The sequence below is a fragment of the Ferruginibacter sp. genome (genome assembly GCF_031391665.1).
Classification (GTDB): Bacteria; Bacteroidota; Bacteroidia; order Chitinophagales; family Chitinophagaceae; genus Ferruginibacter.
Map to the genome: position 1 here is coordinate 1 of NZ_JANMUN010000023.1, position 57,671 is coordinate 57,671.

38 protein-coding genes and 1 pseudogene (1 of these 39 running past the window's edge) are annotated in these 57,671 nt (G+C 36.2%); 12 read left to right on the forward strand and 27 right to left on the reverse strand.

Features of this window, described 5'->3' with window-relative positions:
* Window positions 1-128: 128 nt before the first annotated feature.
* Together ACY651_RS01875 and ACY651_RS01880 are read right to left on the reverse strand one after the other, a co-directional pair.
* Complete coding sequence (locus ACY651_RS01875; RefSeq protein WP_462249138.1) at window positions 129-671, reverse strand: DUF1415 domain-containing protein; 543 nt, start codon at window positions 669-671, stop codon at window positions 129-131.
* Window positions 672-831: 160 nt separating this feature from the next.
* Window positions 832-1,014 (reverse strand): hypothetical protein, encoded by a 183-nt coding sequence (locus ACY651_RS01880; RefSeq protein WP_462249140.1) that lies wholly within the window; start codon window positions 1,012-1,014, stop codon window positions 832-834.
* 397 nt (window positions 1,015-1,411) lie between these two features.
* Here ACY651_RS01880 and namA point away from each other — a divergent pair, with 397 nt between their 5' ends.
* From namA to ACY651_RS01895, 3 genes are all read left to right on the forward strand, one after another.
* Window positions 1,412-2,476: an NADPH dehydrogenase NamA gene (namA, locus tag ACY651_RS01885; RefSeq protein WP_462249142.1), complete on the forward strand. Its 1,065-nt coding sequence runs from the start codon at window positions 1,412-1,414 to the stop codon at window positions 2,474-2,476.
* Window positions 2,477-2,527: 51 nt separating this feature from the next.
* Window positions 2,528-4,366 (forward strand): AAA domain-containing protein, encoded by a 1,839-nt coding sequence (locus tag ACY651_RS01890; protein WP_462249144.1) that lies wholly within the window; start codon window positions 2,528-2,530, stop codon window positions 4,364-4,366.
* A gap of 157 nt (window positions 4,367-4,523) precedes the next feature.
* Window positions 4,524-4,844, forward strand: coding sequence for a carboxypeptidase regulatory-like domain-containing protein (locus tag ACY651_RS01895; RefSeq protein ID WP_462249146.1), 321 nt, complete (start codon window positions 4,524-4,526; stop codon window positions 4,842-4,844).
* Between the two features lie 778 nt (window positions 4,845-5,622).
* On the opposite strand, the gene ACY651_RS01900 is transcribed toward ACY651_RS01895, so the two are convergent.
* Together ACY651_RS01900 and ACY651_RS01905 are read right to left on the reverse strand one after the other, a co-directional pair.
* Window positions 5,623-7,059, reverse strand: a complete 1,437-nt coding sequence (locus ACY651_RS01900) for a glycoside hydrolase family 28 protein (protein ID WP_462249148.1) — start codon at window positions 7,057-7,059, stop codon at window positions 5,623-5,625.
* A gap of 93 nt (window positions 7,060-7,152) precedes the next feature.
* Window positions 7,153-7,515, reverse strand: coding sequence for a winged helix-turn-helix transcriptional regulator (locus ACY651_RS01905; protein ID WP_462249150.1), 363 nt, complete (start codon window positions 7,513-7,515; stop codon window positions 7,153-7,155).
* A gap of 120 nt (window positions 7,516-7,635) precedes the next feature.
* On the opposite strand from ACY651_RS01905, the gene ACY651_RS01910 reads away from it, so the two are divergent.
* The 3 genes from ACY651_RS01910 to ACY651_RS01920 all read left to right on the forward strand — a co-directional run bounded on the left by ACY651_RS01910 (window position 7,636) and on the right by ACY651_RS01920 (window position 10,034).
* Window positions 7,636-8,013, forward strand: coding sequence for a DoxX family protein (locus tag ACY651_RS01910; protein ID WP_462249152.1), 378 nt, complete (start codon window positions 7,636-7,638; stop codon window positions 8,011-8,013).
* 49 nt (window positions 8,014-8,062) lie between these two features.
* Window positions 8,063-8,692: a nitroreductase family protein gene (locus tag ACY651_RS01915; protein WP_462249154.1), complete on the forward strand. Its 630-nt coding sequence runs from the start codon at window positions 8,063-8,065 to the stop codon at window positions 8,690-8,692.
* A gap of 157 nt (window positions 8,693-8,849) precedes the next feature.
* Window positions 8,850-10,034, forward strand: a complete 1,185-nt coding sequence (locus tag ACY651_RS01920; protein ID WP_462249156.1) for an MFS transporter — start codon at window positions 8,850-8,852, stop codon at window positions 10,032-10,034.
* Between the two features lie 2 nt (window positions 10,035-10,036).
* Here ACY651_RS01920 and ACY651_RS01925 read toward each other — a convergent pair whose 3' ends face one another.
* The 14 genes and pseudogenes from ACY651_RS01925 to ACY651_RS01990 all read right to left on the reverse strand — a co-directional run bounded on the left by ACY651_RS01925 (window position 10,037) and on the right by ACY651_RS01990 (window position 35,063).
* Window positions 10,037-10,918, reverse strand: a complete 882-nt coding sequence (locus tag ACY651_RS01925; protein WP_462249158.1) for a transglutaminase domain-containing protein — start codon at window positions 10,916-10,918, stop codon at window positions 10,037-10,039.
* A 368-nt stretch (window positions 10,919-11,286) separates the two neighbouring features.
* Entirely contained in the window at window positions 11,287-12,789 is a 1,503-nt protein-coding gene (locus tag ACY651_RS01930; RefSeq protein WP_462249160.1) for a TolC family protein, read from the reverse strand.
* The gene (locus ACY651_RS01935; RefSeq protein WP_462249162.1) at window positions 12,731-13,408 is read right to left on the reverse strand and encodes an ABC transporter ATP-binding protein; all 678 of its coding nucleotides are present in this window, start codon (window positions 13,406-13,408) and stop codon (window positions 12,731-12,733) included. The genes ACY651_RS01930 and ACY651_RS01935 overlap by 59 nt, the downstream gene beginning before the upstream one ends.
* Before the next feature lie 19 nt (window positions 13,409-13,427).
* The gene (locus tag ACY651_RS01940; protein ID WP_462249164.1) at window positions 13,428-15,827 is read right to left on the reverse strand and encodes an ABC transporter permease; all 2,400 of its coding nucleotides are present in this window, start codon (window positions 15,825-15,827) and stop codon (window positions 13,428-13,430) included.
* Between the two features lie 31 nt (window positions 15,828-15,858).
* Window positions 15,859-18,240, reverse strand: a complete 2,382-nt coding sequence (locus ACY651_RS01945; RefSeq protein WP_462249166.1) for an ABC transporter permease — start codon at window positions 18,238-18,240, stop codon at window positions 15,859-15,861.
* Between the two features lie 10 nt (window positions 18,241-18,250).
* Window positions 18,251-20,653 carry an ABC transporter permease gene (locus ACY651_RS01950; protein WP_462249168.1) on the reverse strand — a complete coding sequence of 801 codons (2,403 nt, stop codon included), beginning with the start codon at window positions 20,651-20,653 and terminating at the stop codon, window positions 18,251-18,253.
* Between the two features lie 10 nt (window positions 20,654-20,663).
* Window positions 20,664-23,036 (reverse strand): ABC transporter permease, encoded by a 2,373-nt coding sequence (locus ACY651_RS01955; protein ID WP_462249170.1) that lies wholly within the window; start codon window positions 23,034-23,036, stop codon window positions 20,664-20,666.
* Window positions 23,037-23,045: 9 nt separating this feature from the next.
* Entirely contained in the window at window positions 23,046-25,472 is a 2,427-nt protein-coding gene (locus ACY651_RS01960; RefSeq protein WP_462249172.1) for an ABC transporter permease, read from the reverse strand.
* Between the two features lie 34 nt (window positions 25,473-25,506).
* Complete coding sequence (locus tag ACY651_RS01965; RefSeq protein ID WP_462249174.1) at window positions 25,507-27,945, reverse strand: ABC transporter permease; 2,439 nt, start codon at window positions 27,943-27,945, stop codon at window positions 25,507-25,509.
* Window positions 27,946-27,957: 12 nt separating this feature from the next.
* Window positions 27,958-30,348, reverse strand: a complete 2,391-nt coding sequence (locus ACY651_RS01970; RefSeq protein WP_462249176.1) for an ABC transporter permease — start codon at window positions 30,346-30,348, stop codon at window positions 27,958-27,960.
* A gap of 12 nt (window positions 30,349-30,360) precedes the next feature.
* Entirely contained in the window at window positions 30,361-32,745 is a 2,385-nt protein-coding gene (locus ACY651_RS01975) for an ABC transporter permease (RefSeq protein ID WP_462249178.1), read from the reverse strand.
* Between the two features lie 159 nt (window positions 32,746-32,904).
* A pseudogene (locus ACY651_RS01980) lies at window positions 32,905-33,581 on the reverse strand (ABC transporter ATP-binding protein).
* Window positions 33,582-33,592: 11 nt separating this feature from the next.
* A complete protein-coding gene (locus tag ACY651_RS01985) occupies window positions 33,593-33,799 on the reverse strand; it encodes a hypothetical protein (RefSeq protein WP_462249180.1) in 207 nt (68 codons plus the stop codon).
* Window positions 33,800-33,809: 10 nt separating this feature from the next.
* A complete protein-coding gene (locus tag ACY651_RS01990) occupies window positions 33,810-35,063 on the reverse strand; it encodes an efflux RND transporter periplasmic adaptor subunit (RefSeq protein ID WP_462249182.1) in 1,254 nt (417 codons plus the stop codon).
* A gap of 323 nt (window positions 35,064-35,386) precedes the next feature.
* Between ACY651_RS01990 and ACY651_RS01995 the strand changes: the two genes are divergently transcribed.
* Window positions 35,387-36,745, forward strand: coding sequence for a sigma-54-dependent transcriptional regulator (locus ACY651_RS01995; RefSeq protein WP_462249184.1), 1,359 nt, complete (start codon window positions 35,387-35,389; stop codon window positions 36,743-36,745).
* A 129-nt stretch (window positions 36,746-36,874) separates the two neighbouring features.
* The gene (locus ACY651_RS02000; RefSeq protein WP_462249186.1) at window positions 36,875-38,239 is read left to right on the forward strand and encodes a sensor histidine kinase; all 1,365 of its coding nucleotides are present in this window, start codon (window positions 36,875-36,877) and stop codon (window positions 38,237-38,239) included.
* Between the two features lie 103 nt (window positions 38,240-38,342).
* On the opposite strand, the gene ACY651_RS02005 is transcribed toward ACY651_RS02000, so the two are convergent.
* From ACY651_RS02005 to ACY651_RS02025, 5 genes are all read right to left on the reverse strand, one after another.
* A complete protein-coding gene (locus ACY651_RS02005; RefSeq protein ID WP_462249188.1) occupies window positions 38,343-40,619 on the reverse strand; it encodes a GH92 family glycosyl hydrolase in 2,277 nt (758 codons plus the stop codon).
* A gap of 89 nt (window positions 40,620-40,708) precedes the next feature.
* On the reverse strand, window positions 40,709-42,355 hold the full coding sequence (locus ACY651_RS02010; protein ID WP_462249190.1) for a sodium/sugar symporter: 1,647 nt from the start codon (window positions 42,353-42,355) through the stop codon (window positions 40,709-40,711).
* Window positions 42,356-42,394: 39 nt separating this feature from the next.
* Window positions 42,395-44,074, reverse strand: coding sequence for a RagB/SusD family nutrient uptake outer membrane protein (locus ACY651_RS02015; protein WP_462249192.1), 1,680 nt, complete (start codon window positions 44,072-44,074; stop codon window positions 42,395-42,397).
* A gap of 11 nt (window positions 44,075-44,085) precedes the next feature.
* Window positions 44,086-47,073 (reverse strand): SusC/RagA family TonB-linked outer membrane protein, encoded by a 2,988-nt coding sequence (locus ACY651_RS02020; protein ID WP_462249194.1) that lies wholly within the window; start codon window positions 47,071-47,073, stop codon window positions 44,086-44,088.
* A gap of 312 nt (window positions 47,074-47,385) precedes the next feature.
* The gene (locus ACY651_RS02025; RefSeq protein WP_462249196.1) at window positions 47,386-48,276 is read right to left on the reverse strand and encodes an inositol oxygenase family protein; all 891 of its coding nucleotides are present in this window, start codon (window positions 48,274-48,276) and stop codon (window positions 47,386-47,388) included.
* A 168-nt stretch (window positions 48,277-48,444) separates the two neighbouring features.
* On the opposite strand from ACY651_RS02025, the gene ACY651_RS02030 reads away from it, so the two are divergent.
* From ACY651_RS02030 to ACY651_RS02045, 4 genes are all read left to right on the forward strand, one after another.
* Window positions 48,445-49,455, forward strand: a complete 1,011-nt coding sequence (locus ACY651_RS02030) for a LacI family DNA-binding transcriptional regulator (RefSeq protein WP_462249198.1) — start codon at window positions 48,445-48,447, stop codon at window positions 49,453-49,455.
* A 16-nt stretch (window positions 49,456-49,471) separates the two neighbouring features.
* A complete protein-coding gene (locus tag ACY651_RS02035; protein ID WP_462249200.1) occupies window positions 49,472-50,314 on the forward strand; it encodes an endonuclease/exonuclease/phosphatase family protein in 843 nt (280 codons plus the stop codon).
* Between the two features lie 85 nt (window positions 50,315-50,399).
* A complete protein-coding gene (locus ACY651_RS02040) occupies window positions 50,400-51,410 on the forward strand; it encodes a metallophosphoesterase (RefSeq protein ID WP_462249202.1) in 1,011 nt (336 codons plus the stop codon).
* On the forward strand, window positions 51,407-52,228 hold the full coding sequence (locus tag ACY651_RS02045) for a PI-PLC domain-containing protein (RefSeq protein ID WP_462249204.1): 822 nt from the start codon (window positions 51,407-51,409) through the stop codon (window positions 52,226-52,228). The genes ACY651_RS02040 and ACY651_RS02045 overlap by 4 nt, the downstream gene beginning before the upstream one ends.
* A 64-nt stretch (window positions 52,229-52,292) precedes the next feature.
* Here the strand turns inward: ACY651_RS02045 and ACY651_RS02050 are convergent, their stop codons facing one another.
* From ACY651_RS02050 to ACY651_RS02065, 4 genes are all read right to left on the reverse strand, one after another.
* Window positions 52,293-53,501, reverse strand: coding sequence for a glycoside hydrolase family 88 protein (locus ACY651_RS02050; RefSeq protein WP_462249206.1), 1,209 nt, complete (start codon window positions 53,499-53,501; stop codon window positions 52,293-52,295).
* A gap of 15 nt (window positions 53,502-53,516) precedes the next feature.
* The gene (locus tag ACY651_RS02055; RefSeq protein ID WP_462249208.1) at window positions 53,517-56,198 is read right to left on the reverse strand and encodes a glycoside hydrolase family 2 TIM barrel-domain containing protein; all 2,682 of its coding nucleotides are present in this window, start codon (window positions 56,196-56,198) and stop codon (window positions 53,517-53,519) included.
* A gap of 77 nt (window positions 56,199-56,275) precedes the next feature.
* Window positions 56,276-56,788, reverse strand: a complete 513-nt coding sequence (locus ACY651_RS02060; RefSeq protein WP_462249210.1) for a hypothetical protein — start codon at window positions 56,786-56,788, stop codon at window positions 56,276-56,278.
* 22 nt (window positions 56,789-56,810) lie between these two features.
* A protein-coding gene (locus ACY651_RS02065) for a RagB/SusD family nutrient uptake outer membrane protein (protein WP_462249212.1) crosses the window boundary here: on the reverse strand, window positions 56,811-57,671 show its 3' portion. 795 nt of this gene lie beyond the right edge of the window; 861 of the gene's 1,656 nt are visible here — the last part of the coding sequence; its start codon lies off the right edge, out of view — the gene reads right to left on this strand; the stop codon is at window positions 56,811-56,813.

Below are 57,671 nucleotides of genomic sequence, written 5' to 3' on the forward strand. Positions count from 1 at the left end.
CAGGCCGGTTTGTGTTGCCATTCTTGATGATGGCTCCATGCTAATAACGGATGATGTAAGTAATATTGTATGGAGAGTTAGTAGGAAGAAATAAAATAACAGTTAGTGGATGACCAAAGAAATCAGCATCATAAACAGGCATCTCTCAGCATCTTCATATACACCAACCCTTTTTCTTTGGCAAAATTAATATTGGTATCGGGGATATTTTCTGGGTGCTTATAATTTTGTAAAGCTTTATCAATGCTGGCTTCACGTAATAAATGCAGCATGGGATATACAGAGCGGTTAGTGTAATTGGCTGCATCATTTTCTACAGATCCTGCAAATAAATATAAAGGATGAAAACTGGCCACTTGGTAAATGCCTTCATAGCCATTTTGCTGTAATAATTTTTCGGCTACCGAAACTATATCCAGGTAATCATCAAATTGCTGAAAGGCATTGGGAAAAATAATAAAACTGGTTTCGATAGTTACATCATCATCCATTCTCATGGCTTCCAGTAAAAAAGTCTGCAGGCAAACATTTGCATCTGTACTTACCTCCACCCGGTAATGCACAGTTTGCTGCTTTATTACTGTGGCTGCAAAAGGGCAAAAGTTGCAACCCACTACTACATCGTTAATCCATTTTTTTGTTTGTTCAATTACCTGCTGATCCGTTACCATTTATAATGCTCATTTGTATTTGTAAAGCTAACTTTATTTAGCAGTAGAAAACTTTGTAGCAGTAATAAAAAATATGGAAGTAAAGAATCTTAAGTAACTCACTTTTCAGCCTGTGGTGCAAGTGATATACTAAACACTTGCACCTTTCAATAACTTTTAATTAAGCATAATGCCTTCTTTGCAGGCTGCTTTTTCTTTGGCGCTGAATATTCCATAAATCGGCTGCTGTAAATGCTTTTGTTTGGATAACATTAAACGCCAGTGTTTCATTAACTACTGTGGTTAATTTTTTAGTTGCTGCTTTGCTTATTGCTGTGAATAAGCTGGTGTTTTGTGTGTTCATGACTTTAATTTTTAATGGTTTTAATTTTATTTGCTTTGATAACACAAAGATAGGGTGATATATGGTACTATGCAAAACAAAGTAGTATGTTATTTGGTAGTAATAGCCTTAGGACAATACCGATTTGTATAGTTAAACAATTGATAATCTATTATTTAAAGTTGTAGTATTTTACATTTTTATTAAAATCTCTATTTTTACCAATGGCAAAATAGTTGTTTAAACGGATATAAACCCGTAATAAATGCCTAATAAAATGGGACTAATGATTGATTTTTCAACGATTATTTCCATTCCATTAGAAGACTTTACAAGAACTTTTATATGTTAACTGTTCTTCAAATATTTTTTTATCATAAGCTTCCTCGGTACTTTCACCTGAATAAATTTCATACTCATGAGCCAACTATTTTCTCCTTTAACTATAAAAAATATTACACTTAAAAACCGTATTGTGGTTTCGCCAATGTGCCAGTATTCCTGCAAGGATGGTTTTGCAAACGACTGGCACTTGGTGCATCTGGGCAGTCGTGCTGTTGGTGGTGCTGCATTAATAATACAGGAAGCATCTGCTGTTTCTGCAGATGGCAGAATTACTTATGGTGATTTAGGTATTTGGAAAGATGAGCATATCGAAAAATTGAAAACTATTGTAGATTTTATACATTCCAACGGAGCCGTTGCCGGTATTCAGTTAGCACATGCAGGCCGTAAAGCAAGTTGCGAAATACCATGGCTGGGCGGCAAGCAAATTAAATCAGGCGAAAATTATTGGCAAACTGTTGCACCTTCTCCCCTTCCTTTTACTGAAGATGATATGATACCGCATGAGTTATCAAAAAATGAAATTGTGGCATTAGTAAATGATTTTAAATTAGCTGTAGTACGAGCAATAAAAGCAGGATATAAAATAATCGAAATTCATGCAGCGCATGGTTATCTTATTAACGAATTTTTATCTCCCTTAAGCAATCATCGCACGGATGAATATGGCGGTAGTTTTGAAAACCGGATAAAATTTTTAATTGAAATTATTGAAGCAATCCAAACAGTGTGGCCTTCAACAGCGCCTCTTTTTGTTCGCATTTCGGCAAGCGATTGGGCCGAGGGTGGATGGACGATTGATGACTCTGTAAAGCTTTCTTCAATTTTAAAAATTATGGGTATTGATTTAATTGATGCTTCATCAGGCGGCTGTGTGCCTTATGCAAAAATACTTGCTGCGCCGGGTTACCAGGTGCCATTTGCCGCTGCAATAAAAAAACAAACGGGTATATTAACTGGTGCAGTGGGGATAATTACCAGTACACAGCAAGCCGAAGAAATTTTAAACCAGCAGCAGGCTGATATCATAATTATGGCAAGAGAACATCTTCGTGACCCTTATTTTGCATTGCATGCAGCAAAGGAATTAGCAGAAGATATTGCATGGCCGGATCAATACGCAAGAGCAAAAAGGTAAAGTATTTTTTTGCTTATTTTTTATTTACATTGCTTTATTTACTTTCACTTTATGCCAGCAACACATCCGCACATTTTAAGGTTATTAGAATGTATAAACCTAGAAGAAAAAGAACAGGTAAAAAGATACAGTTTAGATCAGCAGCATACTTTAAAATCGTTAAAAGCCGAAGGCCTGGCGCTGCATCCCATTGTAATTACCCGTAAAAATTTTGGTTACGCCGATTATCCGGAAATAAGTTTTCGTTTAAATTTTCCTGCCGAAATAAATTTATTTAAAAATGGCGCAGCAATAGAGTGTTTTTGTACAGGAGAAGAACCGGTGAAAGGTGTACTAATAAATTTGGATGGCAAAACGGGTGAGTTCCGTTTGTTTGCTCCCGACTTTCCGGATTGGATTGAAGATGATGGAGTGGGAATAAAATTAGCACCCGACCAGCGCACTACAACCATTATGAAAACGGTGCTGAATAATTTAGAGCATAATAAAGAACAGTTTAAATTATTTCAACAATTACATGATGAGCCTTCAAGTGATAAAAATGAAATTATTATAAATGCTGTTTCTCTTTCTTTTAATAATAAAAATTTAAACGAAAGTCAGCAACAGGCTGTTAAAGCTATTTTACAAAATGAAAATATAACTATTGTACATGGCCCGCCGGGTACCGGTAAAACAACAACACTTGTTGAAGCCATTGTTCAATTAGTAAAGGCCGGAGAAAAAATTTTAGTATCGGCAGCAAGTAATACCGCTGTTGATAATATTGCTAAAGGATTAATTGCACAAAATTTAAAAGTGTTACGGGTGGGCAATACCAGTAAGGTGGATGAAACAATCTTCATGCATACGCCAGAAGGAAAATTAAACAACAGTAAACAACTGAAAGAAATTAAGCAATTAAAAATACGTGCCGAAGAATTTAGAAAGATGGCATTGAAATATAAAAGAAGTTTTGGCAAAGCAGAGAGGGAACAACGCAATCTCTTATTTAAAGAAGTAAAAAATATAAGAACCGAAATAAAAAAACTGCAGGCTTACAACGAAGAAAAGTTATATACTGAAGCAGATATAATTTTGGGAACGCCTGTTGGTTTGTATGATGCAAAAATTAATCACCTCACTTTTCATACACTTTTAATTGACGAAGCCGGGCAATGCATTGAACCATTGGCCTGGTGCATTTTTCCATTGGCGCAAAAATATGTTTTAGCAGGCGATCATTTGCAACTCCCCCCTACCGTATTAAGCAATGAAGCGGCAAGACTGGGTTTAAACAAATCTATTTTAGAAGTGAGTATTGCTACAGTTGAAAATATTTTTTTACTAAATACTCAATATCGCATGAGAGAAGCCATTGCAGGTTTTTCGAGTAATTATTTTTACAATGGTTTATTGCAATCTGCAACTCACCTCAGCAACACCGGAGCACATATTTTTTTTATTGATACTGCAGGTTCGGGTTATAATGAAAAACATGGCAGCGATGGCAGCAGTTTACAAAATGAAGGTGAATTACAAATAGTATTGAAGCTGATAGAAACAGAATCATTAGAGCCTTTGCATACAGCTTTTATTTCGCCTTATGCCGGGCAGGTTGCTGCTGCAAAAGATATATTGCCCAAACAAATGCGTATCAGTACTATCGACAGTTTTCAGGGGCAGGAAAAAGAGATCGTTATTTTATCTTTAGTAAGAAGCAATGACGATGGTGATATTGGATTTTTAAAAGACTACCGCCGTATGAATGTGGCGATTACAAGGGCCAAAGAAAAATTATTTGTAATTGGCGATAGCGCCACCATTGGCGCCGATGCATTTTATACTTCCTTTTTAAATTACATAGAAAAATACGGCACTTACAAAACAGTTTGGGAATTTGAAATGTAAACAAACTGTGAAATTTACTCCCTTAATTTCTAACATTTTTTGCTGATGGCACGGTAGTTGTTTTTATTCACTACAAGCAATTTTAAATTAAAAGCACTACAGTTTATCCATACAATTTTACCTCATTTATTTATTCATTTTTTAAAAAATTACCACTATGAAAAAAATTGGTATAATGTTATGTGCTGCAACTATTATTGCAACGAGTGCATTTATTGCCCGTAAGAATACAACGTCGGGTATTAACGGAACTATAACACCTGCAGATGGAGCCAGTAAAGTATGGGCTATCAGTGGAAAAGATTCTGTCGCTGCTGTACTTGCTGCAGGCAAATTTTCTTTAAATGTAAAACCTGGTAGCTGGAAGGTATATGTACAGGCAACTAAAGGCTATAAAGATGCGGCAGTAGAAAATATAGTGGTGGAAAATGACCGCTATACAGATGCCGGTGAAATTAAACTTACATCGGATAAGTAATGAACTAATGTAAACGCCCCGGTTTTGTTTAGAGATCTAAGTCGTGTCTGCAGTAATGGTAATGCAATTGGAATAATATTGCAGTACTATTGGCAGGACACGGCTTTTTTATTTTCAATTAATTCTTGGCCTTCTTACAACATTATCAATAAAGAAGCATAAAAAAATTAATACTAAATATTGAGGGTAACTATTATAAACAATACATAGTTTACAAAGTTAATAAAGCATATTAGGGTGGAGCCGAATTGAAACAATCAGCAGCATCAATTTTATTGTACTGAAACTCTGGGTTTTATGAACAAAGTGAAATTATTGTTCTTGATATTTTCGTAAACGAAAAATCAGTAGCATTGCACAAGACAGAGTACTAATTCCCCAACTTCAGCAAATTGCACTTTTGCAACAAATGGTTTGAGAAATGAAGGTTCAAAAATTATAATTTAAAAGTTACCTCACACTTCTTGAACTCCTGTAATTATTATTTGCCGCCTGCGACATAGTTACTGAACGGGCACATGATGCGAAAACAAAAGCAATAACTAAAAGTGTAAAAAGAGTTTTCATAAAAGATATTTTAGGTGGATTAAAGAAATAAATGCTACTGTAAAAGTAAAACATCCACCCAATATTTTTATGAGGGAAACTAAGCAATTTTATTAGTAAATGTACCTGTGGCAACTACTGTGCGTAAATAATAATATCTTCTTTTTCAAAATGTTGCATTATTTATATCAAAACGAATAAGCAATACTTCTACCTGGCACAAAATAAATCATTACTTCAACCGCTCCTGGTTTTCTATTCCGGTTACTTTTGCAGGCGGCGCAGTTTTATCAATACTGATGTTAAAATTATTGTACTTCCAGTCTTCAATATATTCCATAGTGCCTAACACTGCTGCAGAAATTTTGCTATCTGTGAACACAAAATTTTTAAGAGTGGATTGCGGATAACCCACAGCATCGAAAACAATTTTTGCATGTGTGGCAGTGATATTGCTGATGTAAAAATTCTTTGCAGCAGGAATGCCTTTCTCCGGCGGTGTAACTTTTTGCAACATCGATTTCCAGTGATCAGGAATAGAATCGTACACATAACCTTTGGGCAATTCGGAATAACTGTACGCCGGATACCAGTTTAAATTAAATTGAAAAACATTACGTACAGAATCCAATACACAGTTTTGAAAATAAATTTCTTCCACTACACCACCACGGGTAAAGGCAGATTTTATTCTTAAACCATTGTCGGTATGTTTGGCATATAAATCGGTTGCTAAAATATGATGAATGCCGCCGGAAGTTTCGCTGCCCAATGTTACAAGGCCTGCTCCTCTCCTTGCAATACTTTTTTTAATTACCACATAAGCTGTAGGTTTATTTACCCTCAAACCATCCCAATCTCTGCCTGCTTTTAAACAAAAATTATCATCGTTACAATCAATATCGCAATTTTGTATCAACACCCATGTTGATGAATCAATATCAATACCATCTGTACTTGGCCCGCTGCCATCTTCATTATTTTTTATCACCACTCCATCAACAGTTATTTGTTTGCTGTATAATAATTGCACCGTCCAAAAGCCGGCATTTTTAAAAGTGAGGTCTTTAACAGAAATGTTTTCTGAATTTTGTACCAGTACTGTTCTTACTCTCTTTACATCATAGTCCACAATCCAGCGCAAGCCTTTTGCATCATAGTCTTTACGGGTAGCCCAATATTTATCCCAGCAAAATTTACCTCTTGCATTTACAATGCCTTTGCCGGTTAAGGCTGCATTTTTTACATCAATTAAATTTATTAATGCTGCAGGCCATACCATTTCCAATCCGGCAATTCTTGTATTAATGTCTGGGTAATCGACAAAATTTTGTGAACCCAATATTAAAACGCCTTTATCAATTTGCAATACCACATTGCTTTTAATAAAGATGCTGCCGCTTACATAAGTGCCGGGTTTAAAAGTTACCATGCCGCCGCCATGGGCTGCACAGGCATCAATAGCTTTTTGAATGGCTTTGGTGTTTATGGTTACAGTATCGCTTAAGGCACCATAATCATTTACACTAAATATTTTTTTAGAAGTTAGAAAAGATTTTGCACCAACTTTATTTACCCAATCCATTTTTGGGTTTTGTGAAAAAGCATTCAGAGAGAGTAAAAGTAAAACAGGAAAAATACTTTTCAGTGCGGTTAGTGTCTTTATCATTGCAAACAATTGTTAAGCTTGTAAAGTACACTATAAAGATTTAGCCGGTATCCTGTTGTATCCTGACAGGAAAAATATATTATTTACTGCATGCTATTTCTTCATGATGCGTTTACGATGCTGCACTCCCCATGCCCGTAATTCTGAAATTACTTTATCCAGCGAACTGCCATAATCTGTAAGTGAATATTCTACTTTTACCGGTACGGTATCATAAACAGTACGCTTTACCAATTGATTTTGCTCCAGGTCACGTAACTCTTTCGATAACATCTTATCAGTAATGCCCTGTATTTCTGTTGCCATTTCTTTAAATCGTTTATTACCGAAAGATAGAGAAATGATAATAGGTATTTTCCATTTACCATTTAAAAAATCCAATGCATCCCTTACCGGCAATAACATACTTGCACATTGTTTTGGATCGTGCTGTTGTTTTTTTATTACTGTGGCCATGATAAATATTTTTTTACTATCCCAGAGTATAGTGCTATACTTTAGGATAGTGCTATATAAAGTATAGTAAATGTACATAAGTTTGCACTATCAAACAAATTTTCACCAACAAAAATAAAAATGAAAAAGAATAAAATAATTTACTGGGTTGCCACGGGTATTATTGCGGTGATGATGGTTTTCAGTGCGTACAACTATTTATTCAACCCACAAATGGCTGAAGGCTTTAAACACCTCGGCTTTTCAGATAATTTTAGAATTGAACTGGCTATAGCAAAAATTTTAGGTGCATTTGTTTTAATTATTCCTGCTATTCCAGTAACAATAAAAGAATGGGCTTATGCAGGTTTTGGTATCACCTTTATTTCGGCAAGTATTGCACACGCCAGCAGTGGTGATGCGGCTGCCATGGTTATAACACCAATATTTTTTTTGGCAGTTTTAATTGTATCAAATATTTACCTTAAAAAACAACACCAACTTTCAGTAGCAAGCTAATACCTCATCAAACATTGCAGTTAATAACAAATATTTAAAAAAATAAAAAATGGAACTAATAGAAAATTTAAACTGGCGCTACGCTGTAAAAAGAATGACCGGTGCGAAAGTGCCTCAACAAAAAGTAAATAGCATTTTAGAAGCCGCCCGTTTATCAGCTTCTTCTGCAGGTATGCAACCGTACAAGATTATTGTGGTAGAGGGGGGTGAACTAAAAAAGCAATTGCAACCATTGGCATTTAACCAACCACAAATTACAGAAGCATCACACCTGCTTATTTTTGCAGCTTTTGAAAAAATAACGGCACAGGACATTGACGATTTTATTACACTGCAAGCCACTGTAAAAAATGTTGCACCAGAAAGTTTAGCTGTTTTTAAAGACCGGCTGGTTACCTCTATCCTACACAGAACAGAAGAAGAAAATTTTAACTGGGCCGCAAGGCAGGCATACATAGCTTTAGGAACTTCACTTATTGCTGCCACTAACGAAGCTGTTGATGCTACACCAATGGAAGGCTTTGACCCAGCTGCATTTGACGAATTATTAGGCTTGAAAAAACTGGGATTAAAAAGCATTGCTATGCTGGTACTGGGATACCGTGACGAAGCGAATGATTTTTTAGCTAAAGCGCCAAAAGTGAGAAAACTAATGAAAGATTTTGTAGTAAATATTTAATCTTACTTATCATTTACGTAGGTTTTTCTGTATTTATTTTTATAGTAAAAGCTATGTTGACTTTGCCAATAACAGCATTTAGCAAATAATGTTAAGATTAATGAGTATAGTAGAAAAGCCAGTTGAATTTTGACGGCAACGATTTTAATTTATCTTTGTGTCATTACTACACGTTTTGACAACAGCTACTACTTTAATACCCGCATATTCTAAACTGCAAATTCGTATTGCAGTTTCTGTTTTCTTTTTTTGCCAGGGCATTTGTTTTGCCAGCTGGGCCAGCAGGATACCGGATTTAAAAACATCTTTGCATTTAAGCGAAGCTGCATTAGGCAGTATTTTATTAGGCCTGCCCATCGGGCAAATACTCACCATGCCTTTTAGCGGCAGGGCGGTAACAAGGTTTGGCAGCAAAGCAGTTTTGCGTATTGCAGCAATTTGTTATGCCATTGCATTAACTAATATTGGACTGGCAACAAAGCCCTGGCATTTGGCATTATGCCTTTTTATGTTTGGTGTGTGCGGTAACCTCTGCAATATTTCGGTAAACACACAGGGTGTAAATGCAGAGGCGATGTATGGCCGTTCCATCATGTCGTCGTTTCATGGTGTATGGAGTACATCTGGTTTTACCGGTGCCATACTTGGCTGGCTGATGATGAAATTAAATGTATCGCCTTATTTACATTTTTGTATTGTTGCTGCTTTTGTAATATTGCTCGAACTTTATTTTATAAAATTTTTGCTGCACACTGTTACTAATAAGAATGCGTCATCTTTTAAAACAATACGGCTTCCGCAGGGATTGTTATTAAAACTGGGTATCATTGGTTTTTGCTGCCTCAGTTGCGAAGGTTGCATGTTCGACTGGAGTGGTGTTTATTTTAAACAGGTGGTAAAGGCTGATGGCTCGTTAGTTTCACTGGGTTACGCAGCTTTTATGATTGCTATGGCAACGGGCCGTTTTACCGGCGATAAACTGGCAGAAAAATTCAGCAGAAAAAAAATGGTGCAAATAAGTGGGGTACTTATTTTTTGCGGAATGATGCTTGCCGTTTTATTGCCACAATTAATTACAGCTACGGTTGGTTTTTTACTGGTGGGCTTTGGCGTTAGCAGCATTGTGCCGCTCATCTTCAGCACTGCTGCTAAAGCGCCAAATATTCCCAGTGGCATTGCTATCGCAACAGTTAGCAGTATTGGGTTTTTAGGTTTTTTAATGGGGCCGCCACTAATTGGTTATATAGCGCAGCTTGCAGGCCTCCAATATTCTTTTATGACGATTGCATTTTTAGGTTTAGGTATAAGTTTTATGATTAGTAAGGTGAAGGAGATTGGATAGCATTAATATTTTACCCTGTACCTGATTGCTTTTTTTTCATCAAATAATATATCGATGTAGTACAAAGAATTTTCTTTAACTACATAATCGAATTTATAAATATTGTTAGACTGCTGCGATTTGCCCGAAAATAACATCTCTGTGTTTCTGTAATTATTAGTGGTAACATGTATCTTTTGTACTTGGTAATTACAAGTAAATTCAAAATGTATAGTATCTCCAACTTTACTTTTTATTACACCACTGTCGGGTAAATTTCTTTCAATATTAATTGATAATTCTCCAGGATAAAAATAAGGGGCATTAAAAAAAGATTCCTTTGTAGCATTACTTTCTAAAATCCATTTAGCATCTTTAGGATGATGATTGCGTGCAAATTTATTTAAAGGTGTTAACCAATAATAGTTCTGATATTGTTTTACAAATTCGTATGGCTTTCCTGTTTCTTCATTTACTTTTACACCACCAGATGCCCATGTTGCATCACATACAAAAGTTTCATCTCCCATTTTTACAATGTTCCAGTCATGAGTTACATTTAAAGGTATCCCAATATGCTGAGGTCCCATTTTTGTATATCCAGGTATCATTTCATTTTGAATACCAATAATGTTGCACATTTTCTTAAACAGAAATGAATACCCGCTGCATACTGCTTTCTTTGTGCTAAGTACATGTTCCAGTACTCCATTTTCCCATTCAAGCCTTGCCTGGGCACAAGTTTCTTTATTTCCCTTGCAGGAAAAGTGCCTCCATCTATCATCGCCGCTATTTGATAATTTATAATCATATTCAATATTATCGGTTATCCATATAAATATTGACCGAAGTTTGGAAATACTGTCGGCATACGGAATGGTTAATTTATTGGTTAAGGCAGCCAAATCGGTATCATACTTTACCGAACGGGCAAAATTATCAACCAGTTGAAAATTGAGGTTATTGAATTTGTTTTGAGAAAACTATTTGTTTGCAGAATAAAAAGCAAAAGAATAAAAATTAACATTCGTTGGTGCATAGATGAAAGGGATTTAAATGGGTAGTGATTGTGTAAATTTTAATTAATTATTCTTAGTTAAGATTAAATATAATAAACTATACTGACAATCTGCAGAAGCAGATTATCCGGTTCTAAATATAGAGGAGGCCGCTTAATCAAAATAAATGCTTTAGTCTGTCTTACTGCCTGTAAAATTCCTGAACTTAATTTCGATGAATTTCAACGGGTTGGAAAGTATTATCATTTATTTTTTTAATCGTTTTTATAAAAATCTAGTACCTGCACCCTGAAATTATATTCATACTTTGCCTGTGTTAAATTTATTTTTGCCCTGTCAAGATTATTTTTTGTAATAAGATATTCAGCTGAATTTATTACACCAGTGTTAAACCTCACTTCGGCAGCCCGGAAAGATTCTTCAAAATTTAATACCTGCTCTGTAAGTACTTTATATTTTTCATAAGATGCCGTCATATTAAGATGCGCCTGCTCAACATTTTGTTTTAATAGAAGTTTCGCATTGTCTGCATCCAGTTGTGTGTTTTTAAAATTGATTGTTGCCAGCTTAATATTATTTTTTGTTTGAAAACCATTGAATAAAGGTATTTGCATATTGATGCCCACAAAAGTTCCTAAATTATTATTCAATTGTTTTGCATAGCCCGTTTTGTAAGCATCAAAATTTTGTTGTTTTCTTAAAACTGCATTTTGATTGCCGCCTATCACTACATAACTGCCGGTTTGTATTTCGGTAATATTGGTAGGCGTTAAACTTTGCGCCAGGCTGGAGTAATTGCTGCCGACATTTCCAACTAAAGTTATTCGTGGAAAAAATCCGGCACGGGAAACATTAATGGCTTTATCTGCACTTTTTACTTTTAAGTCATTAGCTTTTATTAAAGCAAAATTTTGCAAAGCGTTTTGATACACTTCCGTTGCAGTGCTTGCATAAACTTCAGCAGGCAACTCCACTCCTGTTTTTTCCAACTGCAATTCACTGTTGTACTCTTTGTTCATCAACTGGCATAAACTTAGTTTTGATTGCTGCAATGCTGTTGATGAATTGATGATGGCAATTTGTTCATTGGCTAATTGTCCTTTAAGATCGGCCAAAAGGTAATTGGCAGATGCTCCTTCTTTAACCAATATACTCATTCTTTCTACCTGCTTTTTGGTAACTTCTGCCTGTGCTCTGCCGGTTTCTAAAACATCATTGTTACTTAATACCTGCAGGTAAGCCAGTATAACATTAAGTGTAAGATTATCTTTTGACTGTTGCAAATCCATTTGAAAAGCACTGTAAGCAAAATTATTTTGTTTAATTAAATTTTGCAAACGCATACCATTAAAAAGTGTTATGCCGCTGCTGAGGTTAACATTGGATGATGATAATTGCTGGTTAATATAATTATTGGTAAGCGGATCTACGTTTCTTCCCTGGTTTAAACCATATCCAAAGCCTGCATTTAAATCTGGCAGCAGGTTTGCTTTAGCCTGTTTTACATTTACTGCTGCAGCATCAGCTTGAAAACCAGCCTGCTTTACCGGTATATTATTTTTTAAAGCCGTATCAATGCATTGCTTTAAAGTCATTTTATTTTCCTGTGCAAAAATATTTACAGAAAAAAATAAAAACCCTGCACATAAAATTCTGCTTCGCATGTTGTTTATTTTTATGATTACTATTTTATTTTTTTTAAACTGTTTGCTCATTTTCCATTCTTCCATCCAGCAGGTTAATAATCCTGGAGCCATAAGTGGCATTTTTTTCTGAATGCGTTACCTGTATAATAGTAACGCCTTCATTATTTAACTGCTTGAATAAGTCCATAATTTCTTCGCCCTGTTTACTGTTAAGGTTACCCGTTGGTTCATCTGCCAGCAATAATTTTGGTTTTGCAATTAGTGCTCTTGCTATGCCTACTAACTGCTGCTGCCCTCCGGATAATTGTGCAGGAAAAAGATCTTTCTTTCCAACAATGTTAAAACGGTCAAGCATATCTGCTACCATTGCTTTTCGCTCTGTCGCTTTTAGATCCTGGTAAATAAGCGGTGTCTCAATATTTTCATACACCGTTAATTCATCAATCAGGTGATACTGCTGAAATACAAACCCGATATACTGTTTGTATAATTGTGCTTTTTGTTTTTCTTTCAATTTGTGTACACCCTCGTGCAGAAAATTATATTCTCCCTCGTCAAATCCATCCAGCATACCAATTACATTCAGCAACGTTGACTTGCCCGAACCCGATGGCCCCATAATGGAAATAAATTCTCCTTCCTGAACATCAAGGTTAATATCTTTTAATAAAAATACCCTGCTGCCGCCAACGGTTACCCATTTAAAAATTTTCTTTAGATTTAATAACATAGTTTTTGTTTTTTTAATTTTATTCCGATCTTAAATTTTTTACCGGGTTAGCTACTGCAGCCTTATAAGTTTGTGATATAATTGTAAAAAGGCCGATACTTAATAAGAATAAAAAACACCCTATCACATTTACAAAACCAAAAGATATCCTTTCAGTAAAATTCTGTAAAAACATTGTTGCCAGTAACCACCCGACAGGCATTGCAATTAACCCGGCAATAAGTAATAATTTTATAAACCCCTTTGATAATATTTTCACCAGCTGCACTTCATTAGCCCCTATAATTTTTCTTATACTTATTTCCTTACCCTTTACTTCCACGGTATAAATTACAAGGCCTAATAATCCTAAACTGGCAATTGCCAAAGCTATAAAACCCAAAAAGCCCAGCAATGATACCGTTGCAGTTTGAGAATTGCTGTTATCCAGGTCATCATCTAACCAGCTGGCACTAAAAGGTTGAATTGAGGGTAAACCCGACAATGCTTTTTTAACACGATCTTCTATTGCTTTTTTATCTGCTGTTTCAGTTTGCACATACAAAAAGTTGTACGCATTTTTTTTATTTCTAAAAGCCAGTGGAACAATTGGCCTTCCTGACCCTTCATAATTAAAATCTTTCAGCACTCCTGTAATTTCCAGTTGAGCCGAATCGTTTATCCATACTTTTTGCCCCACCGCTTTATCCGGCATTACAAAGCCCAGGGCATGCGCCGCTTTTTCATTTAAAATAATGTATTGCTCCTTTTCTTCATCAGCATAAGTAGTAGTAAAATTTTTACCTGCAACAAATCTAAACTGCATAGCTGATGCAAACTTTTCATCCGCATAATAATAGTTGATACCTAAAGCATCATTTTTATTGCTTAACCACACAGGCATGCTCATACCACTAAAACGTTTACTGAATTTTGCAGATGATGCAGTTACAGATTTTACACCACTTACCGCAGCTATTTTTTCCACCGCTATTTTATCATCAATCCCATTTACAGGAACCACCATTACATTATCTTTTTTAAAACCCGGATCGGCCTGCGCCATAAAAGAGAATTGCCTGTAAAACACAAACAAGAAAATTATTAATACCAGCGAAAGACTATATTGAAAAACAATAAGCGATTTTTGGAGTCCTATCTTTCCCATGATCTTTGCGGTAGATAAATTCTTTAAAATCCGTAATGGTTTAAATGCAGATAATATCCAGGCGGGTGACGAGCCTGCAAGTAAGCCAGTAAATATCGCATAAACAACAGACCAACCAATGTAGTTAAGATTATAATGAAAGGTAGATGGAATAAATTCATAGTCGTCGTTAAAAGGAGCATAACGAACTATTGCTGCAAGTATAATCCATGCTAAGCCAAGTGCCAGCAATGAAAGTAAAACTGATTCGAAAATATATTGCGTAAATATTTGCGAACGTTTGGCACCAACTATTTTACGTACACCTACTTCTTTAGCTCTTGTTAATGCACGTGCAACAGTAAGGTTTGTATAATTAAAACACGCCGCCAGTAAAATAAGTAACGACATGCCTGCTTCGGTATAAATTTTTCCCCAGGAACTTCCATGGCCAATATTATTTTCCAGCCGATCGGTACCCGGCGTAATACTGTTTAATGATTGCAAATTAAATGCACTGACGCCTTCTTTGTTATTGCTGTTCATTTCATTTGTAATTGCATTCAGTTGCGATTGAAGAGCAGATTTACTAATCCCCTTTTTCAATACAACATAAGTGTAAGCACTATTAAATGCATACCAGTTGTTAGATTTTTCCGGCAGTACTTTATCTTTTTCCATTTGCGTTACAGTGCTGTAAGAAGCATACGCATCAAAATCAATATGAGATTTTCCGGGCTTATCATTCAACACACCGGTAACAATAAAATTTGTACCTGTTGGCATTTGAAGCATTTTACCAATCGGATTGCCGCTTCCAAAAAACTTTTCTGCAGTGGTTTTATTTATTACAATACTATTAGGCATTTGCAGTGCTGTTTCAGTATTACCTGCTGCCAACGAAAAACCAAATACTTTAAAAAAAGAAGGCCCGGTAAAAGCCGCAGCAATATAAATTTCTTTACCAGCCGCAGTAGCTTTACCATTTAGTGCCGGATAAATATTTACACTGCTCTCTATTGTATTATCATATTTTTCTAATGCTCCCATCAATGGTAAAGGAGTGCTGGCCATTTGCCATTTTTCTTTATCCTTTTTATCATATGCAGAAGTAATACGGTAAGTACGGGCGGATGACGGATGAAATTTATCATAACTCAATTCATCCTGCAGGCGTATCATTATCATGAGGCCGACAGACATGCTAAGCCCCAACCCAAAAATATTGATAAATGAGGTAAGCCTGTTCCTCAACAAATTTCTTAAAGCGATCTTAATATAACTTTTTAACATAATGATTTTTTAATGCAGTTTACCTTTTCTTCTATTCAGTTCTTAAACTTTTTACCGGGTTTGCAATGGCTGCTTTTATTGCATGATAGCTTACTGTAATTATACAAATTAACAGTAAGGCAAAAAGCGAAACAGCAAATATGCTTATGCCGATAGTAATGCGGTATGGGTAATTCTGCAATAAACTATTGCCGGTATAGTAAGCCAGCGGTGCAAAAATTACAAACCCAAGCAATACTAATTTTAAAAAATGCAGCGAAAGTTTTTGAACAATAGAACCTATGCTTGCACCCAATACTTTTCTTACACCAATTTCTTTGCGCCGCTTTTCGGTAGTTAAAATAGATAGACCAAACAAACCCATACATGATATAAAAATTATGATGAGGGCCGACCATAAAATAATTTGTTTCATTTGAAATTCTTTCTCGTATTGTTTATCATTTATGTCGGAAAGAAATTCATACGCATATGGTTTTACTGGAAATACTTCTTTAAATTTTGCTTTAATAAAATCTAATGTGCCCGGAATATTATTGCCGCTTAATTTAATGTAGAAAGTACCATAACTGCCATAGTTATTATTGCATGTAAAAAGTTGCGGTCTTACTTTTGAGTATAGCGAAGAAAAATGATAATCATTAATTACACCAATTACCTTGTAGGGATCACGGTTCATCACCTTAACATTTTGGCCAATGGCATTTTTCCAGCCTGCTTCTTTTACAAACGCTTCGTTTACCATAACAGAAAGTGTACTGTCTGCAGGATACGCTTTAGAAAAAGCTCTCCCTTCTTTTATCTTTAAGCCTAAAGTGCTTACAAAATTTTCATCCACTACATTCATATCAGGACCCATTTGTTCTCCTTTATCAATATTTACAATTGTAATCCAAGTATCTAAATTTCTTGGAGCAATTGCAACAACATCTTTATTCTTTTTTATTTCATTCATAAACACGGTTCCTTTATCTGTCGAAGTTCCACCTGTGTTAATGAGTACCATATTCCTGTCATCGTATCCTAAATATTTAGTAGTAAAAAGATTTACCTGTTTATACTGAATAATGGCAAGTATGATAAAAAAGGTTGCAAGACCAAATTGAAAAACGATAAGTGATTTTAATAAAAGATTTTTACCCGTAAGGCGAAATTTGCCATACAAAATTTGTACTGGTTTATAGGCAGAAATAATCAAGGCCGGATAAAACCCCGCCAATATAACGGTTAAGAAAAATATGCCACTGAAGATCAGCAGTAATTTTATATCAAACAAATAAGAAAATGTAAGCGATTTGGTCGTAAGGTCATTGAATACCGGCAATAGCAGGTTTGTTAAAAAAATGGCCAGTAAGAATGCCCCTGCGTTCAATAAAAAAGATTCGATCATAAATTGCCAGATGAGTTGCTTACGTTGCCCGCCCATTACTTTTCTCACCCCAATTTCTTTTGCCCTTTGCAAAGAATGTGAAATAGAAATATTTACAAAGTTGATACAGGCAATCAATAAAATAAATAAACCCAGCCCCGATAAAACATAAGACAGCAGCGCATTGCTGCTCTCTTTCAATCCATTTTGAGCCCTGTAGTCACGGCTTAGATGCATATTTAAAAAGGGTTGCAAACTAAATGCTATTTGATTTTCGAAGCCCCAATCCTTTTTGGCTTCTGCCAACTCAGTTGCAGCATCTTTATTAAAAATTGCAGCAAATTGTTTTTCTACATTGGCAATATTGGCTCCGGCTACAAGTGTAAAAAAAGTATTTAAATGAAAATTGATCCATGCATTATCCCCATTATTTTTATAATCAAAAGGCATGATTATATTAATTTGAATACTTGAGTTTTGCGGCGAATTTTTTGTTACCCCTGTTATGGTATAATCTTTAAACACTGTATCTCTTTCTATTGCCAAAGTTTGGCCTACTGCTTTTTGATTACCAAAAAATTTTTTTGCAACGCTCTCGGCTATTACAATACTATATGGATCACTCAGGTTTTTATTTGCATTGCCCTCAATAAAGTCTGCCGAAAACATTTCAAAAAAATTACTGTCGGCATAGTTGGCATCCTGTACAAAAATTTCGTTTTTATATTTTATATTAAATTTTGCCGGTGCAAAACGCACCATACTTTGTATTTCAGGAATTTGTTTTTGAAAGGCCGGCCCATGTAACATACCTGTAATACCATACTTATTTTTTTCTCCTTTTGGAGAAGTTTCATTTACAACCAGGCGGTAAATTTCATTTTTATGTTTTTGAAACTGGTCAAAACTAAATTCATCTTTTACAAACAGTGTAATAAGCATACATATACACAAACCAATACTTAGCCCTGTAATATTAATAAAGGAGTAGAGCTTGTTTTTTACAATTGTTCTCCAGGCAATTTTAAAATAATTTTTTATCATCGTTATGTTTTTATTCCGTTCTTAAACTTTTTACTGGGTTTGCAATGGCAGCTTTTATTGCCTGCACACTCACCGTAACCATTGCAATTAATAATGCTACCGAGCCGGCAAAGGCAAATACCCACCAGCTGATGTTAACATGGTATGCAAAATCCTGCAGCCATTTATTCATTGCCCACCCTGCAATGGGTGATGCAATTATTAATGCAATACAAACAAGTTTTAAAAAATCTTTTGAAACAATCATGGTAATATTTGCAATGGATGCACCCAATACTTTTCTAATGCCAATTTCTTTTACACGTTGCTGTACAGATAATGTTGTAAGAGCAAATAAACCCAATGCAGCAATAAGAATGGCAATGAGTGCAGAAGCAGTGATAATCTTTTTCCATTGGGCATCTTCTTCATATCGTTGCATCAGCCAATCATCCATATTAAAATATTCCAGCTTAGCATAAGGAAGAATTGCTTTGTGCGCTTTTGAAATAGCTTCCTCTGCAGCTTTTTCTTTGCCCGGAAAATATTTTACATAGGTATTCAACAGGTCGCCCTGGGTATCTAATGAAAAATATACAGGCTCAATTTTTTCTTTAAAATTTGCAGAGTGATAATTTTTTACCACACCAACAATTGTAATCAGTTCATCCTGCCAGCCAACCAGTTGCCCAATGGGATCTTTTGTTTTATCCATAAATGCTTCTACAAAAGCTTCATTTACCATGCAGTTAGATACGGTATCTGCTACGTTAGCATAACTTAAATACCTGCCTTTGGCCAGGGGTATCTGCAACGCCTGTAAATAATTATCATCTATGTGTTCGTAATAAGTGTAGCCGGTTTGTTTACCATTTATTTTAAAAACAGTTTTATTCCAGTTGCCACTTTTGGTGCCAGCCGATTGTATAGCAGGGCTCTTGGCCAATTCATTTTTAAATTGCTGCAATGCTAATGGCTTGCCCCACGGAAATTGCAGGTAAAGGATATCTTTTGAATTATACCCAAGATCGGATTTACTTATAAAATTAAATTGCCGGGTAAAAATAATAGTACCGATAATTAATGCAACTGCAATTACAAACTGCAGCACTACCAATGATTTGCCCAACACATTGTTGCCGGATAATTTAACACGGCTGTATAAAGTTTGCACTGGTTGAAAACCGGAGGCAATAAATGCGGGGTAAAACCCTGCAATAAACGATACAACAAATATTAAAGCAACGAAAATAACAATGGTACTGGGTTGTATTAAATAAGAAAAACTAAATTGTTTATGAGCAATGGTATTGAAAAACGGTATTGCCAGTTGCACCAATAATAAAGCGGTTGCAAAAGCAATAACAGTAACTACAAATGATTCACTTAAAAACTGAACAATTACCTGCCGCCTGGAGCTGCCCGAAACTTTGCGGATACCAATTTCTTTACTCCGCTGCATGCTTCTTGCCAACGCAATATTTATAAAATTTATACAGGCAATGATCAATATTAAAAGGGCAAGCCCTGAGAGTATATAGGAATATGTAGAATCGCTCCAATTACTTAATCCATTACTGGCAAAAAAGTTCTTATCCAGGTGAATCGAAAAAAAAGGCTGTAAAGCATACTCCCGTTTTGAGTTACCATTTTGGTTTTGAGATTTGGCCCATTTTTCTGCATTGTGTTTGAGATATACGGTCCATAATTTTTTCTCTGCTGCTTTTACATCTGCATCTTTACGCAACAGAAAAAAAGTATTTAAAAAAAGATTGCCCCAGTTGTTCATTCGTTCATTCAGTTCGGTTGCATCAGTTGGGTTTTGCCGTTCAAAGGGTATCAGCATATCAAACTGAATGGAAGAATTAAGTGGGGGAGTTTTTACCACGCCGGTTACAACAAAGGGTTCCAATTCTTCATCTACTTCTATCTCCACCGTTTTTCCCATGGCATCTTCACGGCCAAAATATTTTGTGGCAGCATCTTCGCTCAATACAACTGAGTTTCTGCCTTTCAGCATTTCCCTATTATTGCCTTTCAATACATCAAGTGTAAATATTTTAAAAACAGAAGTATCGGCAAAGAGTACCTGTGCTTTTATTCCTTCGGTTCCGTTTTTTGTGGTCATCTCCCATCCCTTGATGCGGCAAAAACTTTCTATTTCCGGAATTTCGGCTGCAAACACCGGCCCATGTGGCAAGCCACTATTACCTTGCCGCCATTCTTTACCCGATGTATCGGTTGTGGTTTGCACCAGCCTGTAAATATCTTTCCCGTTTTTATGAAATTTATCAAAACTCCATTCGTCTTTTACAAAAAACAATATGAGTATTACACATGCCAGACCAATAGCAAGGCCGGTAATATTTACAATAGATAATAATTTATTGCGGCCCAAATTGCGTATGGCTATTTTAAAATAGTTTTTTAGCATGATAATATTTTTATTCAGACCTTAAATTTTTTATCGGGTTAGACCTTACTGCCTGCCACACTTTTATACCAGATGTAATTACCACTATAATAAACAATACAATTACTGAATTAATTATGGTTGTTACTTCGATACCTGAATTAACTTTAAAAATCATATCCAGCAAAAGTTTAGTGAGGGCATAGCCGCCATAGCAACCTACTGCAGATGCAATAATAAAAATCCAGAAATATCCACGGTTAATTAAAACAAGTATATGCCGGGAATTAGCACCTACTACTTTTCGCAACGCTATTTCCCTCATTTTTTTAAGAACGGTAAGTGAAACCAATGCAAACAACCCGGTAGAGGTAAGTAAAATAGAAATGATAGCAAACCAGGAAAATATTATCGCAATATTTTTTGTTGTTTTATACGCCTCAGCTTTTATTTCATTCTGATAAAACCCTGTAAATGGTTTCATCGGAAATATTTTTTTCCATGCAACTTTTGTTTTAGCATAAACTGATTCTAAATCTGAAAGCTTAGTTTGTAATACAAGAAACTGGTACCTGTTTTCTTTTGCAAGTTTAAATACTGCAGGTTCAGCAGGGTCAAAAAGCATGTCGAGATGAAAATCTTTCATCACACCAACAATGGAATAATTTGCACTGTCAATAAATATTTTTTTACCCAATGCCTCTTTATCTTTCCAACCAAAACTGGCTGCCATGTTTTGTGTAATTAATATGGAGCTGGTATAATCAGCTTCCATTTGTGCATCAAACGCTCTGCCTTCTGCAATTTTAAGGTTCATTGTTTTTAAATAATCCCTTCCTACTTCAAGATAACTGGTTTCGTTTTTTTTATTCTCCGCTTCGGCTACCACATTCCGGTAGCCATATCCAATATGATTTCTTGTTCCGGCTAATGCAGTTACCTGCGGAATGGCGGCTACTTCATTTTTAAAAGCAGCAAATAAAGTTGTATCAGTAACAATAGTACCAATGGTGTTTTCAATATTATATCCGTAGTCATAATTCTTTTGAAATTCGGCATTACGTGCAAATCCAATTCCGGCTATTACTGTTATGATAGCAATAGACAATTGCAGGCCAAGCATAATCCTGGAAAATAAATTTGTTCCGCCAAACTTAACAGTGCCCCTGAAAATTATGGATGGATTAAAACGGCTGATATAAAATGCCGGGTAGGCGCCAGCTAACAGCGTAGTTATAATAATAATAATGCCAATAAAAAGCATAAGCTTAACATCATGAAAATAGTCGGCAACAATTTTAACACCGTTGAACATTTGGTTAAAAGCAGGAAACCATAAATAATTCAATAACATTGAAAGCAATGTTGCAAGCACTACTATAAACCCACACTCCAGCAACATCTGAAAAATTAATTGCCGGTACGAACTGCCCATTACTTTGCGTATTCCTATTTCTTTCAATCTTCTGTTTGCACGGGAAACTGTAGTATTAGAAAAGTTAAGACAGGCGGAAAGAAAAATTAATAAAGCAAGAATGAGTGGACCATATGCAGCAGAATCTGATGGTCTTTGATAAAGATTATTAATATCTAATTCGGCAAGAGCAGCATTTTCATTTAATGTAATCAATTTAAATCCAGAAGTTTTCCAATCTTCCCTTGCTTTTCTCTGAATAGGGATATACTTATCCAATGCTTTAACCAGCCGTGGTGCGTCAGCTGCATCAGGCACTTTAAAATAGGCTGCATCTAACATCCAGCTCCAGTCATCGGGAGCAATCCTTGTTCCGTCACCTTTTAATTGATTATCAAAATTTGAAATAAAATCAAAATGCATGGTGGAATTTACCGGTAAATCTTTAAGCACACCAGTTACGGTTAGTGGCATTGCATAAGTTTCTCCGGAATATAAAATTAATGATTTGCCTACCGCATCTGTTTTACCAAAATATTTTTTAGCAGTTCTTTCTGTAATCAGCAAAGCATTTTTATCAGCAATATTATTTGAGCCGGCTACTAACGGAAAATTAAATAAATCAAAAAAGGCAGGGTCAGTAAAATGTACTTGTTCTGCAAATGGTTCGTTCTTATCAAACTTTACATTAAGTCCCCTGCTATCAAAACGAACAACTTCTTCAATTCCTGAAAACTCTTTCTGTGCCTGCATTACAGCAGCCATCGGAAAAATTCCTTTCACTCCATTTGCACCTTCCTTATAAGATAAGGCCCTGTAAATTTTATCTCCATCTTTATGAAAATTATCGAAACTGAAACTAAAACGGTAATCTTGATAACCCCAAACTATGGCAGCTATTCCAATGGCCATACCAATAATATTTAACAACGTATAGCCCTTGTAGCGCCACATATTGCGTAAAACAATTTTAAAATAATTTTTTATCATGGTGATGTTTTATTCTGTTCTTAAACTTTTTACCGGGTTTGCAACAGCGGCTTTTATTGCCTGCGAACTCACCGTTATCAATGCAATTACTATTGCAATAAATGCAGCCAGTGCAAACACCCACCATGTTATGCTGATGCGGTAAGCAAAATCCTGCAGCCATTTATCCATCACCCACCATGCAATGGGTGATGCAATCAGAATAGAAATAATCACCAGCTTTAAAAAATCTTTTGATAACAGCTTTGTAATATTAAAAACACTTGCACCCAAAACTTTACGGATGCCAATTTCCTTTGTTCTTGATTCAACTGTGTAAGTGGCCAGGCCAAACAATCCCAGGCAGGCAATCAGTATTGCCCATATGGATGCAGTTGTAAACAAACGGCTGTATTGCTGCTCGGTGATGTACTGCTTATTAAAATTTTCATCCGAAAAAAAATATTCAAAAGGATTATTGCTGAAGTAGGTTTTATAAATTTTTTCCAGCGATGCAATGCTGGCCTGCACTTTACCTGCACTTAGCCGGATGGTAAAATAGGCACTGTTATTTTGCGGATAAAAAATTATGGGGTCAATGGCTTTTTGCAAACCGGCATGGTTATAATCCTTTATTACACCAATCACTTCCAGCGCACGTTCATCCCATTGTATTTTTGTATGCAGGGCATCTTCTGCAGATGCAAAGCCAAGTTCCTGTATAGCTTTTTCATTCAGCAGCACTTTACTGTTGTCATTCCATTCTACATTTGTTTCTGCGGCTGTAAAATTTCTTCCTGCCTTTAATGGTATCTGGTAAGTATTAAGATAGCGGCTGTCTATAATGGCAAATGAATACGATTTTAATTCATCGCCTTTTTTGGAGCCGGGTTGTGTAAATCCTGAAGTTGCAAAATTATAATTGTTGCCCGGTATTGTTCCGCTCAATGAATATTCCTTTACAAAACTTTGCTGTGCAATGCTGTTCCAAAAAGCGGAGCGGCGGAATTTGTAAGTACTGTCTTTGCCTACTTCCGGTCCACGAATTACCAGCAGTTGCTCAGTATTTACACCAAGGTTTTGGTTTTGCATATAATTCAACTGCTGATAAATAAGTGCTGTGGCCAAAAGCAGTGCAATGGATATACTGAACTGAACAACCACAAGTGATTTACGCAGCATAGCACCCTTTGTTGTTTTAATCAGCTTTCCTTTTAATGTTTCTACCGGATTAAAACCGGATAAATTAAAAGCAGTGTAACCGCCGGAAAGCAGGGAGCCCAGCAGCAGCAAAACTAAACCCATTACCCACACCTTACTGTACAGCAGTGAAGCCAGCGAAAGTTGCCTGCCAATTATATTATTAAACAATGGCTGAATAAGCTGTACCAGCACCAGTGCCAAAGCAAAGCCAAGTATATTTACCAGCAATGATTCGCCAAGAAACTGCAGCACCAATGATTGCTGCGATGCACCCACTGCTTTTCTTATACCCACTTCGTTGGCACGTTTTAATGAATTGGCTGTTGATAAATTAATATAGTTAAACCAGGCGATTAGCAAAATAAGCAGTGCAATTACGCCGAGTATATAAACATATTTCAGGTTGCCTGTTGTTTGATAGGTATCGCTGAAGGATGCTGGCAGATGAACATTGGCCAATGGTTGTAAACGAAACAGCACACCGTCTTTATCTTTCTTTAATTCATTGCGGAGAGCAATTAATTTTTTTTCCAGCTTTTTATAATCTGTGCCATTATTTAACAAAAAATAAGTGTTGATGTATTGAGAACTGAGGTTATCCAGTTGTGCCCAGCCATTGTCAGCAAGGTTGGCAGGATTTTTCAAAGTTTCCAATGAAAATACCATGTCATATTTTATATCAGAGTTAGCAGGAATGCTGTAAATACCTTCTACCGTAAAAACTGATTTACCAAATTGATTAGAGAGCGTAAGCAATTTGCCAATGGGATTTTCTTTACCAAAATATTTTGCAGCTGCCAGTTGAGAAATAAAAACAACATTGGTTTTATTAAATGCTGCTGCACTGCCCGATTTTAAATTGAAACTGAAAAAAGAAAAGAAATTTCCTTCTGCGTATCCAATATTGCTTTCACGAAACGATTCTCCTTTATCATCATTGCGGCGTACAATGCCCTGCCCCACGCCTTCTTCAAAACGGCAATAGGCTTTTATTTCAGGAAAATTATCTTTTGCTTTTTGTGCCCAGCCCGGCTCCACCTGCGGCCATGTTTGTCCGTTGGGGTCTTCGTTAAGCAGCCGGTATATGGATGATATATTTGTATGAAATCCATTCACACTTTTTTCAAAACTTATATATTCCAGTATAAGCAAAAAAGCAGCAATGCCCATTGCCAATCCAAAAATATTGATGAAACTATAGAGCTTGTTGCGCCATAAATTTCTGAAAGCAATTTTGAAATAATTTTTTAACATTACAGTTGTTTTAAATTATTAATTATTGGATGCTTCATTCAGTACGGAGAGATTTTACCGGGTTACTCAGTGCCGCTTTTATTGCCTGCGAACTCACCGTTATTAATGCAATTAAAACTGCAATAACACCTGCCAGCACAAACACCCACCAACCAATATCTACCCTGAATGCAAAATCCTGCAGCCATTTATGCATAGCCCACCAGGCTACAGGAAATGCAATAATGGCCGAGAGCAAAACCAGTTTTATAAAATCTTTCGACAGCATACCGGCAATATTGCTCACACTTGCGCCCAACACTTTTCTTATACCAATTTCCTTAATGCGCTGCTCTGCCATGTAAGTAGCCAGACCAAACAAGCCCAGGCAGGCAATAAGTATTGCAATAACAGCAAAGGTTAGCCCAAGTTTACCGGTGCGTTGTTCTTCCCTGTACATATTATTGAATGAGTCATCTAAAAATTGGTAACTGAAAGACATGCCTGATGCCATTGATTTCCATTTATCTTCGATACTTTTTACCAGGCCCTGCACATTGGCGGTGCTTATTTTAAAAGCGGTTGCACCGGTTCTGTCACCAAGGCGAAACAATAATGGGCCTACCGTTTGTTTTAAAGATTCGTAATGAAAGTTTTTTACCACGCCAATAATTGTAAAGGCAATAAGATCTGCTGTGGCAGGGCCATTGCCATTGGTGTATAATTTTTTGCCTATCGGGTTATCATAACCTAAAACTTTTGCAGCAGTTTCATTAATGATAATAGCACTGGAATCAGATCCATATTCTTTTGAAAAATTACGGCCACTTAGCATTTCCATATCCAGCGTTTTAATATAATCATAATCTATTCTCCATGTTTGTGAACTAAGGCTGTTCTTAGTATCCATCACCGCTTCTTTTGAATAAGAATTATCGTTTCTGGAAGAGTTGGCAACCGGAAGAAAGCCGGCAAACGTAGCGCTGTTTACCCCGGCCAACTTTGATATTTCATTTTTAAAAGCTGTAGCATTTTTGCCCAATGCATAAGTGTTATTTACTACCAGCACCTGTTCTTTACTGAAGCCTAATTTTTTTGTTTGTATAAAATTTAACTGGCGGTAAACAATGATGGTGCATACAATAAGCATGATGGAAGTAGCAAACTGAAAAACCACCAGCACATTGCGAAGGCTGCTTTTTTTAAATCCTGCATTTACTTTTCCTTTAAGTACAGCAATAGGTTTAAAAGAAGATAAATAAAACGCAGGGTAACTGCCTGCCAGTAAACCCACCGCAACAGGCAACAGCAGCAATAAAATAAAATAACCGGGTTTTAATAAATCGGTTATGGCAAGGTTTTTACCCGACAGATTATTAAAGTAAGACATGCCCGCCCATACAATGACTATGGCAATTACCAGGGAAATTATTGCCATCAATACAGACTCTGTTAGAAACTGGCCGATCAGTAATTTTTTTTGGGTACCCAGTACTTTACGAATCCCTACTTCTTTTGCCCTGCTTGCTGAACGTGCTGTACTCAGGTTCATAAAATTTACACAGGCCAGCAGCAGCACAAACAAAGCCACGGCCGAAAAAATATATACATACTGAATGCTGCCATTAACACTCAGCTCGGGTGTACGGTCGCTGTGCAAATGTATATCGGTTAAAGGCATAAGGCTGTATGCTAATTTATTGCCAGCCTTTTCCATTTCCTCCATAGATTTTATTTTCATAAACTGCTGCACAAAAGGAATTACATATTTATCTATGTACTGATTAAAGTTTTTTTCAAAGGCTTTGTAATCTGTTCCTTTTTTTAACAGCAGGTAGGTTTGAAAATTATGGCTGGTAAATTGTCCCCAATTATAATCTGCATTATCCATCGAAAAAATAAAATCAAAATTAAAATGCGAATTGTGTGGTATATCTTTTATTACTGCAGTTACTTTATACAAAGTGCTGGTATTATCGTTTGTTTCAATTGTTTTACCAACTGCATCAGCAGCACCAAAATATTTTTTTGCTGTGGATTCAGTTATTACTACGGTGTTGGGTTCGTTCAATGCATTTTTAGTATCACCGTAAATTGCAGGTAATGTAAACACATCAAACAAAGTAGAATCTGTATGCGCCACATTTACCTCGTTTATAAAAGCATTGTCTTTTTTTACCAGCTTTGCTCCGCTTGAAGCATAAAACCTTACGTATTCTTCCACCTGCGGATAATCTTTTTTTAGCGTTGCCCCCATCGGATCGGAGGTAACGGCCATGTGCAACTTATTTCCACCAAATACTATATCAGAATTGATGCGGTAAATGCGGCTTGCCTTTTCGTTGTATTTATCATAACTTAATTCATCTGCAACATACAATGCAATTAAAATAAAGCAGGCAAGGCCCGATGCAAGCCCAGCAATGTTTATCAAAGAGAAAGTTTTATTTTTCGCTAAGTTTCTCCAGGCTATTTTTAAATAATTTTTTATCATGGCGATATTTTTTTATTCTGTCCGTAAACTTTTTACCGGGTTGGCAATAGCTGCTTTAATGGCTTTATAGCTAACAGTAAGTATGGCAATAGTGATAGCCGCTAACATTACCAGCAAAAACACACCTATACCAATTTCAATTCTATAATTATAATCTTTTAGCCATTGTGCTAAAGCGTAATATGCAATTGGAGATGCAATGATGAAAGAAATGAAAACCAATTTCAGAAAATCTTTTGAAAGTAATGCGGTGATGTTTGCAACAGAAGCACCCAATACTTTTCTAACGCCAATTTCTTTTGTGCGTTGTTCAGCCATAAACGTTGATAAACCAAATAGACCCAGGCATGAAATAAAAATGGCTAAAAGTGCTACAACCAACGAAAGGTTTCCAATTAGTTCTTCATACTTAAATTTTTTAGCATACTGCTCGTCGGCCCATTTATAGTCAAATGCAAAACCAGGATTATAAATATTGAAAATTGGCGTAATTTTTTTAATAGCCTCAGCAGCCGAAACATTTGGGTTTATTCTTATAGTGAGGCAGTTAATCCAATCTTTGTCAAACACAATTGTTAGCGGTCTTATTTCACCATAAGGCGATTCCATTTGCATGTTTGGCACAACCCCCACTACAGTTTTATTTTTACCATTCCACTTTACTGTTTCACCTATTGGGTCTTTCAAATTCATACGCAATACAGCCGCCTCATTTAATATTACCCCGGTTGAATCTGTAGCGAAATCGGAAGAAAAATCTCTGCCGGCTTTCATTTTTATACCTAATGTTTTGGTATAATCGTAGCTTGTTGCAATGGTATTAAATATGGCAGACTTATCCTCTGGTTGCGAACCCTTCCATTCCCACCCATTATTATTACTCCAAATTTCTGTAGGTGGCCCCGAGGTTTTACAAATGGATGTAACCGTTCCTGATGCCAACAATTCAGTGCGAAGCGGATTAAAATTTTTGACTAACACATCAGAACTAAATAAAGAAATCAAACCTTTTTTATCGAAACCTACCGGCCTGTTTTTAGCATGTTGAATTTGCTGGTAAATTATAATTGTTCCGATCATTAATGCTATTGAAAAAGTAAATTGCAGTACCACCAGCACTTTACGTGGCATGGAGGCATTTTTGCCCATTCTCATCGTTCCTTTTAATACATTTATTGGTTTAAAACCCGATAAATAAAAAGCTGGATAACTCCCCGCCAGTAAACCTGTAAATAATGTAAAGGCTAATATAATAACCCAAAAAAGCAGGTTAGTCATTTGAAGCGAAATGGCATTTTGAGTAAGTGTATTAAAATAGGGTAAACATAAAAAAACTAATCCCATGGCAATAATTAAAGCTAATAATGATATCAATAAAGATTCACTTAAAAACTGCCAAATTAATTGCTTACGGTCCGAACCCATTGTTTTGCGAACACCTACTTCTTTGGCCCTTTTTTCGCTGCTTGCTGTACTTAAATTCATAAAATTAATGCAGGCAATTAATAAAACTATTAAACCAAAAATGCCAAACAAACGAATGTATTTAATAAACCCACCGCTATTTTTTCCATCTGTAAATTCATTGTAAAGCCGCCATTGAGACATTGGCTGCAAAAAAACTTCCGGCTTTACATTATTCTGCATCAACTTGTCATCAGGAAAATGGTTGAAAACTATATTTTTTATTTGTGCATTTGTGTTTTCAAAACTTACGTTTTCTTTTAGCTGCACATATACTAATTGTGAGTTATCTCCCCAATCAGTTTCCTTACGTTTAAAAAATTCGGCACGTAGTTTTGTTTGTAAAAGCCATGGCACTAAAAAATCAAATTGAAGTGTCGCATTTTTTGGTTGTTTAGTTACCACAGCCGTTACTTTTAAATCTACTTCATTATTCAATTTTATAACTGCCCCAACAGGGTCTTTATCTCCAAAAAGTATTGTAGCAGTTTCATTTGTAATTACAATAGAATAAGGATCTTTTAAAGGATCTTTATCGCCTTTTAAAATGTTTAATGAAAACATATTAATTGCCTGATCGCCTATGAAATGCCCATTTTTAGTAAACTTTTCATTACCAACTACCAATGAACGATCGCTGCCCCAATCGCACATTGCTACAGCTTTAAAGAAAGGATATTTATTTTTCAACTCCTCACCCATTGGGTAGGGAAGTGCATCTTGCGTACCCCTGTGCCCATCAAAAGTTTGGTTCATTTTTACCTGGTATATACTATCATAATTTTTATGATGTTTATTAGAGGACAGCTCATCATAAATCCATAACCCAATAAGCATTGCCACCGCCATGCCAACTGCCAATCCGCCGATATTAATAGCACTGTACCCTTTATTTTTTATAAGGTTTCTCCAGGCTATTTTGAAATAATTTTTTATCATGGCGATAATTTTTTATTCTGTTCGTAAACTTTTTACCGGGTTAGCTATTGCAGCTTTAACAGCATGAAATCCCACAGTAAGTACAGCAATTAAAACAGCCACTACTCCTGCTGCAACAAATACCCACCATTGTATATTTATGCGATAGGTAAAATCCTGCAGCCATTTGTTCATAGCCCACCATGCAATGGGTGTTGCTATTAATAAAGCAATAAGCACAGGCTTAATAAATTCTTTTGTAATTAATGCGGTTACGCTGCTTACAGATGCACCCAACACTTTGCGTACACCAATTTCTTTTACTCTTTGCCTGATGATGATAAATGCCATTCCAAATAATCCCATGCAGGAAAGAATGATGGCCACAGTTGAGGCAATTGAAAACATAGAAGAAAGTCTTTTTTCATTGGTGTACCAGCGGTCAATGTTTTCATCTACATACGAACCTTTAAATTCTACATTCGGCTCCACCCGGGCGTAAGTATTTTTAATAAGGTCGAGTGTAGCGGTGGGGTTTTGTGTATTTACTCTTATTAAAGCATAACTGATAAATGAATTGCTGCTTAAAGAAATAGTTAGTGGTTCATTTTTTTCGTACATCGAATACAAATGAAAATCGGGTATTACACCAACTACCGTCCATTTTGGTCTGCTGCTGTCTGCATAAAATGAAAGCCCCAATACATTTTTTTCGCCCAGTTGCTTTGCCATGCTTTCTGTAATAATTACAGAATTGGTGGTATCTGCAGCATAAGCAGTAGAAAAATCACGGCCTTCTTTTACAGGAATGTTTAACGTTTTTAAAATATCGTAGTTGGCTGCCATATAAGAAGTGTTTACAGATTTACCATTGTAATCAAAACCATAACCTGTTTGATTGGTACTTCCATCGGCTCCTACGCCTAAGTTTACATCGGAGCCCGAAACACTTGTTATAGAAGTTTGTGTTGCCAGCAACGTTCGCATTTTATCAACTACTTCATTTCCTTTTTCATATTTTTTAATGGGCACGCTAATAAGTGATGAAGTTGTATAGCCTAATGGCGCTTTGCGTAAATGCTGAAACTGCTGATAAATAATTACGGTAGTACAAATCAACACAATAGCTATTGCAAACTGGGCAACAATTAAAGCATTGCGGAATATGCCGGGTTTTTTAAGTGATATTTTTCCTTTTAAAATTTCAACTGTTTTCAACTTTCCCATTATATAAGAAGGATAACCGGATGCCAGTAATGAAACAAAAAGCAGCATTGCTACCAAATAAAAAATTATAGAAGGCTGATACAATAAAGAAATATCAAATTCTGCCTGCATCAGTTTATTAAAACCACTCATTAAAATTATTGTAGCGGCAATACCAATTATCATTGCGGCTAAAATAGTTACTAAACTTTCGCCCCATACCTGCAACCATACCTGCCGCTTGCCTGCACCCAGGCATTTACGGATACCAATTTCTTTGGTTCGTGTAAATGATAAGCCGATATTGAGATTAATAAAATTGAAACAGGCAATTAAAACAATAACGCAAGCCACTAATAATAAAATGTATAAAAAACTTTTACTAACAGCATTACCATTATTTAACTTAGCATTAAAATGCACTTCATCAACAGGTAATAATTTCATGCCTGCATAGTTGCCATCTGCATCAGGTTTATACCCCTTCTTTTTTAAATAGTCAACATCTGCAGTATTATATTTTTTAACAAGGCTTGCTAATTGTTTATCTGCAGATGCCCTGGTTGCAGCATTGCTTAGTTGTACATATAGGTTATGATGGGTACTGTTCCAATCGTCTTTTAAAGCAGTGTAATCAGGATCGATTTCGGTACGTGCCAGCACTGAGTAATTAATTGATGAATTTAGAGGAGCATCTTTTAGTATTGCAGATACCAGCAAACTTTTCCACTCGCCGCCCACTTTTACTTCAATAGTTTTTCCGATCGGATCTTCATTGTCAAAAAGATTACCTGCTGTTTTTTCGTTAAGCACCACATTGCCTGTGCTGGCCAGCGGGTGCATTGTTGTACCTTTTACCACCGGAAAAGAAAACATGCTAAAAAAATCATCATCTACAAGTTGTATCGATTGTTCCAGTGTTTTATCCTTATAGCGAATATCTCTGCCACGATTTTTAATTCGGGTTGTTTTTTCAATTCCAATATTTTCTAATTTAACTGTATTGGCTGCAGGGTAAGCCATCGAACTGCTTACATCCAATCCTTCGGGGCCGTTGGCAAATCTGTATAATTTAAAAAGTTGGTTTTTATTTTTATGAAAATTATCGAATGAAAATTCGTTGTATACCATTACCATTAGCAGGATGCTGCAGGTAAATGCTACCGCCATACCAATTACATTTATAGCAGTATGCAGTTTATTTTTCTGCATATTGCGCCATAATGTTTTTAAATAATTTTTAAACATGGCTATACTTTAGTTAATGAATAATGGATAATGAAATAATTAATAATGTTTTCAATAAGAAGCATTACTGATTTTATAAAAACTGCCTGTCATGGCTAATGTTCGGCAGCTTTTCATTTTCACTTATACCAATATATTTTCTGTTACTGTTTGTCCATCCAGCATACGCACAATACGGTGGCTGTATTTGGCATCATGCTCACTGTGTGTTACCATTATTATTGTGGTACCTTGTTCATTTAAATCGGTTAACATCTGCATTACTTCATTACCGTTGGAAGAATCGAGGTTACCTGTTGGTTCATCTGCAAGAATTAGTTTGGGATTATTTACCACTGCTCTTGCTACGGCCACACGTTGCTGTTGACCGCCAGATAGTTGTTGGGGATAATGATTGCGGCGATGCATGATCTGTACTTTATCCAATACTTCTTCTACTCTTTTTTTTCTGTCGGCTGCTTTTATACCGAGATATATTAATGGCAACTCTACATTTTCAAAAACTGTTAACTCATCAATAAGATTAAACTTTGAAACACAAAACCAATATTGTGTTTACGCAGGTCAGCTCTTTTACGCTCATTAAATTTTGACACTTCAATGGTATTAAACAAAAAACTTCCGCCATCCTGATCGTCCAGCAAACCAAGTATGTTAAGCAGCGTACTTTTGCCGCAGCCTGATGGGCCCATTATGGCAACAAACTCTCCTTCTTTTACATGTAACGAAATTTTGTTTAAAGCAACAGTTTCTACTTCTTCTGTTCTGTAATATTTTTCCAGGTTGGTAATATTGATCATAGTTTTTATTTTTAAAAATTATTGCCGGGTATTAAAATGGTAAAAGGGTTAATTTCAAATTCTGAAAAGTCGAACTTTTCTTTTTTGTTTTCGGTACATTTAATTTTAGTGCTGCTGCAAATTGTAGTTTTGCAATTTTCTTTATTAGCAAATAAAGATGAAGACTTTAAAATCAGCAGCAGTAAAGCAGTAAGTGCAAAGGCAAAAAATTTTTTCATGTTTATTAATTTATTTTTTTAAAATTAATTCCTGCATGTTTCCATAGTTTTCATAGCTGGAAGTAACTACTTTGTCGCCGGGGTTTAAGCCCTGCAGAACCTGGTAATAATCGGGGCTTTGTAAGCCAAGCTGTATATCAACCTTGTAAGCCTTATCTCCATTTTCGCTTACTTTAAAAATCCAATTACCGCCGGTTTGTTGATAAAATCCGCCTTTAGGCAATATTATGGCCTGCATTTCATCACTCAATGCCAAACGTATTTGTAATGTTTGCCCACGGCGTATGCCCTGCGGAACGGTATCCTTAAATTCCATATCTACCTGAAACCTGCCATTAGTTACCTGTGTAAAAACCTTTTTTATACCAAGCTTATAATCTTTACCGGCAATGGTTGCAATGCCTGTAAGGCCAATAAAAATTCTTGAAATATAATGTTCATCTACATCTACCCTTACTTTAAAACCGGTGGCAGCATCTATTTGCCCAAGCCTTTCGCCCTTATTTTTAGATTGGCCAATTTCGGCATCTAGAGAAGTTAGTTGTCCGTCTATCGGTGCCCGTACAATTAAATCACCTACTTTTTTTCGCATTAATGCTAATGTATTTTGCATTCTTGATAATGATTGCCTGTCCTGGTCACTCATTAATTTTACCGATGAGCCATCTTGTTTTAAAATATCATCTGCTAATTTTTTTCTGCGTACCTGGTAGTTGTAATTATTTTCCGACTGTAAAAATTCCTGCTGCCCAATAACTTTTTGGTCGTACAATTTTTTATTCAGTTTATAAATCCTGTCGGCCTCTGCAAGCGCATTATCTACATCGGCCATTTGATTTAATTTACCGGTAGTATTTTGTGTGGCATTATTTTTCGAAATATTCATTTGCGTAAGTACATTAAACACTTGTGTTTCCTGGTTGGCAAGGCTCAATTCTAAATCGGTATTACTTAATCTTAAAATGGGTTGATCTTTTTTCATAATAGCACCATCTTCTACATATTTTTCTTCTACCCTTCCGCCTTCCAATGCATCTAGATAAATAGTGGTTTGCGGCAATACAATTCCGTTAACCGGGATAAATTCCTGGAAAGGCCCTTTTTTTATTTCGCTGATAGTGATACGCTCAGTATCTACATTTAACCGGCTTTTACCCGAGGTAAAGTAAATTGATCCGGCAATTAATAATACAATACCCGCAATACCGGCAATGGTTAAAATGCGTTTTGTGCTCCAGGTCTTTTTTTCTATTACTCTGTCCATGTATAAAATTTTCTGAAAGTTACTTATCCTTACCATTCCTTGTTTAAAAATCATCCCGGTTATTTGCTTCGGGATGATTTATTTTCATGGCTGTACTGAGAACAAGTTTATTATTATGCTGATTGTATATGAAAGCTATGCCAGTTTTTAAACTGTATAATAATCAACGCTTTAGTAAAAATATACCTTTGTTACTGTACGGTATTGATACAGCAGGTGTACGGTTTTGATACACTAATTTTAAGTTGTAATAAATAAGTTTTTTGTTATCATGCAATTGTATTTTTGGCATAGAAATGTAATCATGCTAAATAAAACAAATAATGCTGCTTAAAAATGCCACCATATTAGTTATTGATGATGATACAGATGTTTTAACCGCAGTAAGGCTGTTATTAAAAACAGAAGTAAAGGAAGTGGTGATTGAAAAAAACCCCGACGCCATTAAAACATTATTGCCCAAAAAAGAATTTGATCTTATACTGCTGGATATGAATTTTAACAGCAGTATTAATACTGGCAACGAAGGTATTTTTTGGCTAAAAAAAATAAAAGAACTTTCTCCGGCAACAGCCGTAATAATGATAACCGCTTATGGCGATATTGATTTGGCGGTACGTTCGCTTAAAGAAGGGGCAGGCGATTTTATGATTAAGCCCTGGCATAACGAAAGGCTGCTGGAAACCATTAAAGAATTGTTACAAAGAAAATCGGCAACGTTTGCTCCTGCAGGCTTTGCTAACGACTCAGCAATTGGAACAGCCATATTGGGCGAGAGTGAACCCATGCTGGATATTTTTAAAAAAATTGAAAAGATTGCACCCACAGATGCTAATATTTTAATACTGGGAGAAAATGGTACAGGTAAAGATCTGGTTGCAAAAGCTATTCATGAAAGATCGTTACGCAGTAATAAATCTTTTGTAAAAGTAGATGCCGGTTCATTAACAGAAACTTTATTTGAAAGCGAATTGTTTGGTTATAAAAAAGGCGCTTTTACAGATGCTAAGGAAGACAGGATGGGCAGATTTGAAGCGGCAAACAGCGGCACTTTATTTTTAGATGAAATTGGAAATATAAGTTTGCAGCAACAGGCAAGGCTGCTCACCGTTTTACAAAACAGGCAGGTTACACGTTTAGGTTCTAATCAACCGGTGCCAATAGACATACGGTTAATATGTGCCACCAATGTTGCTTTTACAGAGTTAGCTAACGAAGCCCGGTTTAGAAAAGATTTAATTTACCGCATCAACACTGTTGAAATAACTATACCGTCGCTGAGAAAAAGAGGCAGTGATATTAGTTTGCTGGCAAAACATTTTGTAAAAATTTATGCTGCTAAATATTTTAAACCTGATATGGAATTGGATGGTGCTGCTTTAAATAAACTGGAGCAATATCATTTTCCGGGTAATGTAAGAGAGCTGCAGTATGTAATTGAAAGGGCAGTAATTATGAGCGAAGGCGATATCATTAATGAAAGCGATTTAATTTTTTCATCGCTGGAAAATCAATTGCAACAGGTTAATGATGATACTGCCGATTTTAGATTAAGCACTGTTGAACGCAATGCCATACAAAAGGTAATTGAAAAACACAGCGGCAATATTACCAAAGCCGCAAAGGAACTGGGTTTAACAAGAACGGCTTTATACAGGAGGTTGAGTAAGTATGATATTTAAAAAGCCCCCTCCGCCCCCTGAAGGGGGAACTTGGAAGCAGTATTCTAATTTAGGAAAGATGATAATTACAGGAGAGATGATTAAAAATTTATTCTTCTTTTTAAAAAAGAAATAGAAAAGAATAAAATTATGATGTTTAAAAAAATTGAGTGGAGATTATTTTTTAAGTTGCTGCTGCTTTTTGCAGCGCTTAGTGGTGCTGCATGGTTTTTGGTTACCAAAAATTATTTGTATGCCGCAATACTGGGTATTGTAATTATTATTTTGATGATTGATATTTACAGGATGCTTAAAAAAGCACAGGATGAAGTGCAGGAATTTGTAGAGTCCATCCATTACCGTGACTTTTCAAGATATTTTAATGTTAAACATGCGCCAGCTGAATTACAAACGCTGCGTAAAGGTTTCAACGATATCAACTCCACCTTTAAAGTTATCAGTAAAGAAAAAGAAATACAATACCAGTACCTGCAAAAAATTTTAGAATTGGTAGATACCGGAATTATTTCTTTTGAAACCGAATCGGGAGAATTAAACTGGATGAATGATACTTTTAAAAAGATGATGGACATTCCTTATTTAAAAACTATTCATTCTTTAGAAAAAAGAGATGCCGCTCTTTACAATGAAACAATTGCTATCAGACCTGGCGAAACAAAAGTTGTAACCATTACAAAAGAAAACCGGCAGATAAAAATTTTGCTGGCTGCCACTATGTTTCAAACCGAAGGAAAAATAAATAAAGTAATTGCCTGCCAGAATATTAATGAGGCATTAGATGAAACAGAAGCCAGGGCCTGGCAAAAATTATTAAGTGTAATGACGCATGAGATCATGAATTCTGTTGCGCCAATTTCTTCTCTTGCAGGCACTTTAAAAAACCGTTTATCTCAAGCCAATTCATTTTCCAATAACAGCGGCAGTAATATGGACGATTTGGAACTGGGGCTGGAAACCATTCAACGCCGCAGCGAGGGATTATTAAAATTTACAGAAACGTACCGCAACCTTAATAAAATAACTACACCCAATCTTAAAAAAGTATTTGTTCGTGATCTGTTTGAAAATTTACATACTTTAATGCAGCCCACATTAGAGCAGAAAAATATTGAACTCGAAATAATATTAAAAGATCCGCACTTAACCGCAGCCGTAGATATTAACCTTGTGGAACAGGTGCTGATAAATTTAGTAGTTAATGCATTGGAAGCGGTAAAAGAAAAACCAAACCCACGAATTGTATTATCTGCTTCGGCCGAAAACAATAAAATTTTAATTAAAGTTGCCGACAATGGTTCCGGCATTTCGTCAGAATTAATTGATAAAATTTTTATACCTTTTTTCAGTACTAAAAAAAGCGGAAGTGGAATTGGCTTAAGTTTATGCAAACAAATAATGATGCTGCATAAAGGCAATATCCAGGTACAAAGTACAGAGGAAAAGGGATCTGCTTTTGTTTTAATCTTTCCGGTATTAAATACACCCATCGGTTAATGAACTTTAAAACAGGAGAATTCAAATATTTTATTATTCTTCCGGTTTTAAATTAATACCAATCAGACATGTACATTTTAAAATAGATCACGTTCAAATTAAATTACTTCCATTCATAATTGGGCTTCTCCCCCATTTCAAAAATTAATTGGTTGCCGTTTATTATTTGCTGATGAGTGATGAAGGGTTTTATCAGCGGTTTACCATCCAGCTTTACCTGCTGAATGTATTTATTTTTTTCAGATAAATTGTTAGCTGTAATTTTAAAAATACGTGGTTTACTGTTTGCAATAAAATGCATCGTTAGTTCTGCAAATTGCGGCGCACCAATTGCATATTCGCCAGATGCCGGTGCCACAGGATAAAAACCCATAACCCCAAAAATATACCAGGCGGCCATTTGCCCGCAATCTTCATTTCCATTAATACCAATGGGTGCATTGCGAAAATTTTCGCTAGTATGTTTTCTTATCAGCTCCTGTGTTTTCCATGGTTGGCCGCAGTAATCGTACAAATAAATATAATGATGGCCAGGCTCGTTATCATGCCGGTAATGACCGCCGTTAAAATTTTCATCAAGCTTAGCCGCAAATTTTTCTTTACCTCCCATCATATCAATCATACCCGGGGCATCATGCATGGCACCAAAAGTGTAAGTCCATTGGCCACCTTCGGTAAAACCATTCCAGGTGCCATCACTATTTTTTTCATCCCAATTGCCATTTAATTTTTTGGGAAGCAAAAAACCTGTTTTAGGTTCGTACAAATTTTTATAATTTTTACTTAGTTGTATCAATTGTTTGTAATCACTTATTTTTCCCAGTCGCTTAGCCATTTGCGCCACTGCGTAATCATCCACACCATATTCGATAGTACGTGAAACTGATTCAGCAGTTTTATCTACCGGCACGTAACCCAGCTTTTTATAATAAGTAAGCCCGGCCTGTGCTTCGTACCCCGTCCATAAATCCCTGTCGCCATATTTTAAAATGGTATCATTATCAGGAGAAACTAAAGCATCTTTTACCAAAGCTTCATAAGCCAATTTTATATCATAACCATTAAAACCTTTTATATATGCATCTGCAATTACTGGGTTTGCATGTGTACCAATCATGATATTTGTTTCTGCCGGGTTGGGCCACATGGGCAACCTGCCACCCTCTTTATACATTTGCAGCATTGCCGTTATCATTGGATTAACACGTTCGGGCTGTGTAAAAATTAATAAAGGATGTAAAGCACGGTAGATATCCCACAAAGAAAAATCGTTGTACGAAATACCCTTATGAATTTTATCATCAAAGCCGCTGTAATATTTTCCATACTCACTCATTTCACGGGGAAACTGCATAGTATGAAACATCGCTGTATAAAATATAGATTTTTGATCTTCGGTTACACCGTTTATTTTAATACGGCTTAAACTTTTTTGCCATTCATTACGGGTAGCAGTAACAATTTGATTGAAATTTTTTCCATCAACTTCCATGGCCATATTTTTTCTTGCCTGCTCAATACTTATGAATGATGTGCCAATACGCACCTGCACTTTTTCATTCTCCTTAGTTGAAAAACTAATGTATGCCCCCGCTCTTGTTCCATATTGTTCCCGGGATAATGCATTTATTGTATCACCACTCCAAGTGCCGTACGAAGAAAAAGGTTTATCAAATTGAATTACAAAATATCCTTTAAAGTTGGGCATCGGCGGACCAATTTGTGCCGACATTCTATCAGGGTTATAACCTGTAATTTCATTTTTATCTTTATTAATATTTACATAGCCCCTTAAAGTTTTTAATCTTTCTGTATAGTCATTGGCCCAATGTTTTATTGCAGGGTTTAAATTTATCCCCTGTATAATGATGTGGGCATCCTGCGAAGCAGGAAAAGTAAATTGAAAAATGCCGCAACGGGAAGAAGAAGCTATTTCAGTTTTTATTTTTTTATTATTATCCGCATTTAATAAAACCGCATAATAATAAGGAGTAGCTATTTCATTGGCATGACTGAATGTTAGGGCTCTTTGTTCAGGCAACACTTTTAAATTTCCGGTTTGCGGCATTACTGAAACATAACCATAATCTCCCATCCAAACTGTGGGTTGATGCGATGCTAAAAAACCAATAATGCTGCTGTCTTCATAAAAATAATTCATGCGGCTCATAAAATTTTCGCCTGTTTGCGCCACAAAATTTGTCATGGAAAACGGAGGGCCCACACTTGGCATGGTGCCACCTCCATCTAAACCTTTTGCAAAACCAGTGGCCGCAGTACCGATGAGTGGGTTTACATAATCAACTTCCTGTTTTTTCTGTGCAAAGCAGTTTATAAAAATGAAGAGAAAATAAATTAGTAGAATGGATTTTTTTTTCATACAGTTTTTGATAATAAAGTTTAGTTGGATTTTTTTGAAGGAAAATATTTTTTGCAACACTGGCACTTTATGAAAACTATTTTGCTTAGTTAATAAAATACAGAGTACAATGCTGCCAATATACCAATGATAATTACTGAGCCCACAATAAAGCCCGGTGAAGTACGAAACATAGTTTTATCTATAACAACCAGTTGCGGATTGTTTTTGCTTTTATTATCAGCAAGACTCATCACTACCATTAACAACATAAGAAAAACAAATACAATCGTCATTCGGTCCATAAATGGAAAATCGGGAAATGCGCCATTCGTCCAACCGGGCAAAAATTTTAAAACTGTGGAAAGGGGAATCGTAAGAATGGCTGAAGTAAGTGCGGCAGCGGATGTTGTTCGTTTCCAGAAAAAACCTAAAAGAAAAATTGACAATACTCCCGGCGAAATAAAACCTACATATTCCTGTATAAATTGATAAGCCTGGTCAAGATTTCGTAATGCAGGTGCTACCAAACAGGCAAGTACCATTGCAACTATTACAGTTATTCTGCCGGTAAGCACTAACTTTTTTTCTGAAGCATTTTTATTAAAAAATTTTTTATAAATATCCAGAGAAAAAATGGTTGATATACTATTGGCTTTACCAGCCAGCGATGCAACAATAGCTGCAGTAAGTGCGGCAAAGGCCAGCCCTTTTAAACCATTAGGTAAAAGATTCATTAATGTTGGATAAGAATGATCAGGTTTTATTATTCCGTTTGCATCTGTCATCTCCGGCTGAAACATTCCATTTTGATACATTACATACATAGCAATGCCGGGAATAACAACGATCAATGGAATCAGCAGTTTTAAAAATGCAGCAAACAGAATCCCTTTTCTTGCAGTATTTAAATCGGCGCCCAATGCCCTTTGAGTAATGTATTGATTGCAGCCCCAGTAATTTAAATTATTGATCCACATCCCTCCAATTAAAACCGACAAGCCGGGAAGGTCTTTGTAATGCGGACTTGCTTTATCAAAGATCATGTGAAAGTGTGTAGGTGCTTTATCTTTTATTACACTTAAGCCTTTTAAAATATCGCTGCCATAACCAAATTTTTCTGATACTAACGTTAATGCAAGATAGCAGGTAACCAATCCTCCCATTATTAATACCAGCACCTGTATCACATCTGTATAACCAATCACCTTCATACCACCCAATGTTACTACGATAGAAAAAACACCCAGGCCAATCATGCACCATTCAAAACTTATTCCCGAAATAGAATTAATAGCCAGTGCACCCAAATAAATAATTGAAGTTAGATTTACAAATACATATACCAGCAACCAAAATATAGCCATCAGCGTTGCCACTGTATCGTTATACCGCTTTGATAAAAACTGCGGCATTGTAAAAATTTTATTCTTTAAATAAATGGGGATAAAAAAAATGGCAACAATAATAAGTGTAGCAGCCGCCATCCACTCGTAGCTGGAAATGGCAAGCCCCAAGGCAAAACCAGAACCCGACATGCCAATAAAATGTTCGGCAGAAATATTTGATGCAATTAAAGAAGCGCCAATAGCCCACCACGTTAGCGAGCCTTCGGCAAGAAAAAAATCTTTTGAATCCATTGCCCCGGCTTTTTGCTGGTGATACATCTTACGATGATATACCCAATAGCCATAAGCAGAAACTCCAATTAAATAAATAAAAAAAATTACATAATCAAGGGACTGAAGATGATTCATCAGGTTGGTTTAGTTATTAGTGGCTGAAAAATATAGCTTTTAATATCCTTGATTCTGAATTAAATAACCCGGTAAATTAGAAGCCGCATCAATTGCAGTTAAAGGAATTGGGAAAAGCCTTTTATTTACATCAGTGCTGGTTTTTTCAGTCCATGTACCTTCATATTTTCCAAAACGGATCATGTCTGTACGCCTCACCATTTCCCAATACAATTCAAATCCCCTTTCACGAAATAATAGATCCAGTGTTATTAAAGGTAATGGCGGTGGAGGATTGGTTCTGGCTGCCCTTACAATATTTACATCTGCTAAGGCTCCTGCTGCATCTCCTTTTCTCAATTTTGCTTCGGCACGCATTAAATAAACATCTGCAAGGCGCAGGATAATAATATCATGCTCTCCAAAATTTCTTCCGCTTACCGATGTTTTGCTGTACTCATATTTTGAAACCCTGTAGCCGGTACTGTAACCACTTCCCGCTATTGTAAAATCAACTTGCTCAGTAAAGTTAACGGGTACATTAGTTGAACCTGGACGGGTTGTATTGTGAAGTTTTCCTACTTTTATTCCGTTGGTTCCACAATTTACAAATGCGCCACTAACCCTTATCAATCCGTATTGCTGGCCTCTTAATATTCCACGGTCAATATTAAAACTTGCTTTTGGCACACAGGAATCAATTGGAACAACTAAATTTTGTTTATAAAAACGGGGATCTGCCACAGCAGGATCTACCGGTGAGTATGCGTTTACCCATGTACGGTAAAATTCAGGAGTAATACCAGGCCCGTCTGTTCCGTTTGCACCAGGTTGATTGGTTAAAGGAAAATGATCGCCTGATAAAGAAAAGTACCCCATCCTGTTATGACCATTCCCTAAATCGGCACGCTGATCCACAGCAAAGATCAATTCTTTATTGTTGTGATTGTTGTCATTAAAAATAGAAAAGTAGTCTGGTGATAAAGCATATTGTCCGGATGTAATGATCTTATCACAATTTTCAATCACCTTATCCATATCCTCATTTTTAAAAGTAAAGGATGCGGCATAGCGATCTCTGTAAACTGCTGCATTCAAATACAACCGTGCCAACAATCCCTGAACACCTGCTTTAGTAAGTCTGCCGGGGCCGGTAGTATTATCCAAAAGCGGCTCCACAGCCAGAAATTCCGATTTGATATATGCAATAGCTTCTTCGCCTCTTAAAATTTTTGAAATCTCACTGGCATCTTCTTTAACGAAAATCAATCCATAAAGATCTAATGTAAGCATAGAGTAATAAGCCCTCATGGCCCTTGCTTCGGCAAGAAATATTTTTGAATCAGCGTACGTGTTAGTGGGAAGCGAATTGATAGCTGTAACAGCCCTGGATATTCCTATTAAAATATGATTCCAGGTATTTCTCACATTTACATCGGAGCTTATGTTTTCATGTTTGTGTACCTGAACATAAATACCATTATCACCCCAGTCGGTTCCGCCACGAAAAGGCAGAATAGCCTCATCAGTGGAAATTTCCTGCAAAGCAAAATAGGTGGTATGCATAAAAACATCTGTTAGTTTTGCATATACCGGCGCAATAACACCTTCCGCCTGTTGCTTATCTGTAAGCCCCACAACCGAAGATTCATCCAATATATCTTCTTTTAGTTTTGTACAACTGTTAATTACTGCGATGCCTGTAAAAATCACCAGCAGATTTAATATTTTCTTTATCATGATCGCTTATTTTAAAATGAAAAATTTAAACTAAAAATGAAAGACCTTGCTTTAGGATAACTTATGAAATCAATGCCATAAGAAGATACCCCATTGATTGACCTGTCGATATTTACTTCCGGATCGTAACCCTTATATTTTGTGCTTACAAAAAGATTTTGCCCCGTTACAGATAAACGTACAGCCGATACCCATTTATTTATTCTTAAACTTGTTGTATTGAAATTATAACCCAGCGAAGCATTATTCAATCTTAGATAAGCCCCATCCCTGAGATATCTTGAAGTTACAGGAGTTGGATTATTCAGCGACTCTTTGGGATCAGCAACAGACTCACTGGTGGCATTCACATTTTTGGCCAGCCTTAATTTAGAGAAACTTACATTCTCTGTATAATTATATATTTTATTTCCCGACACTCCATTAAAGTTGACGCTAAGGTCAAATCCTTTATAAGCGATGTTGCCGTAAAAACTATAGGTACAATTAGGCAGTGCGGTGCCTAATGCTAGCCTGTCATTATCATTAATAACACCATTCTTATCAACATCTGTGTAAGTGCTCATACCATTATTATCGAAGCCTGTAAACTCTTTTAAATAAAAAGTACCAATTGGCTGACCATTTACATATCCATTGATGGTGGATGATGTTATGCCAGCTCCCGATACAGAACCGGCAGGTATTAATGAGTAAGGCGATTTTTCTACTTTATTTTTTATTAAAGTAAGATTGCCTCCAACATTATAAGAAATTGAATGCGCTGATTTTGCTTTGTACCTGTAATCTAATTCAAATTCTGCACCCTTATTTGTAATCGTCATGTCTTTTACATTCGACCATACATCTGTTGCAGGCTGAACAGGATCAGCGGGAATTACCTGCAGCAGGATGTTGTTGGAAACCTTACGAAAAAAATCTATGGTACCGGTTAATGCTCCTTTGAATAATCCAAAATCCAAACCCAGATCTGTTTGTTCAGATGATTCCCATTGAATATCGGAGTTAGCCAATCTTGTATAAGCATATCCGGCCGGATAATTTCCTGAAGCAGGATATAGTGGATAGCTGGCTGATCCCAGTGAAGTAAATAATGCTTGTGTAATTTTTGGCGGTATTTCCTGGTTGCCTGTTAAGCCCCAACCAGCCCTCAATTTTAAATTGCTAAACATGGAATTCTCCATAAATTTTTCATCGGAAATCTTCCAGCCCAAAGAGAAAGAAGGGAAATAACCATACTTATTATTATCACCAAATTTAGAAGAACCATCTGCCCTGAAATTAGCAGTAAACAAATACTTATTGTTATACTGGTAAGTTACTCTTCCAAAAAATGATTGCAGTTCATTAATAAAAGCAAAACCTCCGGGGCGGTTATTTGCCAGTGTTAGATCCTGGCCTACTCCGGGATTATATATCGGATCTACTCCGCCAACCACAAATCTGTTTATGCTGCTGTTTCTTTGCTGCACAAATATTTTTTGATACGAATGCCCAGCAAGTGCAGATACATTATGCTTTGTATTATTCCATGCATAAGTAAGATAGTTTTCTATCAGCGTATTCCTGTTCCAGTTATAAATATTTTCTAACCTGCCTTCCCGAAAGGGTATTGTACTTGGCAAACTTTCAACATCACGTGTTGAAGTGGAATTATCAATTCCAAAATTCAATTTATAAATCAGTCCTTTAATTATTCTGAATGAAGGAGAGATATTACCAATTACCCTGTTAATGGTTGTAATTTCTTTATCGAGGTCAAAATAAAGTAATGGATTGATATTCTGATACACCGCCGGCTTGCCATTTGCATCATATGCCGGGTAAGTAGGATTATAAGTTATAACATCTCCTAAAACACTTGTAATGGGAGGACGTGTTTGCTTTGTATTGCCAACATTCATATTAAGCTCCAGAACCAACCTGTCTTCTAAAAACCGTTGTGTAACATTAAATCTTCCCGAATACCTGTTGAGGTCATTTTTCTTAATAATGCCTTCCTGTCTTTGCATACCCAACGAAGCAAAGTAAGATAGTTTATTTGCTCCTCCACTCAAATTGAGGTTGTAATTCTGTGTGATGGCTTTTCTTACAGCTTCTTTCTGCCAATTTGTATTGCCGCCTTTATTATCCAATACGCCACCAGCTTTTGGAACTTCAATTCGAAATTCATCTCCTGTAAAAACTGGTAAATACCTTGCTATAGTCGAAACGCCAATACTGGAAGAAAAACCAAGCGTAGAGATACCTGCTTTGCCCCTTTTAGTAGTAATAATGATTACACCATTTGCACCACGGGCACCATAAATAGCGGTAGCAGATGCATCTTTCAAAACATCAATCGTTTCAATATCCTGTGGATTTATAAAGTTTAACGGATCACCTCCACCGGTGCTGGAATTATCTAAAGGCAAACCATCAACCACAAAAAGAGGTGTGCTTCCTGTTCTCACACCACCGGGTCCTCTAACTGTAATTCCCATAGCCGCACCGGGTTCGCCACTGGCAGAAGTTACATTTACTCCGGAAACTTTGCCTTGCAATAGTTGTTGGGGGCTGGTGATGATACCTTTATTAAAGTCATCGCTTTTCAATGATTTTATGGACCCCGTTACATCCCTTTTACGTTGAGTACCGTATCCAACCACCACCACCTGGTTTAATTCAGTGGCATTGGGTTGTAAAGATACCTCAAGGTTTGTATTTTCTCCTGCCTCAATCTCCTGTGTTACATAACCAACATAGCTGATAATTATTACACTTTTTTTGCCGGGAACTGTTATTGTAAAAGCACCATTAACATTTGAAAAAGTATTTTGATTTGTACCCTTTACAGAAACTGTTGCTCCACTTAAAAATTTGCCGGAGCTTCCGTCCTTTACTGCCCCACTTATGGTTTGTTGAGCATTAATATTGGTGTTGGCTAAAAAACAAAAGCAAATTAAAAAGATAGCTAAAAACATTTTTAAGCAACGATGTAAAAAATAAATTTTACTCATGTTAGGTAATTTAGTTTTGGTTAAAAATCAGGAAAAATCCTTTTACTTTTATTAATGATAATTTAATAAAATGATACATTTGAAAAATAAATGCATATCACTATATGCCTTCTTTATTTATTCTTTATTATTTTATTTTGCTCATCACCCATAATGAGTTTTAAAATAAATTTTATAATTTAAAAATATAAGACCGGTATTATTAAGCACTTCAAAAATATTTCTTCGGTATTACGTTACTATCAACTGTATATTACTTTAACATTAACACCAAAATAATATATTTTAAAACTACCCGGCATTACTGCAGCATTAAAACTTTAAAGAAGCAGGCAGGTGTTTTGCAACCAGGTCTTCGTAATAAGATTTTAATTCTTTCCACACAGGAGGTTTTGGATTTTTTGAATATAAATCATAAGGATTAAATAATTGTACCCACCTCAGCATCTCCCTGTCATGATCATCCAGCAGGTAATCATATTCTCCTTCTCTGTGCCATGCGTAAAATGAATGGTAACGCAGCATATATAAACCGCCTTCAGGTATTTTACCTTTCAGCATCTGGTAAACGTATTCATCATGCCCCCAACTCATATTCACATTACGCAAACCGCAACCTTTTTTATATACACCGTATTGGGTTTGATATTCTGCATTGTTATAATCCGGATTATTTTTAAAAAATTCGGGGTAAACAATTTTATCGGAATAGGCACAACCCACCGGAAAAGTATCGCCTACAACTGCCCACTGCGGTTCTCCAAATAAACAAAGCACCTTACCCATATCATGCATCAGGCCCACCAGCACCATCCAGTCAGGGTGCCCATCCCGGCGTATAGCTTCTGATGTTTGCAATAAATGCTGAAACTGGTCCAGGTCAGTATCCGGATCAGAATCATCTACCAATTGATTTAAAAATTGAAAGGCATCCCAAACGGGCATTTCCTTCTTATCAAATTTTAGAAAATTGTTTTGCTTTTCCTGTACAAAATCATAAGTTTGATAAGTGTGATTTAACCTGTAAAACTCTTTAACCGTATCTCTTGCAGGCTCATTATAATTACGGTAATCGTCCGTTTTTTTTTCGGCAGCAATAGTATCAGGTTCGGGATAGCGTTGCAGTACATCTTCCTCCCATTCATCCAGGTTGTTTAAAGGATTTAATTCTTTAGAAGTGAATTTTTTTTGCGTTACGTCCATAGCAGGCATTTGTTGGTGAAGAAAAAATCGTTACCCTAAGTTCAAGTTTTTTATTATAATAAAAGTATAATGGCTTAGCTTTATTTACGAAACCGTTTTCGTAAATAATGCGGTTAAAAATAATTTTGTTTTGTAGTATTACTAACAATGAAAGCTTGATTTATTACCATGAAAAATATTAATATTAAAGCACTTGCCTGCGAACTTAATTTGTCCGTTTCAACCATTTCAAAAGTTTTTCACGACAGCTATGAAATAAGTGACCATACAAAACAGCGTGTACTGGAAACTGCAGCAAGATTGAATTATGTACCTAACCCCTATGCCAGCAGTTTACGTGGCAGAAAAAGCAAAAACATTGGTGTGGTTATACCGGAAGTGGCAGATAGTTTTTTTTCGCTGGCGATAAATGGCATTGAAAGTGTTGCCAAAGAAAAAGGCTACCATGTATTAATTTGCTTAACACACGAAAGTTTTGAGAATGAAAAAAACATTTTAAAAGAATTTCAGGGAGGAAGGGTTGATGGTGTTCTGATGTCAGTTTCAAGAGAAACTTCACACAGCGATCATATCAATGATTTAATAAGCAACGGCTTACCCCTTATTTTTTTCGACAGGGTTTGTGAAGATGTACAAACAGCAAAAATAACAACCGATGATTTTGAAAGTGGTTATAACGCTACAGAACATTTAATACTGCAGGGTTGCAGTAAAATTGCTTTCCTTGGTATTTCAAAAAGCTTATCCATAAGCGGTAAAAGATTAGAGGGTTATTTAAATGCACTTGCAGATTATGAGTTGAAGGCAGATAAAAAAAATATTATTCTTTGTACCAACGATGCAAAGCATAATTACACAGCAATTAAAAAAATTTTACAACAAAAAAATAAACCAACCGGTATTGTGGCATCTGTTGAAAAATTAACCACACCGGTTTATAAAGTTTGCGAAATGCTTAAACTAAAAATACCCAAAGATGTAAAAGTGGTTTGCTTTTCTAATCTTGATACAGCTGCAATACTTAATCCTTCTCTTACCACTATAACACAACCGGCTTTTGAAATGGGCAAAACAGCTGCTACCATTTTATTTAAAGCATTGGAAAAAACAAATTTTAATTTAACAGGAGAAAGCCTGGTGATTCCTTCGGCTCTTGTAGTAAGAAATTCAAGCAGCTAAAATAAAAAATGGTATTATGAAATTCAATAAAATTTTCCTTGTTGCTGCAGCACTTGTCTTAGCAACAGTTATTAAGGCACAGCAATTTACTATTGGCACTTACAATCTGCGGTACGATAATCCAAAAGATTCAGGCAACTTATGGGTTAACAGGGCGCCGGTGATAAATGCACTGATACGTTTTCACAACTTTGATATTTTTGGCACACAGGAAGGTTACAAAAACCAATTAGATGATATTAAAAACACTTTACCGCAATATGAATATTATGGTAAAGGAAGAGATGACGGAATGGACAAAGGTGAGCACTCTGCTATTTTTTTTAAAAAAAATATGTTTAAATTATTAAACAAAGGAGATTTTTGGTTATCTCAAACTCCAGCCAAACCATCATTAGGCTGGGATGCTACCTGCTGCAACCGCATTTGTTCGTGGGTTTTACTGCAGCATAAAAAAACCGGGAAGCAATTTTATTTTTTCTCCGCACATTACGATCACCAGGGGGTGCAGGCACGTATAGAAAGCAGTAAACTGGTATTGCAAAAAATAAAAACAATTGCTGCAGGTAAACCGGCAATATTTGTGGCTGATATGAATGGTGCTTACAATAGCGAATGGTACAGCACCATTGCCCGCTCTGGTATTTTAAAAGATACACACAATGAAGTAAAATATCCTTATGCCAACAATGCATCGCACAATGGTTTTGGTAAAACAAAAGAAAGCAATGATATTATTGATCATATTTTTATAACTGATACATTTAAAGTAAGCCGCTGGGGTTTACTTACCGATACTTATCATGGCAAGTATCCTTCCGATCATTTTCCTGTACTGGCAGATATAAGCTTTAAATAAAAACAATTTTTCAAATTTATATTTTCAAACAACTTCAGGCTGTTTCAAAACATTAAACCTTCTATCTAAACTATACTTATTCATTATGAAGCATACATTAAATTATAAAATAGTAACAGTTTTTTTGCTCCATTTAATTTTCTCTTTACAATTAAATGCCCAGGCCCCGCTTGTTGATGATGGCAGTTATAAAGGCGGATCAATAAAAGGAATAAAAAAATTAGACAAAGCACTAAACTTTGTTGTTATTGGAGATTGGGGACGCAATGGAGAAAATTTTCAAAAAGAAGTAGCTACTGCAATGGGACAGGCCGCACACGATCTGCCTGCACAATTTGTAATTACAACCGGCGACAATTTTTATCCTTATGGTGTTAAAAGCACAGCGGATTATCATTGGATATCTTCTTTTGAAAGTATTTACAGGGCACAGTCATTACATGTAAAATGGTTCCCTGTACTGGGCAATCATGATTATATCTCTAATCCTGATGCAGTAGTAGATTATTCTAAAATCAGCAGCCGTTGGGAAATGCCGGCAAGATATTACTCGAAAAAGTTTTTTATTAATGGAGATACTGCACAGGGTGTGCTGATCGCTTTTATTGATACCGATCCTTTTGAAAAAAAAATGCAGGGTGTAAAAAACGACAGCATAAAATATACTGTCAACTCAGTAAAAGATCAGCAGCAATGGCTGGAAAAAACTTTAAGTGATAAAACAGTGAAGTGGAAAATTGTAGTGGGGCATCACACCATGTACACCGGAGGCTGGCGGCTAAATTCGCCTGATACAAAAAAAATGCGCGCCTTTTTAGAACCTATTTTTAAAAAGTACGAAGTAAACCTATACATCTGCGGACACGAACATCATTTAGAATATACAAAACCTGAAGGTGGTACCCATTACATTATTTCAGGATCGGGTTCGGAAGCCCGGCCTGCAGTTATTAACCCCGAGGGTGGAAAATTTACTGCTGCCGAGCAGGGCTTTGCTGCTTTTTCCTTTGCCGGCAACCAGGCAATGCTTCAATTTATAAATTATAAAGGAAAAATAATTTATACTACTGTGATAGATAAAAATAATGGCCAATGAAAATTAAACAAGGAGGATGTATAAAAAATAAACGCATCTTTTTTACTGGAAAATCTTTACTGTTGTTTTTTACCTCCGTTACATTTTTTTTAAATGCAACGGCACAACCAAAAAAATATTCGGCAGTCAATGCACATGCACATAACGACTATGTTCACCCTGTTCCGTTTTACACCGCATTCCATGCAGGCTTTGGTTCTATTGAAGCAGATGTTTTTGTGGTAAACGAAACTTTATGTGTAGCTCATAAAAAAAATGAGGTACAACCACAGCTAACATTAAAGGCACTTTACCTTGAACCACTTTTAAAAGAATTTACTTCAAACAGTAACCGGCATATAAAATTATTAATCGACATTAAAGAAAGTTATTTACAAAGTCTTCCGCTGCTGCTGCAGGAATTACTACCATTGCAAAATTTTTTATCCACCCCATCAGCAAAAAAATCATTACAAATTATTATAACCGGCAACAGGCCACCGCCTGCGGCCTATAACAATTATCCCTTGTATATTTATTTTGATGACGATCTTAAATTGCAGCACACTGCAGATGAATGGGCAAGAGTTGGTTTGGTTAGTTTACAATTCAGCAAACTTGTTACCTGGAAAGCCGAAGCTGCAATTGAAAAAAAAGATAAACAAATATTGAAGCACATCATAGATAGTGTGCATGCATCCGGTAAACCCATTCGCTTTTGGGCTGCACCCGATACTTTACTATCATGGAAAGTACAGATGAAACTTGGTGTTGATTTGATTGGTACAGATAAAATTGAAACGCTTGCAAATTTTATCCAACCCCCGTTTAAAAAATAAAATGTAATTGTACTTACCCGTTTTCCTTTGGCAACTTTTTTCCTTTTTAATCCGGCATAAGCAGTTATCTCATTTTTTTTGAGCGCAACAATGCTTCCAGAAAATAATAGTCAGCATAAATAAGCGGCACATCAATTTCACTTTTTGCAGGCTTGTGGCCGGTGCTGTGCAATAATATAAAACCATTATTTTGTTTTGCCGGGGCAAGATATTTTGCAGAGAGCTTTTTTAAAATAAAATCTGCTGACGTTGCATATCCCTTATCGCCAGTTAAGGTACTCAACTCATAAAATGCCGATGCAGTGATAGCCGCAGCAGATGCATCCCTGGGTTCGTTAATTAAATCAGGCACATCATAATCCCAATAGGGTATCATATCAAAAGGAATACGGCTTAAAATATAACCAGCAATTTTTTTTGCCTGTTGCAAATACATTTCATTTTTTGTTTCTCTGTAACACATGGTGTAACCATACAATCCCCACGCCTGTCCCCTTGCCCATGATGAGGAATCGCTGTAACCCTGTGCAGTAATTTTTTGCCGCACAGCACCTGTTGCAGGATCGTAATCAATTACATGATAAGAACTGTAATTGGAACGGTAATGATTTTTGATAGTGTTATCAGCATGGCTGACCGCAATTTTATAAAATGATGAATCTCCTGTAAATTTTGTTGCTTCAAACAGCATTTCCAGGTTCATCATATTATCAATTATCACCGGGTACTTCCATTTACTTTCGCTGGCAAAATCCCATGATTTTATTACACCGGCTACAGGATTAAATCTTGTTGATAAAGTTTTAGCTGCTTGTATAATTACATTCCTGTAATTAGTGTCGCCGGTTAAGCGATACCCATTACCAAAGCTGCAATAGATCATAAAGCCCAGGTCGTGAGTGCCGCCGTAAAATTGTTGACTTTCTAATGCTGCTGTAAATTTTTGCGCAGGCAACATCCATTTTTTATTACCTGTGTATTCATACATCATCCAAAGTTCACCGGGGAAAAATCCACTTGTCCAGTCCTGCCCTTTTACCAATTTTAATTTACCTTTTTCTTCACTTCGTGGAGAAACCAGTGCAGCAGCTGCGCCATTTAATTTTGCCGAATTAATTACCGACAGCATATAAGTTATTTGCTGCCCTGCATTTTTAAATTGTTTTTTTACACTCACTTTCTGGGCAACACTAACATTTGTAAAAATCAACAATACCCCCATTACTGTTGCCCTATACAACAAAGAGTTTTTTCTTTTATTTAAATGGTTCATTGTTTTTATTTTAAATCAAAACTTGCTAAGAAAACTATCTAACTTTTTTAATTGTATGGCGTTTAATACAGATTCGCCTTCTATTGAATTAAAGGCAATAGTTATGCCTGCATTATTTACCACTGTTACCTTTGTTTTTTTAACAATGGCTGTAGCTGCACCATATTGTTGCTGTATATTAAAATTATGCAACAGTACTTCATCATTTACACTTACATTAAAAATTCTCTGTACTGCATTCTCATCTCTTCCTGTATCTGTAAGATTGTATGGTGGCATTTTAATTACACCGCCCTGCAATTCGGCAAAGTGCAGTGTAAGTTCGTAAGTACCTGCAGGTACATCAAAACGATATTGTTGTATACCTACCTGTTGTGTTTGATAAACCGGATCATCATCTGTGCCTGCAATATTTTTATCTGTACCGTAAGGTAACTGCGTATTATTTTTAATAACAAAAGGTTTGCCGCCAATATGCCCCCAGCTTCCGGAGTGGTAAGGCTGATCGGGTAACCACAGCTGTTGATTTTTTTCATCAATAAAATAACGTTTTGCACCCAATAAAATATTCAGCTGAGTGAACGGAATTGTTTTACTATTTAATTTATAAGGTTGCAATTGAAAATTAATTACAAGTGTATCTTTAAATATAACTTCCTCCTTATTACCTGTAACCTGTAAAGTATTGGGGCCATTTACAAAAGGCACATTTAATGTTGCTAATCCATTTTTGACCATTGCAGCGCCAATAATTTTTCCATTTAAGTTTATTACCACTTCTTTTAAATTACTGGCCACCTGTACAGGCTGATAACAAAATTCACCCAGACTATCTGCAATACCTCCTCTTATATTCCATGCAGCAGTGCTGATTTTTATAAAAGGTTGTTTTAAAAAACTGGCCTGGTATAAATAGTAAGGGTCTTTCGGAATTCTGTTCCATGTAAGCAATCCTTTGTTGTTAATATGCGGCATCGTTTCTGTTCTCGTTTCCGAATTAAAATCGGCAAGGTTCCAAACTACAGCACCAGCAACAAAATTTCGTTTCATTATTTCTGTTATATAAAACTGGTGAAATTGCGTGGCATACTCCACACTTTTATCAAACCGTAAGGGAGTACTGCTTCTTATTCTATTGTCTGCATCAGCACCGTATTCACTTATCATAAATGGTTGCTGCGGTAATTTTTCGTGATGCCTGTCAAGGAATGCAGGAAAATCTTCTTGTTTACTGCTGTACCAACCGGAATATAAATTCCATCCGGTAATCATAGCTAAAGTGGTAAGATGATTATCATTGTACCTGTTAAAATCTGCATGATTGGCAATCATGGTATAGCGATACGGATCTTCCTTACGGGTAATGCTGTCCAATGACCTGGCAAGATTGGTTACCGATGAAAAATATATTTTCTGTCTTTCTTTATCAGTAGCAAAATGGGGTCGTAAAAGTATTTCGTTCATATAACACCAGATGATAACACTGGGATGATTATAATTTTGCCGAATCATTTCCACCTGCATTTTTTTACAGTTTTGATAAAACGATTCTGACTCAGTGATCTCATTCACTACAGGAATTTCTACAGATGTCAGCAAACCTAAACTATCGCAGGCATCAAGCACTGAAGGATCCTGCGGATAATGTGCCACCCTGAAAAAATTGGACCCCATTTTTTTTACCAGTGCAATATCTTCAACAGCTATTTTTTTACTAACCGCATTACCCATGCCTTCAAAATCCTGGTGGCGGCTTGTACCAATTAGTTTATAACTTTTGCCGTTAAGAAAAAAACCTTTGTCTGCATCAAAACTAAACCAGCGAAAGCCAAGGGGGTTTTTAATTTCATCCAATAACTTACCGGATACAGCATCTGTTATTTTTGTTACTACTGTGTATAAATAAGGATCTTCCGGCGACCATAAGTGTGGTGCATTAAAAGTTGAAATATTTTGTTCAAAGTTTTGTTGTTCGTTAGGATTAACAGCAGACAGTGTTTTTATTTCCCCTGCTTTTTTATTATGCCTGTCGAATATTGTTGAAATGATACGCAGGTATTTTTTTTCAGCACTTGCATTTACAACAGTTCCTTTAATGGCTATCGTTGCTTTTTTTGCTGTTACAACCGGTGTTGAAATATACAATCCGGCAGAGGCGTTATCTGCAAGTGTAAAATGAACATCGTTGGTAAATACTAAAGATACGTTTCTGTAAATACCTCCATAAAATGTAAAGTCAGCAGATAATGGCGGAATATTTTCATTATAGCTATTATCGACTTTAACTGCAATTTCGTTTTTTGCTAACCCGGTTTTTAAAAAAGATGAGATGGGAATACAAAAAGAAGTGTAGCCGCCTGTGTGACCACCGGCTTTTTTCCCGTTTACATAAACCTCTGTTTGTTGATTGGCACCTTCAAAATAAAGCAATACTTTTTTATTTTTTAATGCAGCAGTAATATCAATTGTTTTTTTATACCACCCTTCGCCACGGTAATACCCGGGCTCATCGTCCATAATATCTTTTACATTCCAGGTATGTGGCAACTGAACTGTTTGCCAACTAACTGCAGCATTGCCATCAACAATATATTTGTCTTTTGTAAACTGCCAGTCATTATTAAGTGGTAAAATGATCCGCTGTGCATTTACAAACTCTGTCAATAAAAGTAAAGAGAAAAAAAGTAGATATTTCAAAGGCAATGATTTCGAAATGCCCTGGAATGGTTTTTCAAAACCATCCCGGCACTTCTATTAATGTATATTTTATTTGACTAGTTGATCTGTACAGGCCTTTTGAAAGCAGTTGAAAATATATCCACATCAAATTGCGAAGTGATATTGTCAAGCATCTGAATTTCCATTTTGCGAACACCGGGAGCCGTATTATTCAGCAGTTTAACGTAAATGGTATCCATTGCTTGTTTTGCCTGCGGAAATATCATGGTATAACTGGTATCAGCCGATGCTATTATAATGCCATTTTTATCTACAATATTATAATCCACTCCACGCAAAGCAGGTGTGGTAATACCAGCAGTGGTAACGGCATATTTTGCAACAGCATCGTAACTGCGGGTAAAAGTGGAATAAAATTGTACAGGAAATTTGAGCAAAGCAGTCTGCGTTCTTGCAACGGTTACGCCTGTATTATTGTTGGGTACAAAAATGGCATAATAATGATGCTCCAGTTCGGATACGCCTGCAGGTGTATCGTTATCTTTTTCGCAGGAAGAAAATATAAAAACTCCCAAGAATGCAATGAAAATATATTGTAATGATTTCATGTTGTTTCTAATTTAAATGTTATTACCAGTTAGGATTTTGAATTACGTTTCCGCCACTCAACGAAATTTCATTGATTGGAACCGGATACAGGTAATCCCTGTCTATCCTGAAAGTTCTCGTGGAGGCTGGTTCTACTATCAGTATTTTATCAGCATTAAGATTCAGGCTGCTTTGCATCGTACCCACCCATTCGGCTGTAATAAACTTTGCCCCAAGAAGTTCTTTTGGCAATACAGTTTCGGCCACTTTCCATCTTATAAGGTCATCGTACCTGAATCCTTCCATACCCAGCTCTGCTGATCGTTCACGCCTGATCTCTTCACGCATGTCGAGATTATTTGCTGTAACAAATGCATTGGTGAGCTTTGGTGCAAAACCAACTCTTGTTCTTAATGCGTTAACAGTAATGTTAAGGTCTGCATCACTTATGGCACCATTTAATTCATACTTTGCTTCAGCATAAATCAGTAATATTTCGGCATAACGAATCAGCATTCTGTCTGTGGTTGCAGCGTTAGTAATTGCCTGGTCAACTGTACTGAATCCTTTTTTAGGTGCAATAGCTGTTCTTATACCCAAAGAAGTTTTTGGTATCCATGGCCCCTGGTAAGCTACTTCTCCTGCTCTGAAATAAGAGAAGCTGACACGGGGATCCCTGTTGTCAAGTATGGTATTATAACTTGTTTCATTTGCTTCGGGTACAAATAATGGAGATCGTGTAGCAGAAGCTGTTGTACCATCAACATTAAATGCAGGCAACCCATCGCTGTACAAATATTGCCTCAGTAAGTTACGTGTAGGTGCCAACTGGCCATTCTCTAAATTCCTGGAATGATTATGTCCCAATAAAAGATTGGCATTGCTTACTCCATAAATCTTCAC

What these genes read in the sequence shown, in the direction of transcription:
- ACY651_RS02050 (WP_462249206.1), bottom strand. Translation starts at nt 53,501, where the DNA reads ATGAACCATTTAAATAAAAGAAAAAACTCTTTGTTGTATAGGGCAACA.
- ACY651_RS01965 (WP_462249174.1), bottom strand. Translation starts at nt 27,945, where the DNA reads ATGATAAAAAATTATTTAAAAATAGCCTGGAGAAACTTAGCGAAAAAT.
- ACY651_RS01995 (WP_462249184.1), top strand. Translation starts at nt 35,387, where the DNA reads ATGCTGCTTAAAAATGCCACCATATTAGTTATTGATGATGATACAGAT.
- ACY651_RS01975 (WP_462249178.1), bottom strand. Translation starts at nt 32,745, where the DNA reads ATGCAGAAAAATAAACTGCATACTGCTATAAATGTAATTGGTATGGCG.
- ACY651_RS02015 (WP_462249192.1), bottom strand. Translation starts at nt 44,074, where the DNA reads ATGATAAAGAAAATATTAAATCTGCTGGTGATTTTTACAGGCATCGCA.
- ACY651_RS02025 (WP_462249196.1), bottom strand. Translation starts at nt 48,276, where the DNA reads ATGGACGTAACGCAAAAAAAATTCACTTCTAAAGAATTAAATCCTTTA.
- ACY651_RS01960 (WP_462249172.1), bottom strand. Translation starts at nt 25,472, where the DNA reads ATGTTAAAAAATTATTTCAAAATTGCTTTCAGAAATTTATGGCGCAAC.
- ACY651_RS02010 (WP_462249190.1), bottom strand. Translation starts at nt 42,355, where the DNA reads ATGAATCATCTTCAGTCCCTTGATTATGTAATTTTTTTTATTTATTTA.
- ACY651_RS01945 (WP_462249166.1), bottom strand. Translation starts at nt 18,240, where the DNA reads ATGATAAAAAATTATTTTAAAATTGCCTGGAGAACAATTGTAAAAAAC.
- ACY651_RS01875 (WP_462249138.1), bottom strand. Translation starts at nt 671, where the DNA reads ATGGTAACGGATCAGCAGGTAATTGAACAAACAAAAAAATGGATTAAC.
- ACY651_RS02035 (WP_462249200.1), top strand. Translation starts at nt 49,472, where the DNA reads ATGAAATTCAATAAAATTTTCCTTGTTGCTGCAGCACTTGTCTTAGCA.
- namA (WP_462249142.1), top strand. Translation starts at nt 1,412, where the DNA reads ATGAGCCAACTATTTTCTCCTTTAACTATAAAAAATATTACACTTAAA.
- ACY651_RS01900 (WP_462249148.1), bottom strand. Translation starts at nt 7,059, where the DNA reads ATGATAAAGACACTAACCGCACTGAAAAGTATTTTTCCTGTTTTACTT.
- ACY651_RS01950 (WP_462249168.1), bottom strand. Translation starts at nt 20,653, where the DNA reads ATGCTAAAAAACTATTTTAAAATAGCCATACGCAATTTGGGCCGCAAT.
- ACY651_RS02020 (WP_462249194.1), bottom strand. Translation starts at nt 47,073, where the DNA reads ATGAGTAAAATTTATTTTTTACATCGTTGCTTAAAAATGTTTTTAGCT.
- ACY651_RS01890 (WP_462249144.1), top strand. Translation starts at nt 2,528, where the DNA reads ATGCCAGCAACACATCCGCACATTTTAAGGTTATTAGAATGTATAAAC.
- ACY651_RS01990 (WP_462249182.1), bottom strand. Translation starts at nt 35,063, where the DNA reads ATGGACAGAGTAATAGAAAAAAAGACCTGGAGCACAAAACGCATTTTA.
- ACY651_RS01880 (WP_462249140.1), bottom strand. Translation starts at nt 1,014, where the DNA reads ATGAACACACAAAACACCAGCTTATTCACAGCAATAAGCAAAGCAGCA.
- ACY651_RS02000 (WP_462249186.1), top strand. Translation starts at nt 36,875, where the DNA reads ATGATGTTTAAAAAAATTGAGTGGAGATTATTTTTTAAGTTGCTGCTG.
- ACY651_RS01970 (WP_462249176.1), bottom strand. Translation starts at nt 30,348, where the DNA reads ATGATAAAAAATTATTTCAAAATAGCCTGGAGAAACCTTATAAAAAAT.
- ACY651_RS01935 (WP_462249162.1), bottom strand. Translation starts at nt 13,408, where the DNA reads ATGTTATTAAATCTAAAGAAAATTTTTAAATGGGTAACCGTTGGCGGC.
- ACY651_RS01955 (WP_462249170.1), bottom strand. Translation starts at nt 23,036, where the DNA reads ATGATAAAAAATTATTTTAAAATTGTTTTACGCAATATGTGGCGCTAC.
- ACY651_RS02040 (WP_462249202.1), top strand. Translation starts at nt 50,400, where the DNA reads ATGAAGCATACATTAAATTATAAAATAGTAACAGTTTTTTTGCTCCAT.
- ACY651_RS01905 (WP_462249150.1), bottom strand. Translation starts at nt 7,515, where the DNA reads ATGGCCACAGTAATAAAAAAACAACAGCACGATCCAAAACAATGTGCA.
- ACY651_RS01895 (WP_462249146.1), top strand. Translation starts at nt 4,524, where the DNA reads ATGAAAAAAATTGGTATAATGTTATGTGCTGCAACTATTATTGCAACG.
- ACY651_RS01930 (WP_462249160.1), bottom strand. Translation starts at nt 12,789, where the DNA reads ATGGCTCCAGGATTATTAACCTGCTGGATGGAAGAATGGAAAATGAGC.
- ACY651_RS01915 (WP_462249154.1), top strand. Translation starts at nt 8,063, where the DNA reads ATGGAACTAATAGAAAATTTAAACTGGCGCTACGCTGTAAAAAGAATG.
- ACY651_RS02005 (WP_462249188.1), bottom strand. Translation starts at nt 40,619, where the DNA reads ATGAAAAAAAAATCCATTCTACTAATTTATTTTCTCTTCATTTTTATA.
- ACY651_RS01985 (WP_462249180.1), bottom strand. Translation starts at nt 33,799, where the DNA reads ATGAAAAAATTTTTTGCCTTTGCACTTACTGCTTTACTGCTGCTGATT.
- ACY651_RS01940 (WP_462249164.1), bottom strand. Translation starts at nt 15,827, where the DNA reads ATGTTAAAAAGTTATATTAAGATCGCTTTAAGAAATTTGTTGAGGAAC.
- ACY651_RS02030 (WP_462249198.1), top strand. Translation starts at nt 48,445, where the DNA reads ATGAAAAATATTAATATTAAAGCACTTGCCTGCGAACTTAATTTGTCC.
- ACY651_RS01910 (WP_462249152.1), top strand. Translation starts at nt 7,636, where the DNA reads ATGAAAAAGAATAAAATAATTTACTGGGTTGCCACGGGTATTATTGCG.
- ACY651_RS02060 (WP_462249210.1), bottom strand. Translation starts at nt 56,788, where the DNA reads ATGAAATCATTACAATATATTTTCATTGCATTCTTGGGAGTTTTTATA.
- ACY651_RS02045 (WP_462249204.1), top strand. Translation starts at nt 51,407, where the DNA reads ATGAAAATTAAACAAGGAGGATGTATAAAAAATAAACGCATCTTTTTT.